This is a genomic window from Acidianus infernus (assembly GCF_009729545.1).
Classification (GTDB): domain Archaea; phylum Thermoproteota; class Thermoprotei_A; order Sulfolobales; family Sulfolobaceae; genus Acidianus; species Acidianus infernus.
The window spans coordinates 1,530,445-1,588,115 of record NZ_WFIY01000004.1 but is presented as its reverse complement, the minus strand read 5'-3'; the positions used below and the strand labels follow the sequence as shown (position 1 = coordinate 1,588,115).

General features: G+C 33.1%; 59 protein-coding genes, 1 tRNA gene and 3 pseudogenes (2 of these 63 only partly in view). 28 read left to right on the top strand and 35 right to left on the bottom strand.

The window, feature by feature from the left end:
- Nucleotides 1-344 carry the final stretch of a mechanosensitive ion channel domain-containing protein gene (locus tag D1867_RS09175; RefSeq protein WP_155863865.1) on the top strand. Its footprint begins 559 nt before the window's first position, so only the last 344 of its 903 coding nucleotides appear in the window; the start codon falls outside the window, past its left edge; the stop codon is at nt 342-344.
- On the opposite strand, the gene D1867_RS09170 is transcribed toward D1867_RS09175, so the two are convergent.
- Complete coding sequence (locus D1867_RS09170) at nt 341-724, bottom strand: OsmC family protein (protein ID WP_155863864.1); 384 nt, start codon at nt 722-724, stop codon at nt 341-343. The genes D1867_RS09175 and D1867_RS09170 overlap by 4 nt on opposite strands.
- A gap of 167 nt (nt 725-891) precedes the next feature.
- Here D1867_RS09170 and D1867_RS09165 point away from each other — a divergent pair, with 167 nt between their 5' ends.
- The 3 genes from D1867_RS09165 (at nt 892) to D1867_RS09155 (ending at nt 4,112) form a co-directional block, all read left to right on the top strand.
- Nucleotides 892-2,778, top strand: a complete 1,887-nt coding sequence (locus tag D1867_RS09165) for a COG1361 S-layer family protein (RefSeq protein WP_155863863.1) — start codon at nt 892-894, stop codon at nt 2,776-2,778.
- A gap of 172 nt (nt 2,779-2,950) precedes the next feature.
- Nucleotides 2,951-3,706 carry a helix-turn-helix transcriptional regulator gene (locus D1867_RS09160; protein ID WP_155863862.1) on the top strand — a complete coding sequence of 252 codons (756 nt, stop codon included), beginning with the start codon at nt 2,951-2,953 and terminating at the stop codon, nt 3,704-3,706.
- Nucleotides 3,690-4,112 (top strand): hypothetical protein, encoded by a 423-nt coding sequence (locus D1867_RS09155; protein ID WP_155863861.1) that lies wholly within the window; start codon nt 3,690-3,692, stop codon nt 4,110-4,112. Before D1867_RS09160 ends, D1867_RS09155 begins: the two co-directional genes overlap by 17 nt.
- Here the strand turns inward: D1867_RS09155 and D1867_RS09150 are convergent.
- The 3 genes from D1867_RS09150 to D1867_RS09140 are packed head-to-tail and all read right to left on the bottom strand — an operon-like array spanning nt 4,109 to nt 6,130.
- Entirely contained in the window at nt 4,109-4,534 is a 426-nt protein-coding gene (locus D1867_RS09150; RefSeq protein ID WP_205737148.1) for a hypothetical protein, read from the bottom strand. The genes D1867_RS09155 and D1867_RS09150 overlap by 4 nt on opposite strands.
- A gap of 13 nt (nt 4,535-4,547) precedes the next feature.
- Nucleotides 4,548-5,849: an APC family permease gene (locus D1867_RS09145; protein ID WP_338078023.1), complete on the bottom strand. Its 1,302-nt coding sequence runs from the start codon at nt 5,847-5,849 to the stop codon at nt 4,548-4,550.
- Nucleotides 5,850-5,887: 38 nt separating this feature from the next.
- The gene (locus D1867_RS09140; protein ID WP_155863860.1) at nt 5,888-6,130 is read right to left on the bottom strand and encodes a hypothetical protein; all 243 of its coding nucleotides are present in this window, start codon (nt 6,128-6,130) and stop codon (nt 5,888-5,890) included.
- An 86-nt stretch (nt 6,131-6,216) separates the two neighbouring features.
- On the opposite strand from D1867_RS09140, the gene D1867_RS09135 reads away from it, so the two are divergent.
- The 3 genes from D1867_RS09135 to D1867_RS09125 all read left to right on the top strand — a co-directional run bounded on the left by D1867_RS09135 (nt 6,217) and on the right by D1867_RS09125 (nt 7,910).
- Nucleotides 6,217-6,588 carry a hypothetical protein gene (locus D1867_RS09135; RefSeq protein ID WP_155863859.1) on the top strand — a complete coding sequence of 124 codons (372 nt, stop codon included), beginning with the start codon at nt 6,217-6,219 and terminating at the stop codon, nt 6,586-6,588.
- Between the two features lie 25 nt (nt 6,589-6,613).
- Entirely contained in the window at nt 6,614-7,093 is a 480-nt protein-coding gene (locus tag D1867_RS09130; RefSeq protein ID WP_013777039.1) for an AAA-associated domain-containing protein, read from the top strand.
- 70 nt (nt 7,094-7,163) lie between these two features.
- The gene (locus D1867_RS09125; RefSeq protein WP_155863858.1) at nt 7,164-7,910 is read left to right on the top strand and encodes a VIT1/CCC1 transporter family protein; all 747 of its coding nucleotides are present in this window, start codon (nt 7,164-7,166) and stop codon (nt 7,908-7,910) included.
- Here the strand turns inward: D1867_RS09125 and D1867_RS09120 are convergent.
- Entirely contained in the window at nt 7,904-8,830 is a 927-nt protein-coding gene (locus D1867_RS09120) for an MBL fold metallo-hydrolase (RefSeq protein ID WP_155863857.1), read from the bottom strand. The two genes, D1867_RS09125 and D1867_RS09120, sit on opposite strands and share 7 nt — an antisense overlap.
- Nucleotides 8,831-8,906: 76 nt before the next feature.
- Here D1867_RS09120 and D1867_RS09115 point away from each other — a divergent pair, with 76 nt between their 5' ends.
- From D1867_RS09115 to D1867_RS09105, 3 genes are read left to right on the top strand one after another with little or no spacing between them, the layout of a single operon-like run.
- Complete coding sequence (locus D1867_RS09115) at nt 8,907-10,253, top strand: DEAD/DEAH box helicase (protein ID WP_338078022.1); 1,347 nt, start codon at nt 8,907-8,909, stop codon at nt 10,251-10,253.
- Nucleotides 10,240-11,688 carry an endonuclease Bax1 gene (bax1, locus tag D1867_RS09110; protein ID WP_338078021.1) on the top strand — a complete coding sequence of 483 codons (1,449 nt, stop codon included), beginning with the start codon at nt 10,240-10,242 and terminating at the stop codon, nt 11,686-11,688. Before D1867_RS09115 ends, bax1 begins: the two co-directional genes overlap by 14 nt.
- Nucleotides 11,685-12,302 carry an HAD family hydrolase gene (locus D1867_RS09105; protein ID WP_155863856.1) on the top strand — a complete coding sequence of 206 codons (618 nt, stop codon included), beginning with the start codon at nt 11,685-11,687 and terminating at the stop codon, nt 12,300-12,302. Before bax1 ends, D1867_RS09105 begins: the two co-directional genes overlap by 4 nt.
- Here D1867_RS09105 and D1867_RS09100 read toward each other — a convergent pair.
- Nucleotides 12,299-13,873, bottom strand: a complete 1,575-nt coding sequence (locus tag D1867_RS09100) for a B12-binding domain-containing radical SAM protein (RefSeq protein ID WP_155863855.1) — start codon at nt 13,871-13,873, stop codon at nt 12,299-12,301. The two genes, D1867_RS09105 and D1867_RS09100, sit on opposite strands and share 4 nt — an antisense overlap.
- A 230-nt stretch (nt 13,874-14,103) precedes the next feature.
- Between D1867_RS09100 and sul7d the strand changes: the two genes are divergently transcribed.
- Nucleotides 14,104-14,292 carry a Sul7d family chromatin protein gene (sul7d, locus tag D1867_RS09095; protein WP_152941918.1) on the top strand — a complete coding sequence of 63 codons (189 nt, stop codon included), beginning with the start codon at nt 14,104-14,106 and terminating at the stop codon, nt 14,290-14,292.
- Between the two features lie 83 nt (nt 14,293-14,375).
- The gene (locus D1867_RS09090; RefSeq protein WP_152941916.1) at nt 14,376-14,657 is read left to right on the top strand and encodes an ATP cone domain-containing protein; all 282 of its coding nucleotides are present in this window, start codon (nt 14,376-14,378) and stop codon (nt 14,655-14,657) included.
- 48 nt (nt 14,658-14,705) lie between these two features.
- On the opposite strand, the gene D1867_RS09085 is transcribed toward D1867_RS09090, so the two are convergent.
- The 10 genes from D1867_RS09085 to D1867_RS09040 form a co-directional block, all read right to left on the bottom strand.
- On the bottom strand, nt 14,706-15,056 hold the full coding sequence (locus tag D1867_RS09085; RefSeq protein ID WP_155863854.1) for a transcriptional regulator: 351 nt from the start codon (nt 15,054-15,056) through the stop codon (nt 14,706-14,708).
- A gap of 82 nt (nt 15,057-15,138) precedes the next feature.
- Nucleotides 15,139-15,576 carry a GNAT family N-acetyltransferase gene (locus D1867_RS09080; protein WP_155863853.1) on the bottom strand — a complete coding sequence of 146 codons (438 nt, stop codon included), beginning with the start codon at nt 15,574-15,576 and terminating at the stop codon, nt 15,139-15,141.
- A gap of 30 nt (nt 15,577-15,606) precedes the next feature.
- On the bottom strand, nt 15,607-16,944 hold the full coding sequence (gene pyk / locus D1867_RS09075; protein WP_155863852.1) for a pyruvate kinase: 1,338 nt from the start codon (nt 16,942-16,944) through the stop codon (nt 15,607-15,609).
- Nucleotides 16,945-17,451 carry a DUF1955 domain-containing protein gene (locus D1867_RS09070; RefSeq protein ID WP_155863851.1) on the bottom strand — a complete coding sequence of 169 codons (507 nt, stop codon included), beginning with the start codon at nt 17,449-17,451 and terminating at the stop codon, nt 16,945-16,947. It abuts the gene before it with no gap.
- Nucleotides 17,452-17,511: 60 nt separating this feature from the next.
- Nucleotides 17,512-18,594 (bottom strand): FAD-dependent oxidoreductase, encoded by a 1,083-nt coding sequence (locus D1867_RS09065; protein ID WP_155863850.1) that lies wholly within the window; start codon nt 18,592-18,594, stop codon nt 17,512-17,514.
- On the bottom strand, nt 18,591-19,226 hold the full coding sequence (locus D1867_RS09060; RefSeq protein WP_338078020.1) for a hypothetical protein: 636 nt from the start codon (nt 19,224-19,226) through the stop codon (nt 18,591-18,593). The genes D1867_RS09065 and D1867_RS09060 overlap by 4 nt, the downstream gene beginning before the upstream one ends.
- The gene (locus D1867_RS09055) at nt 19,219-19,425 is read right to left on the bottom strand and encodes a MoaD/ThiS family protein (protein WP_155863848.1); all 207 of its coding nucleotides are present in this window, start codon (nt 19,423-19,425) and stop codon (nt 19,219-19,221) included. The genes D1867_RS09060 and D1867_RS09055 overlap by 8 nt, the downstream gene beginning before the upstream one ends.
- A complete protein-coding gene (locus D1867_RS09050) occupies nt 19,422-20,240 on the bottom strand; it encodes a hypothetical protein (protein WP_155863847.1) in 819 nt (272 codons plus the stop codon). The genes D1867_RS09055 and D1867_RS09050 overlap by 4 nt, the downstream gene beginning before the upstream one ends.
- The gene (locus D1867_RS09045) at nt 20,240-21,940 is read right to left on the bottom strand and encodes a glycosyltransferase (protein WP_155863846.1); all 1,701 of its coding nucleotides are present in this window, start codon (nt 21,938-21,940) and stop codon (nt 20,240-20,242) included. Before D1867_RS09045 ends, D1867_RS09050 begins: the two co-directional genes overlap by 1 nt.
- Nucleotides 21,927-23,267, bottom strand: a complete 1,341-nt coding sequence (locus D1867_RS09040; protein ID WP_155863845.1) for a glycoside hydrolase family 57 protein — start codon at nt 23,265-23,267, stop codon at nt 21,927-21,929. Before D1867_RS09040 ends, D1867_RS09045 begins: the two co-directional genes overlap by 14 nt.
- 33 nt (nt 23,268-23,300) lie before the next feature.
- On the opposite strand from D1867_RS09040, the gene D1867_RS09035 reads away from it, so the two are divergent.
- The 3 genes from D1867_RS09035 to D1867_RS09025 are packed head-to-tail and all read left to right on the top strand — an operon-like array spanning nt 23,301 to nt 28,238.
- Nucleotides 23,301-24,545, top strand: coding sequence for a nucleotidyltransferase family protein (locus D1867_RS09035; protein WP_155863844.1), 1,245 nt, complete (start codon nt 23,301-23,303; stop codon nt 24,543-24,545).
- A gap of 5 nt (nt 24,546-24,550) precedes the next feature.
- Complete coding sequence (locus tag D1867_RS09030; protein ID WP_155863843.1) at nt 24,551-26,416, top strand: glycoside hydrolase family 15 protein; 1,866 nt, start codon at nt 24,551-24,553, stop codon at nt 26,414-26,416.
- Nucleotides 26,403-28,238 (top strand): amylo-alpha-1,6-glucosidase, encoded by a 1,836-nt coding sequence (locus D1867_RS09025; RefSeq protein ID WP_155863842.1) that lies wholly within the window; start codon nt 26,403-26,405, stop codon nt 28,236-28,238. Before D1867_RS09030 ends, D1867_RS09025 begins: the two co-directional genes overlap by 14 nt.
- Nucleotides 28,239-28,284: 46 nt before the next feature.
- Here the strand turns inward: D1867_RS09025 and D1867_RS09020 are convergent, their stop codons facing one another.
- Nucleotides 28,285-29,700: an acyl-CoA synthetase family protein gene (locus D1867_RS09020; protein ID WP_155863841.1), complete on the bottom strand. Its 1,416-nt coding sequence runs from the start codon at nt 29,698-29,700 to the stop codon at nt 28,285-28,287.
- 31 nt (nt 29,701-29,731) lie between these two features.
- The gene (locus D1867_RS09015; RefSeq protein WP_155863840.1) at nt 29,732-30,898 is read right to left on the bottom strand and encodes a 3-hydroxyacyl-CoA dehydrogenase; all 1,167 of its coding nucleotides are present in this window, start codon (nt 30,896-30,898) and stop codon (nt 29,732-29,734) included.
- A gap of 58 nt (nt 30,899-30,956) precedes the next feature.
- Here D1867_RS09015 and D1867_RS09010 point away from each other — a divergent pair, with 58 nt between their 5' ends.
- Nucleotides 30,957-32,045, top strand: coding sequence for a zinc-binding dehydrogenase (locus D1867_RS09010; RefSeq protein WP_155863839.1), 1,089 nt, complete (start codon nt 30,957-30,959; stop codon nt 32,043-32,045).
- On the opposite strand, the gene D1867_RS09005 is transcribed toward D1867_RS09010, so the two are convergent.
- The 3 genes and pseudogenes from D1867_RS09005 to D1867_RS08995 form a co-directional block, all read right to left on the bottom strand.
- The gene (locus D1867_RS09005; RefSeq protein ID WP_155863838.1) at nt 32,046-32,435 is read right to left on the bottom strand and encodes a CBS domain-containing protein; all 390 of its coding nucleotides are present in this window, start codon (nt 32,433-32,435) and stop codon (nt 32,046-32,048) included.
- A gap of 32 nt (nt 32,436-32,467) precedes the next feature.
- Nucleotides 32,468-32,695 (bottom strand): hypothetical protein, encoded by a 228-nt coding sequence (locus D1867_RS09000; protein WP_155863837.1) that lies wholly within the window; start codon nt 32,693-32,695, stop codon nt 32,468-32,470.
- Between the two features lie 49 nt (nt 32,696-32,744).
- A pseudogene (locus tag D1867_RS08995) lies at nt 32,745-32,980 on the bottom strand (zinc ribbon domain-containing protein); the annotation flags it as partial.
- 220 nt (nt 32,981-33,200) lie between these two features.
- Between D1867_RS08995 and D1867_RS08990 the strand changes: the two are divergent.
- Nucleotides 33,201-33,292: transfer RNA gene (locus D1867_RS08990), tRNA-Glu, on the top strand.
- 33 nt (nt 33,293-33,325) lie between these two features.
- Here the strand turns inward: D1867_RS08990 and D1867_RS08985 are convergent.
- The 7 genes and pseudogenes from D1867_RS08985 to D1867_RS08960 all read right to left on the bottom strand — a co-directional run.
- Nucleotides 33,326-33,487: pseudogene (locus D1867_RS08985) on the bottom strand (putative integrase); the annotation flags it as partial.
- Nucleotides 33,484-33,659 (bottom strand): annotated as a pseudogene (locus D1867_RS12475) (RNA-guided endonuclease TnpB family protein); the annotation flags it as partial. The pseudogenes D1867_RS08985 and D1867_RS12475, both read right to left, overlap by 4 nt.
- A gap of 241 nt (nt 33,660-33,900) precedes the next feature.
- Entirely contained in the window at nt 33,901-34,794 is an 894-nt protein-coding gene (locus D1867_RS08980; protein ID WP_155863836.1) for a DUF973 family protein, read from the bottom strand.
- Nucleotides 34,795-35,420: 626 nt separating this feature from the next.
- Nucleotides 35,421-35,651: a hypothetical protein gene (locus tag D1867_RS08975; RefSeq protein WP_162309165.1), complete on the bottom strand. Its 231-nt coding sequence runs from the start codon at nt 35,649-35,651 to the stop codon at nt 35,421-35,423.
- Nucleotides 35,652-36,572: 921 nt separating this feature from the next.
- Nucleotides 36,573-37,058 carry a hypothetical protein gene (locus D1867_RS08970; protein WP_155863834.1) on the bottom strand — a complete coding sequence of 162 codons (486 nt, stop codon included), beginning with the start codon at nt 37,056-37,058 and terminating at the stop codon, nt 36,573-36,575.
- Complete coding sequence (locus D1867_RS08965) at nt 37,055-37,663, bottom strand: hypothetical protein (protein ID WP_155863833.1); 609 nt, start codon at nt 37,661-37,663, stop codon at nt 37,055-37,057. The genes D1867_RS08970 and D1867_RS08965 overlap by 4 nt, the downstream gene beginning before the upstream one ends.
- Before the next feature lie 31 nt (nt 37,664-37,694).
- Complete coding sequence (locus D1867_RS08960) at nt 37,695-38,696, bottom strand: acryloyl-coenzyme A reductase (RefSeq protein WP_155863832.1); 1,002 nt, start codon at nt 38,694-38,696, stop codon at nt 37,695-37,697.
- A gap of 77 nt (nt 38,697-38,773) precedes the next feature.
- Here D1867_RS08960 and D1867_RS08955 point away from each other — a divergent pair, with 77 nt between their 5' ends.
- Nucleotides 38,774-39,208 carry a hypothetical protein gene (locus tag D1867_RS08955; protein WP_338078019.1) on the top strand — a complete coding sequence of 145 codons (435 nt, stop codon included), beginning with the start codon at nt 38,774-38,776 and terminating at the stop codon, nt 39,206-39,208.
- Between the two features lie 23 nt (nt 39,209-39,231).
- Entirely contained in the window at nt 39,232-40,413 is a 1,182-nt protein-coding gene (locus D1867_RS08950; RefSeq protein ID WP_155863831.1) for an amidase, read from the top strand.
- On the opposite strand, the gene ppcA is transcribed toward D1867_RS08950, so the two are convergent.
- Nucleotides 40,402-41,931: a phosphoenolpyruvate carboxylase gene (gene ppcA / locus D1867_RS08945; protein ID WP_155863830.1), complete on the bottom strand. Its 1,530-nt coding sequence runs from the start codon at nt 41,929-41,931 to the stop codon at nt 40,402-40,404. The two genes, D1867_RS08950 and ppcA, sit on opposite strands and share 12 nt — an antisense overlap.
- A 56-nt stretch (nt 41,932-41,987) precedes the next feature.
- On the opposite strand from ppcA, the gene D1867_RS08940 reads away from it, so the two are divergent.
- Nucleotides 41,988-42,431, top strand: a complete 444-nt coding sequence (locus D1867_RS08940) for a peroxiredoxin (protein WP_155863829.1) — start codon at nt 41,988-41,990, stop codon at nt 42,429-42,431.
- Here D1867_RS08940 and D1867_RS08935 read toward each other — a convergent pair.
- Nucleotides 42,428-43,930, bottom strand: a complete 1,503-nt coding sequence (locus D1867_RS08935; protein WP_155863828.1) for an NAD(P)H-hydrate dehydratase — start codon at nt 43,928-43,930, stop codon at nt 42,428-42,430. The two genes, D1867_RS08940 and D1867_RS08935, sit on opposite strands and share 4 nt — an antisense overlap.
- Before the next feature lie 711 nt (nt 43,931-44,641).
- Between D1867_RS08935 and D1867_RS08930 the strand changes: the two genes are divergently transcribed.
- From D1867_RS08930 to nurA, 5 genes are all read left to right on the top strand, one after another.
- Nucleotides 44,642-45,190 (top strand): rubrerythrin, encoded by a 549-nt coding sequence (locus D1867_RS08930; RefSeq protein WP_155863827.1) that lies wholly within the window; start codon nt 44,642-44,644, stop codon nt 45,188-45,190.
- A gap of 72 nt (nt 45,191-45,262) precedes the next feature.
- The gene (gene herA, locus D1867_RS08925) at nt 45,263-46,741 is read left to right on the top strand and encodes a DNA double-strand break repair helicase HerA (RefSeq protein ID WP_155863826.1); all 1,479 of its coding nucleotides are present in this window, start codon (nt 45,263-45,265) and stop codon (nt 46,739-46,741) included.
- Nucleotides 46,742-46,748: 7 nt separating this feature from the next.
- Nucleotides 46,749-47,879 carry a DNA double-strand break repair protein Mre11 gene (gene mre11, locus D1867_RS08920; protein ID WP_155863825.1) on the top strand — a complete coding sequence of 377 codons (1,131 nt, stop codon included), beginning with the start codon at nt 46,749-46,751 and terminating at the stop codon, nt 47,877-47,879.
- Nucleotides 47,879-50,470: a DNA double-strand break repair ATPase Rad50 gene (gene rad50 / locus D1867_RS08915; protein ID WP_155863824.1), complete on the top strand. Its 2,592-nt coding sequence runs from the start codon at nt 47,879-47,881 to the stop codon at nt 50,468-50,470. Before mre11 ends, rad50 begins: the two co-directional genes overlap by 1 nt.
- Nucleotides 50,463-51,446: a DNA double-strand break repair nuclease NurA gene (gene nurA, locus D1867_RS08910; RefSeq protein WP_155863823.1), complete on the top strand. Its 984-nt coding sequence runs from the start codon at nt 50,463-50,465 to the stop codon at nt 51,444-51,446. Before rad50 ends, nurA begins: the two co-directional genes overlap by 8 nt.
- Here nurA and D1867_RS08905 read toward each other — a convergent pair.
- From D1867_RS08905 to D1867_RS08895, 3 genes are read right to left on the bottom strand one after another with little or no spacing between them, the layout of a single operon-like run.
- The gene (locus tag D1867_RS08905; protein WP_155863822.1) at nt 51,430-52,236 is read right to left on the bottom strand and encodes a cation diffusion facilitator family transporter; all 807 of its coding nucleotides are present in this window, start codon (nt 52,234-52,236) and stop codon (nt 51,430-51,432) included. The genes nurA and D1867_RS08905 overlap by 17 nt on opposite strands.
- 48 nt (nt 52,237-52,284) lie before the next feature.
- Nucleotides 52,285-52,893 (bottom strand): class I SAM-dependent methyltransferase, encoded by a 609-nt coding sequence (locus D1867_RS08900; protein WP_155863821.1) that lies wholly within the window; start codon nt 52,891-52,893, stop codon nt 52,285-52,287.
- 2 nt (nt 52,894-52,895) lie between these two features.
- Nucleotides 52,896-53,354 carry a hypothetical protein gene (locus D1867_RS08895; protein ID WP_155863820.1) on the bottom strand — a complete coding sequence of 153 codons (459 nt, stop codon included), beginning with the start codon at nt 53,352-53,354 and terminating at the stop codon, nt 52,896-52,898.
- Nucleotides 53,355-53,422: 68 nt separating this feature from the next.
- On the opposite strand from D1867_RS08895, the gene D1867_RS08890 reads away from it, so the two are divergent.
- On the top strand, nt 53,423-54,229 hold the full coding sequence (locus D1867_RS08890; protein WP_155863819.1) for a CBS domain-containing protein: 807 nt from the start codon (nt 53,423-53,425) through the stop codon (nt 54,227-54,229).
- Here the strand turns inward: D1867_RS08890 and D1867_RS08885 are convergent.
- Nucleotides 54,219-54,515, bottom strand: coding sequence for an MTH1187 family thiamine-binding protein (locus D1867_RS08885; protein ID WP_231136434.1), 297 nt, complete (start codon nt 54,513-54,515; stop codon nt 54,219-54,221). The two genes, D1867_RS08890 and D1867_RS08885, sit on opposite strands and share 11 nt — an antisense overlap.
- 80 nt (nt 54,516-54,595) lie before the next feature.
- On the opposite strand from D1867_RS08885, the gene D1867_RS08880 reads away from it, so the two are divergent.
- Nucleotides 54,596-55,000, top strand: coding sequence for a Fur family transcriptional regulator (locus D1867_RS08880; protein WP_155863818.1), 405 nt, complete (start codon nt 54,596-54,598; stop codon nt 54,998-55,000).
- Here the strand turns inward: D1867_RS08880 and D1867_RS08875 are convergent.
- Nucleotides 54,967-55,887 carry a nucleoside hydrolase gene (locus tag D1867_RS08875; RefSeq protein WP_155863817.1) on the bottom strand — a complete coding sequence of 307 codons (921 nt, stop codon included), beginning with the start codon at nt 55,885-55,887 and terminating at the stop codon, nt 54,967-54,969. The genes D1867_RS08880 and D1867_RS08875 overlap by 34 nt on opposite strands.
- A gap of 126 nt (nt 55,888-56,013) precedes the next feature.
- On the opposite strand from D1867_RS08875, the gene D1867_RS08870 reads away from it, so the two are divergent.
- On the top strand, nt 56,014-57,671 hold the 5' portion of the coding sequence (locus tag D1867_RS08870) for an archaea-specific SMC-related protein (protein WP_155863816.1). Its footprint extends 91 nt past the window's final position; 1,658 of the gene's 1,749 nt are visible here — the first part of the coding sequence; its start codon is at nt 56,014-56,016; its stop codon lies off the right edge, out of view.

Below are 57,671 nucleotides of genomic sequence, written 5' to 3'. Positions count from 1 at the left end.
GAAACCTTGTTAAAGTTCCTAATTCTGCATTTCTAGGTAATACAGTATTCACGAAACTAGAAGGGGAAAATTCCCTCATTTATCCTTTACAAATTACCGTTAATGCAGACGTACCTGCAGATAAAGTGATGGATAAAGCTAAAAATTATATTAAAGACGAACTAAGTAAACAAAAGATTCCTTATCCAGAAATTTATTTTACAAGCAAGACAGGTGGAACTAACGTCTTCACTGTAATATTACACTTCGATAATTTAAATATGTTAAATTCCTTATTAAGCGTAGTTAATAATGCATTTGATAAGGCATATTGGGATACTAAAAATGAAGTAAGCAAAACCTAGTCAATTAATGGTAAAAGTTGAATCCTATCGCTTAGGCTAAGATATATAGGACAATTTTGTTTAACCTTCTCTACTAACTCGTTAAGTTCCTCTTTGCTGCAATCGCCATAAATCTCTATTTTTATATTTTTTATTACATACTTTCCTAATAATAGAAGAGAGTCATCTAAGTAATAAGTACTCCTTACTTTACATACTTTTACTTGTATACCCTCCTTTTTGGCTAAATGTTCAAACATTGTAATTATACAATGAGGAATAGATAATAGAAATGCATAAAGTGGGCCTTCTTTATATAAGCGGTCTGCTGTATATTTTTTGCCATTAATTTCGACTAAGGGATTTTCAGAGTTACCATATAAATTAATAATAAATTCCATATAATCGTAAGTTTTAACTAAAAATAAAAATTTATCTTACGTTGAACTCAAGTAAAGTAGAACTTAAAGATACTGGATAATGTGTTTATTTCAATTTACATAAATAAAAATTAGTAAACATGAGTACTTCGGCTAATTTTAAATATTTAGATATATCTTTTTATCATATGAAGTACGTCACTACTATAATGATCGTAATGATACTACTAATTTCATTTATTCCGTTAATGGGTAATTCAGAAGTTTCTTACAATATCACTGGTTACGCTAAAGTGGAAGGATTAATAGCCCCTGGAGAAAGCGAAGTACCTATCACATTTACGCTTATTAATACTGGAGGAACTCTTTATAACGTAAATATAACGCCTATCTCTATATATCCATTTGAGGTATACTCTGGATATTATAACTCAACAAGTATAGTTAATATTCCAGAATTACAAACGGGTCAAGAAATAAATGTTACATTTCTTTATAATATTGCACAATCCGCAAAAGATGGAATATATAAAATTCAGTTAAAAATCAATTCTGCAGAATTAAACAAAACTATTTCCTTTACAGTACCAATTTTAGGATACGTTCAAATTTCTGCACAGAGTACATGGGGTACTCCTTCCTCTCCTATAATAGTGACTGCGGGAGAAAGAGATGTTCCACTAACAATCATTTTAATAAATCAGGGAAACGTAATAGCAACTAACGTTAGCTTATGCCTTCCATCGACATATCCCGTAGATTTCTTAGAGAAGAACGTTAAAGTAGGCTATTTACCAGTTGGAGAAGAGATTCCTGTAACAGTTTATGCATCAATATTTAATAATGCTACTACTGGAGTTTTCTATGTCCCCATAAAGGTTAAATATTTCATATCATCGTGCTGCATAGTTAACTTGCCAGTTATAATAAGTGGTTATGAAAACTTTTCTATATCAACCATTTGGGGTACAACGTCTTCGCCAATAACTGCCTCTCCTGGAAGTGTTCAATTACCATTAACTTTCATAGTCAGAAACCTTGGAGATGTAACTGCAACTAACGTAAGTATACAAATAGTCAGATCATATCCATTAATTTTATCTCAAAATATAATTTATATAGGAATAGTACCTGCTGGAGAGTATAACCTAAACACAATAACGGCAAGCGTTTACCCTAATGCTACTCCAGGAATTTATTATATAAAAGCCGTGGTTCACTATTTTGACACTTCTAGTACTGAATATATTCCAGTCCTAATATCTGCTCCTCAACTTTCATTAAATGCAATTACCATTCCGCCTCAAATATTTCCAGGGTATTTCGATGTGAGAGTAGAGGCAATAATACTTAACCACGGTAGCGGAACTGCACAAAATGCTTATGTATATTTAAAATCGCCATTTGAGGTAATATCACAAAATAACATTAGCTTAGGAGCAATTCCTCCGGGAATTCCAATAAATGCAACATTTCTGATAAATGTACCAAATTCCACGAAGCCCGGAGAATATAATTTAACCTTCATAATAAAATATGATGGTGGAGAGATAGAAAAAACAATTAATGTTACCGTATATAATAAAGCTAACATAGTAATAGAAAAAATAATTTACCCTACTATAAATTCTGGAAGCTCAGCAGTACCAATAACAATTGTTTTAAAGAACGTTGGTAACGCTACTGCTTGCAATGTTAAAGTGATTCTAGGCTCTTCAAACGTAATAACCCCGCACGTAAGTACTTCAAATCCTCTTGAAGCATTAACTGCATCTGAACAAGAGATAGGAGATCTAAAACCAGGGGAGGAGATAAATGTTACTTACATAGTAGATATAAGTAGCGGCGCATCGCCAGGCTATTATCCAATTTCTATAATTTTAGTGTGGAATCAAACTGGATCTATCTATCCTCTAGTGCAAACAGATGAATCTACAATTTATATATCTCCTTCATTACTAAGCCAAATTACCAGTTATGATGTAGTATCAATTCCATTAATCTATATTGCAATAATTGTTGTAATAATCATAATTCTCATAGTTATAGCTGTTGCAAGAAGAGGTAAGAAATAAATATTCATTATCCCATTTTTTGTTATGATTCCAAACATAATTGTAGCTTTTTTAGGTTACATTAGGGGGATTTACTCGGAGCTTTCAATTTCATTAGTATTTCTATTTATCATGTTTACCATATTTTTATCTTTATTGTTAATATTATTATCACTAATAAAGTGATAAAGGAATGAAGACTTTACTGCTATTTTCACTGCTAGCATTTATACTCATACCATCTCTAACGTCTTTAGCATCAACTAACGTTATATACTTTAAATATCCTGGAAACGTTGTAATTCTTGACTGCTCTTCAAAGGTAGTTTTTATACCTAAATGTGCTGCGCATATTGTGGCTAATGTAAGTTATATAAGTAATGGGAGTTGTAAAATAATTTTAACTAGATTACCTGCAAACATATCTTTCATTTACCATCCTCAAGGTGTTATAAAATTTTCAGAACCTTTTGATTCTAAGATAATAATAGAGTTACCATGTTGTACTAAAATAGAATACATTAATACTCCTCCTATTTCCTTTAATATATCTAATGGAAAAATCTTTATAACATTTTATTCTGATAATATTACTATTTTGTATTATATAAATGTACAAAATAGGAATAATATTCTTTATAATCCGTTTCTTTATTTAGGCATAATAAGCACTGCCGGAAGTATTATAATAACATATAAAATTATGAAAGGAAGAAGTAAAATAGAAGTGCAGACTCAAGAAATTGATGAGAGAGATAAGAAAATAATTGAGGCGATTAAATCGGGAGCTGATAATTTAACTAAAATAGCAGAATTAAGTTCCTTACCAAGGACTACAGTATATAGAAGAGTAAAAAAGTTAGTTAGCCTTGGAATAGTAAATGAAATAAGAGAAAATGGAAAAGTTAGATATGAAATAAAAGGTGATAAAAATGAAAAAGGTAAGTAGTTTACTTGTAGTTATTCTACTTATATTTATTTCTCTATCAATATATTCAATAGATAAGGTTATTAACTCAATAACTGTTCAGAATTACAGTCAGAGGCCTACATATTACTCGTTCGTAGTTAATGGAACAGATTACCTATATGTTACCTTCCCTGTTGAGCATTGTGTTAAACTAGAGTTTAACAATTCGATAATAACTTATGCTTATGCCATCGTAATAATATATCCAGTAGGTATAAATATAGTATTAAGCAAAAATGTTATAACTTTAACTAGTCAAAATTCTACCGCGCATATAAGGCTTCATCCAGGGTTATATAAGGTAGTATATTTCATAACCGGTTGCTCCTCAAAACCTATTTCACAAAACTGTATTTCTAAGTATGTAAGTATAAAAATCTCCTAATAGCTGACAACTATTTCACAGTTCTGTATGAATTCACTAACTTTATTTTCATATACTTTTAGATCCTCCATATCAATTATCTCCATTATATATCCATCATAATGTAATTTTAATGACAAATCCCAAAATTCATCTATCCAATTTCCTAAAATATCAGAAAGTATTGGAATTGAATCCTTAAGCTCCTTCTGAATACCAAAATAATCCTTTAAAGCCTTAAAGCCTTCTGTTAAGCTCTTGTGTAAAAGTTCACTAACAATAACCGGGGAGTTAATTTCCTTAGCTTGTGACAAGTAAAATTTTGCGTTATCCAATCTAAGCTTTATTAATTCATTTTTATCAACCTTTCCTTGTAACGCGTCAACTGTTTCACTTGGAAAAAGATTTCTACCTATTTCAGAAATTGCTTCTACGACTTTCACGTTTATAATATTCTTAGTTTTTCCTATATAAGATGGGCTTTAGAATATTACTAACTATTCCAAGAATTACTCCGGAAATCAGTGAAACTATTCCTATAAGAGTATTAGGGTATTCATAGGGAATTAGATTAGAGTAAAGACCGTAGGCCATTAGTATCGTAGACGAGAGCCCTAATAAAACGCTAGGTAGATTTAGCTTGTAAAACTTCTTCACGAATAAAGGATAAACTGCTGAAACTATAGCGTGGGAAGAGAATAATGTAACTAAAGAAGCTTCAGTTGTGTATTGATAAACTAAACAATATTGTCCAGTAATTGAAGCTATTAAATTAAATGAAATAAAGAATATAGCAACAATGATAATTGATGTTAACATTTTCCTTGAAGTTAATGAATATGTTAACCTAGATAATGCCACATATGCTGCTATTGCGGATCCTAACAAGCTATTTATAGTAAATACAAAGAAAATTATGGAAAATGTACTTCCAAGATACTCTTGAGAAATATAAAATCCAGGATATTGTGTAACAGACAATAAGTTAGATATCCCAGAATTACTAAATCCTGCGGCGGCAGTTTCGAAATATGATGCAAATATTACTACAATTGAGGCTATAGAAAAGGCAGTTAAATAGGAAGAACCTACAGTTTTCCCTCTACCTTTAGCTTCATATCCCAAGAAGAAAGACGCTCCTCCACCGGCCAAGGTAAAGGCTACTGCTAGCGCTCCAGTCCAAAAGTTATATTGAGGGATATTATATTGAGGGAGTTTAATCCCTGTGATAGAAATTACTTTTATCCCTAAGACAGTTATTAAAAATACCTCTATAGTAGATGTTATCAATGCATAAAATAATGGAGGTTTAATTCCAGAGATTAAAAGTATTGTAAGGATTATAGGAATTGTAACCTCTATAACCGCTAATAAGGAAGGTGAAATATTAAATACTGATGGTAAAACTATTCCTGTCAAATATGTAGTTACTGAAGGTAAGTAAATTGCATAGCTTATCCAATAAAGCCATCCTGCTATTTTCCCTACTGTCTCAGTAGAAGCTGTTCTTGCAAAATCGTAAATTCCTCCAGTAGTCGCTACTATTTTTGAATAGTTATATCCTAACATTACCCAGAGTAAGTAAATTAATACTCCTAAAATTGCAGCATAAAACGTTGATGCTAAGGAAGATTGGAATGCAAATGTCAAGTAAGCTGAAACTGAACCTAGCGGAGCTATAGAACTTAAGGATTGCGCAATTACTAAATATTTAGGTATTGATTCCTTTTTTGGTTCAAGTCTTTTATCTATGTTCACAATGCTTAAGAGTTAACATGTTGATTTTAAACTTAATTTCAAAATATGTTTATCTTCTTTAGAAATTTCCAAGCCAAAACTGCTATTATTATTAATAACGCTGTAACTATTGCCAATGATATCATGTTAAAATAAATTAGTATTAACCCCATGTAATATGCTGCATAAATAGCATAAAATATTAACGTATCAGCGAAGCTTGGTTTTCTTAATAAATAATATGTTATGAAGGCTGTAGTTATTATAAATCCCCCTATTAAAGCCGGTATTAAAATTTCCATAAGTTATGATTAGATAATTTAATTAAAAAAGTTTTTACTTTTTGAGAATACAAGTTTAAATAAAGGAAATGAATAAAGATACCATAATGAAAAGCTTAGAATTTAGAATTCCATTAATAGGTTCTGCAATCTCGTTATTTATAGGAGGTCTTTTACTTATAGGAAAAGTCCCCAGTATTTTAACCTTAGGTACTATGATTATTGTAGTTATTTTAGTCTCATTAGCTTTCCTAATTACCAGATATAACAATCTAATACATGCCGGAGGAATACTTGGAATCTTAGCAATAATTTCTTCTGCTACTGCCCCAGCACATGAGGAGGCACTATTAAATTTTGGAAAATCGCTTTACATTACTACACTAGACCTTTTAATGGTTTTAGGTTTTTATGTTTTTCCTATTATATATATTTATTTTTGGGTTTTTACCATTATAAGAAGAAAAACAATAACTTAATATACCTAATGTAATATTTTAGCTTATGTATGTCATAGATCCCGCAGCTAGAGTAGCAGATTTAATAGGTTTATTATCAACATTACAAGGAACCTTCGGTGGAAAAACTGACTTATATATGTTAGAAAAGGAAATGGAAGTTGACCTAGACGATTTAATGCCGATTGTGTATACTGCAAGTTATTTAGGCTTCGTAACGGTAGGAGAAGGAGATATAATAATAACTGATAAAGGAATGGAATTTCTTAATGCTAATATTAGAAAACGTAAAGAAATTTTAAGAGAGAGTCTAGTTAAAGTTGAGCCTTTTATTACAGCAATCGAGTTAAAAACGTTTTCCCTAGAGTCATTGAAAGAAGCCTTAGAGAAAAAGGGAATTTTTGTTTATAACACGCCAGAAGGAGATTATGATCTTCAGATGACTTTAACAGAATGGGGAGTTTACTCTGGATTAATATCAAGATACGATGATAATATGTACAAGGTAAATTACGAAAAGGCGTAATTGTAGAATACTTATTACGATAAATCGTATTAGAACATAAGTTTATAAGATGAAGATAAAATATGAATTTATGGAAAAAGAAATAAAGGAACCTGTCAAACATTACACTAATGAGGCGGACACATTTAGAACTAAAGTCTTTGGAATACAAGACGGATTAATAGGAATAGGTAGCATTGCAATAGGTGCTGCAGGCTTTTCACAAGAGCCTCTCTTAGTAGTAATAACAGGATTAATAGCTACGATAGGCCAAGCATTCTCCATGGGAATAGGAGAATATATATCAACTAGAGTAAGGATGCAGGTAATACAAAACGAAATAAAGAAAGAGAAATATGAAATAGATAATTTTCCAGAGAAAGAAAGAGAAGAATTAATAGATTTCTACATTAAAAAAGGTCTAAGTAGAGAAGACTCAGAAAAAATAGCTGACATTTTCATGAAGGATAAAGAAACTGTATTAAGAGAAATGATGCTTAATGAACTAAAAATTACACCAGAAGAATTTGAGAGCCCAGTGAAATTGGGATTCCTTATGAGCCTTTACTTAATAATCGGAGGACTTTTACCACTGATACCATTTATAATTTCATTATTCGTAAGAATCCCATTTTATGCATCACTTTTGTCATCAATGGGTATAATGTTGGCTTCTTTAGGAATTTTCGGCAGTATGGCGACAAAATATACTGGATTAAGCAAACCTAGAGGCGCACTAGAACAAATAGGAACAGGATTAATAGCATTAATAGGAAGCTATGTTGCAGGATTATTACTAGCCCACTTTATTACAATACCTCCAGGATTAGGTTATTGACCGCCAGCTGTTAATAATTGAGCTAAATTTCTTGGAATTCTAGCAGGTTTATTTTCTTCTTTGAATAATTCTCTTCTTCTAGCCTCTAAAATAAGTGGTTCAGTATTTAAGAACTCTGCAGCAGTAATAACTTTGGCATTTACGCTTCTTGCTACTTCATAAACGTTTGATAATACTGCCTTATAATTTAAATCCCTTAAAACGTGATGATCGACTATCATTGTTTCAGCTCCTTCTTTTACTACCCTTTCAAGATTCTTTATTGAATTATCTAAATCCTCCTGCTTTAGTGCATAACCTAAAAGATAACTTAAAGGACCATCTATTATTATAACGTTAGGCTTTACTTTCAATGTAAACTCTAAGTGCTGATCTTTTGGCGCACCTTCTATATCTGAAGTTATTAATACTGTCTGATCACCGTCTTTTATTGCAACTTGAACAACATAACCTAATCTTTCATCTGCACCATGAGGAACTGCTTGAGAAAATATTATCTTTGTAGAGCCTATTTGTATTTCCTTTCCTTCAGCAGTTTCTATACTCTCTGGTAAACCGTGAATAGAATTAAGAAACCTTGGAGCCCTAACTCTTTTCTGACTCATATTTATATTCTCTTTTGGATCTTTAATGAAGACCTTCTTATTTTTATAAATATCCTTGGGAATTATGAAACCCGGATCGTGATGATCATAATGATAATGAGTTACTATAATTATATCTGCCTCTCTAGCTTTTTCAGTTATTACCTTAGCCAGCTCCGTAAGTCTGTCAACCTCTCTTTGATGTGGGGGTAAGCCATAACGTCTTGGAGCTAAAGATACTGCTGGATCTACTAATATTCTAACGTCCTTAGTTTCTATAAAAGTAGCTTGTGACCTTACTCCTAAGCTCTCAAATGCTAAAGGCTTGATTTCCATGAATTTATATTGTTTTTCTAACTAATATATACTTAACCTAATAAGAGTTAAATATTTCAATTTTTAACATAATATTGTGGTAAGATTATCGTACTATAAAGGATTACTACTTTCAGATTATTATGCCCCAGGTTTAAAGTGGAGTGATGAATTCAAAAAATATATAGGATTTGCATATAAATACAGGGATGTTCTAGAGTATTTTAAAAGAGAAGAAATTAAAATTGAAGATAATGTTTTGGACACTTTACCTTTTCCTATGATAGAGGATAAAATAACACTAAGAGATTACCAAGCTAAGGCATTATTTTTCTGGAATAGAGCAGGAAAAAGAGGGATAATTGTCTTACCTACTGGAGCAGGAAAGACTGCAGTTGGAATAAAAGCAATAACAAAAGTAAAAGCATCAACACTGATACTAGTTCCAACAATTGATTTGCTAGACCAATGGTATGAAAAAATAAAAGATGCATTAAATTACTCTCCAGGAAGAATAGGAGGAGGATATGACGAATTAAAAGCTATAACAGTAATTACATACGACTCGGCTTACACAAGAGTAGAAGAAATAGGAAACAAATTTGCTTTCGTAATATTTGATGAAGTGCACCATTTACCTTCAGAAGGATATTCTCAAGTAGCTCAAATGCTGGCTTCACCTTATAGATTAGGATTAACTGCAACTCCCGAAAGAGAAGACAGCAGACATAGATTATTACCAGACTTAGTGGGCCCTGTGGTTTTTAGACTAAGAGCTTCAGAACTTGCCGGAAAATATCTCGCAGAATTTGAGATAAAGAAAATTTACGTTTCACTAACTGATGACGAGAAAAAGAAATATGAAGAGTTAAGGAAAAAACTAAAGCAATTCTTATCTTCTAGAAACATGCAATTAGATAGCTTAGAGTCTTTTCATAAATTAGTAAAATTAGCTGGAAGAGATCCAGAGGCTAGAGAAGCGCTTTTAGCATGGCATACTGCTTTAAGAATTTCTGTCAATTCTAAAGCTAAAATTGAGAAATTAAGAGAATTACTGAATGAATACAACAATAAGGAAAATAAGATTATTATTTTCACTAGAGACGTTGAAATGGCTTATAATGTTTCCAGAGAATTTCTAATACCAGTAGTAACTTACAAGACACCAAAAGATGAAAGAAGTGAAATATTAAGGAAGTTTAAAGAAGGCAAATATAAGGTTATAGTAGCTTCTAGCGTATTTGATGAAGGAGTCGATATACCTGACGCTAATATTGGAATTGTTTTAGGAGGTTACGGAACTTCTAGGCAAATGTTACAGAGGTTAGGTAGGATACTGAGGAAAAAAGAAGGAGAAAAGAATAAGGCTTTACTTATTGAAATAATAACCAAAGGCACCTCTGATTATAACTTGAGCAAGAGGAGGCATCGTGCTACCGTCTGAATTAGCTAGATATAAAATTCAAGGAAATAAGGTTATACCTTTATTTGCTACTGAAGAAGACGAACCATTAGCTAGAAATATAATCGAAATGTTCAAGGAAGGTAGAAAACTAGGTGATATACTAGATGAAATAAAAATCTTAGAAAAAGCTTACGATACCCCTTGTAAAGTTAAATTGATTAGAGGTTTCTATAAAGAAATGTTAAGACTATGTACTCTCAGTGAAGATTCCCCTATAGATCCAAGAATTATTAGAAGAGAAGTATTTTCGTATGGACCTATAACATCTAGACAGGAAAGGGAGAAAATACTAAAGGAAGTTGGAGAGAAACTTAAGGTAGACGCAGAAAAGTACATGTTTTCTGACATGGAAGAAGAAAAGACGGTAAGTAGTGTAAACAGAGTTTCTCCAATTTCTCTCATAAAAATGTATAATTTATCTTTACTTCAAACTTTGCTTTTCAAGAGTTATAAGATGGCTGTACAAATAGAAGGTAATTGGAAGGAAATTATCAAAAGGATAAAATGGTTAGGTTTAATGTATTATGCTTATCCTAATCCTATAAGAATAGATATCATAGGCCCTGCAACGTTAGTCAAAATGACTGAAAAATACGGAAGGAATATGGCAGTAATACTACCTTACATTGTTTCATCAAAGTATTGGAAGATTAACGCTGAACTAGTACTTGGTAAGAAAATAAAAAGAACTTTTCTTTTAACCGTGGAAAAATTCGATTTAATTGATTCTAAAGTGAGAGAAGAAGATGAGAAAAGGTTTGATAGTAGCGTCGAAGAAAGGTTTTTTAATGATTTCCAAAAAGTAATAAAGGACTGGAAAATTTACAGAGAGCCAGAAGCCTTAGTAATTAATGGGAGATTGTTCATTCCAGATTTCTTAGTCGAAAAGAATTCATTTAAAATCTATGTGGAAATAGTAGGCTTCTGGACAAAAGAATATATTAGAGAAAAACTAGAAAAATTAAGAAATTTTAAAGAGGGAGAAATTTTAGTTCTTTTAAATCAAGAGCTAAGTAAAGAAGACTTCTCAGATTTTAACGTTATAAAATATAAGAATAGAGTAGACATCGGCCTAGTTTATAAATGGCTAAAGGAATATGAGAGGAAGAACGCAGAGAGTATTAACATAAGTTATAACCTTGAAGGAGACGTAATCTCTGTAAAGGATTTATCAAGGAAACTTAACGTGAGCGAGGAAATAATCAAGAAGAATATACATGATGACAAATACATACTTACTGGAAATTATTTTGTTAGAAAAGACTTTTTGGAAAAGCTTAAAGAAGAGAACTTTGAGAACAAAAAGCTTAGCGAATTAATAAAGATATATGGTGATTATATTACAGAGGTTTTAGAATATTTAGGATATAAATTTAAATGGCTAGGCATAACTGATGCTGTCGTTAAAAAATGAATGCTGTAATACTTGACCTTGACGGTACTTTAGTAACTACAGTAAAAGTTCATAGAATGGCTTGGGAATTGTCATTAAAAGATCTAGGAATAAAAATATCCGTAGACCTTGATAAATTGATGGGAAGAAAAACGGAGGAAATTGCTAAATTATTAGCTAAAGATAGATGGAAAGAATTATATGAGAGAAAAAACACGTATTTTGATAACCTAGTTAAAATTTACGCAAAACCAACTCCTTGTGCCATAGACCTTGTTAACAAACTGAAGAAAGAGAAAATTAAGACCGCAGTAGTTACTTCATCTTTAAGAAGATCTGCAATAGAGTCTTTGAAAATATTAAATTTTGAACCAGATATACTTATTGCAGGAGACGATGTCAAAAAAGGCAAGCCAGACCCTGAACCAGTATTAAAAGCTTTATCACTTCTAGGAGAAGATCCTAGAAACGTATTTGGTGTAGGAGATACTTTACAAGACGTTATAGCTTACTATAATTCTGGAATAAGAGAAATTTACTTAGTTAAAGGAGACTTAAAAATAGATTATGATGAGGCAATGAGAAAATATAATGCAAAAGTGATTGAAACTTTATGTTGCATAATAAATAATTAAGGTTTTGCTGCAATTCTTATTAACCAATATATTGACTTTATCACGCCTAGCGTATTATTAAGGTTTATTTGCGAGAAAGTCTTAGAGAACTCACCTTTAGTGTTCTTTAGTTGAAGGAATATATAATCTATATTTGAGAATATCTTATCTATCATTATTTGCACAAACTTTCTTACTAATTTATTCTTTATACCGCCAGTTAATATTGGTATTAAGTCCCTTGTGACTTTAAGATCGTAATGCCAGGAAATATAAAGTAAGTCCCAATAATTTTGTGGTAATGTTTCTGGCTTTGGATAAGGATTCTTACTTATATACGTTGTTGAAATTGGTATTACCGGTAACGGAAATATCCACGCGGTGAACTTATGATCTATAATACTCTGAACAAGGTTTATGCTATCTTCTACGTCCTTCTCGTCCTCCTCTGGATATCCTATTGTCATGGTATAACAAGGGTAAATATAATTATCATTCATTATAGCTGTAGCATCCAAGATTACATCCTTCCACTCCCTAGGAGTCCATGGAAAAGCCTTTGCAGTCATGTACTTTTCAAGAATTTTTAAACTTCCAGTTTCAAGCCCTACTACTGGAGCTGCAGCCCTATCTACATCATATCTAGCAATCTCAGCTATTGCCTTCACGGTCTTAGGGCTTTCTCTAACTGCAGGAGCAGAAATATGCGGAAACCATATTCCATCAACACCCATGTTCATCACCTCAGTGAACAGCTTAACTATTGCGTCATGGTTAGTCCTTAATTTTGAGGAACCATAAAGCATTACATCATCTGTTATAAATTCTACTCTTCTCCATCCTCCTTTTAGATTAACTTCTACTTCTTTCTTAATCTGATCTAAAGGAATAGAACGGAAAGTTTCTGGCGTTACAGAACAGAATTTACATCCTCTAGGACATCCTCTAGTTATCTGGACTTCTCCAAGCCTTGCAGGATTCTTTATGGTAGGAATTTCCTCGATTTTTGCGTTCCTACCTTTAACTATGGGTGGAACATCTTCACCGTCAATAATTTTCTTGGCTATAATAGGTAAATCAACTTCTGCCTCGCCTAGAAATACTACATCGACCCAGTCCGGTTTTCTTAAACTCAACTCCCAAGATCCGGGACCTCCAGCTATCACTTTAAAATTATATTTTTCTTTAAGTTTCGAAACTTTCTCGCCAAATTCAGAGAAGAATTGAGCAGTCCAAGTTGGTCCTCCACCAAAGATAAAGCTGAGCTTTGCACTAACTGGATTTAAACCAAAAGGATCATGAACTGTTATTCCAAGAATTTTAGCATCTTTAACATACTTCTCAATTTTCTCTGGAGGAATTACTGTTACATTAAAACCAGAATTAGACAAGATAGCCTCTACTTTTCTTAATGCATATGGAGCGTAAGCTGCATTATCTCCCTTTAATGGTACCTTAGGAGTAAAGAACTTATCCATGAAGAACCTTGGAACTAATCTAGATGGCATGCATGCGACATAGCCTAAAACGCTAGATCCCCCATAATCGGTGAAGGATCCCCTATCAGAAGATAGTATTATCTGATAGGTCATAAGAGTCATTTCGAGCTATCTAAAATAAATATTTCTTCAAAAAACTTCCAATTGAGATAAAGATCTTCGTTAAATTGAAAATAGGAGTAATGCCCAATATTATCATTGATTAAAGACTAAGAGTTTCCAAAATATTTTTCGCTTTTGATATTACCGTTGCGAAAACTACGTAAGTCATACTTATGGTAGTATCGTAACGTTTTTATATATTATATTCGCTCTTTATCTTGATGGCTACTAAAGTAAAGTTCAAGTATAAGGGAGAGGAGAAGGAAGTAGATATTTCGAAGATAAAGAAGGTTTGGAGAGTTGGCAAAATGATATCGTTCACCTACGACGACAACGGTAAGACTGGTAGGGGAGCAGTTAGCGAAAAAGACGCACCAAAAGAACTACTAGAGAAATTAGAGAAGAAATAAGGAAGCCCTTTTCCTCTTTTAATATAACTTCTTTTTTCTTGCCCATTATTAATATTTATATTCTTTAAAGAGAATAGATACTCATGGTAAAAGTTATAAAAAGAGATGGAAGCGAAGAAGAACTAATTTATGAGAAGATAGTAGTTAGTGTATTAAAAACTGGAGCTCCTATTGACATAGCAAGAAAAATAGCTTTCATGACAATAGGTAAGATATATATGGATAATAAAGAGAGTGTAACTGCAAAAGAGTTAACATCGTTAATACTTAATTACTTGAAGGCAGAAAATGAAACTTGGTATAGAAACTGGATAGCCTATGATAGGGTTGCAAAAAAGAGGGAAACAGAGAAGGAATTAAAATGATGAGCTTCCAGGCTTAGCGAGCAATGAGCAAATGGTTGCAAGAGCTGATTAAATGTCGTATGGACAAGAATAATCATTTTTATTCAATTTTTTTCTAGCTAAGCTACACAACGGGCAAATATTTATAACTTCTCCGTTAGTAGAGTTTACTAGCCTTCTAACTACAGAATTTACTAGATCCATAATTTCTTCATCAGCTTCAAGTTTCTTTTTAACATCTTCATTGCCCCTTTTGCCTTTTAAATAATAGTTTACTTCTGCAGGGCTTATGCCCATCAATGTAGATATTTGCAATTGGGATAATCCCTGCGCATAAAGTCGCTCAACTAAAATTGCTTTTATTACTGGAATTATATCTCTTACTGCAACCTCGCATGGAGCTATTACTTTTCTATTCAAGTTAATCTGCTATATTTTATCTTTAACAGTATTTAACGATTTCTACATTTTTTACCATACATTATTTCGTATCTCTTTCCAATTATTGTAAACTGAGTATACCAAAGACCTCGTCTGAAGAAAACCTTAAAGTGAAGCCTAATTTCTTACCAATTTTTATCATTGGAATATTATCAGGTAATGTATAAAATTTTACTTTAGACATTCCTAGCTTTTTAGCTTCCTCTATAATACTCTTTACAAGCATGGTTCCAATTCCTTTTCTTCTGTGTTCTGGCTTTACGACTAGGGAAAACTCACCGTCCTCATATAATGAAATTTCACCAACAATCTCGCTATCAATTACCGCTATCAAAGTAACTTTTGACGATTTCGTCAAATTTGCTACATCTTGTTCACTGAGCCTTTTAAAGGAGAAGAACCTCATATAAAGGTCGTCTGGTGAAAGAGAATTATAGAGGTTATAAATCTCCTCCACGTCAGAGAAGTTAGCTTTCCTTATTTGCAAAGCATTTATCATATTTATATTTTACAACTTATATTTAAAAAACTAACATACTATTTGATGAAGCTTTATAAAATCCGTCCTACCTTCTTCCAATGTAGGATCTCCACCAGTTATAACTATGTTATCGTTACACTTAACAAATTTTTTGGAAATTTCTTCCGCATATGTTATTATATCATTAAGTGTGATTAACGTCTTCTCAGTAAGAAAAGGATATACACCCCAACACATCTTTAATTTTCTAATTAATTCTTTATTGGGAGATAGTCCAATTATTGGTACTTTTGGCCTGAGCCTTGATATTCTTATAATCGAAGTTCCACTTCTACTATGCACTACTAAAAGCTTTGCCTTAGAAATTTCAGCCACATTTACTGATGCTACCGCAATTGCGTCATCTCCAGTAAGTGGAGGAGGTCTTACTGTTTTCACTCTTTTCTCTACAGCTAAAATTATATCGTGAAGAGTCTTTACGGCCTCTACTGGATAGTTGCCTGCCGCAGTTTCATCACTTAACATTATAGCGTCTACTCCTTCTGATACAGAATTAGAAATATCGATAACTTCAGCCCTAGTTGGAATAGGATTATTTACCATTGATTCTAACACTTGAGTGGCAAGAATTACTGGTTTTCCGTAAAGCTTTGAAAGCCTTATTATCTTTTTCTGAATAAAAGGGAGATTTTCTAAACCTATTTCTACTCCTAGATCTCCCCTAGCTACCATTACACCGTCTGCTGCTTTAATAATATCCTTGAGGTTTTCAACAGCATTTTTCTTTTCAATTTTAGCTATTATCCAAGCTCTATCTTTTGATATGCTTTTTACTTTCAATACATCGTCCTTGCTAAGGACAAAGGATAAACCGATAAAGTCGGCTCCTAAGTCTAAAGCTTCTTTAAGAAGTTGTAAATCGTTATCTGTAACTCCAGACGGAATTTTAATGTCTGGAATATTTATTCCCTTCCTAGAAGTTACAGTTCCGCCTTCAATAACGACTCCTTCTACTCTATCTTTTTCTACTTTTGTTACGTTAATTTTTATACTACCATCAGCAATTAATACATAAGAATTTTCTTTAACTCCAGAATAAAATAATGGGTCTTCAACTGGAATTCCCTCATAAGGAGAAAAAACAACCTTATCTCCAGGTTTTAAAACTATTTTTCCCTTTATATCTCCTACTCTAATTTTAGGTCCAGGAAGATCTACTAAAATTGAAGCTTCAGAATATTCCTTTATTTTCTCAAAATACTCTTTATGACTTTCTGTATCCCCATGTGCAAAGTTTATCCTAAAAATATCAACATACTGTGAAAGTTCTTTTACTTTATCTATACTTGAAGGACCTAATGTAGCAATAATCTTTGTTTTTCGCATTTATGAATAACTTGGTGATACTTGGTTAATATTTTCGCATGCTTCAGGAATGCCACTATCACAAGCTTTCTTCCTTAACTCTTGAGCCTTCTTAAGGTCATGAAGTTTTTCATAAGCTAAAGATAGCTTGTATAGAAATTCTCCATTATTTCCTACATCGTTCAGTACTTTATCTAATTGATCTTTCTTACCTCTGTTCACTATGGAATTAATTGCTATATCAACGAATTCACTATATCTCCCAACCTTAGCATAACATGAAATAACTCTTTTTACGTTACCGCAAACTGAAATATCAAAGATTTTACCTATTGAATCGAGCACTTCAACTAAGTATTCGCATTTTGCAGCATCTATTATATTACAAATAACCCAATTAGCTTGGGAAATATTATTTGATGAGACTGTTTTCTCAATTAATTCTATACCTTGTTTTACATAACCATCTATTATTCGTTCCTTGGCTTCAGTCAAGGATTTTATTAGCTCATAAGTATCGGTTACCATTGTGTATATATTGTAATCGAAGCTTAAATATGTTTTAGTTTCGATTTACAGTGAGTCTATTTAAAATTTAACATAGCGTGAAATGTAACCTAAATCTTTCAATCTACCTAGGACTAAATCTGTAGTATATTTACCCATTGCGGGAGCATAGCTCCAGCCTAATCTGCAGGCACCCGTGGCTACTGTAACATTACCACTTTTTCCTATTATAGGAAAACCGTCAGGAGAGCAAGGTCTGAAGCCCATATTCATTTCGTAAATATATGATATATCTACAATCCTAGAAGATTTATCAAGAACTAGTTGTGCCCTACTGGAATCATAAGAGCTGTCTGCGTCAAATCCGCCGGTTATTTTTATATAATCCTCAAAAGGTGAGATGGCTATTCCATCATCTACTAAGACTAAAGGCTTATTATATTTAGGAATTCCCTTAACTCTATAACCGTAACCTTTGAATGCTGTAACCGGTAGATTGCTAATAAATTTAGTAGTCCAAACACCTGATGCTAGGACTATTTCGTCAAAATCTTTCAACTCCCCTAAGTTTTGAATATCTTTATTTACAATTTTTACTCCTTTAAGTTCATTTCTCATCCTATCTATAAATTTCTCAGTAGAAATTCTTGAAAGCTCCGGGAAAAATATTGCGCCAGCAAATCCTTCAAAGTCCACTTTTTCAAACTTAGGATTAAAAGGACTCTTCTTCTCTTCCTCTAATCCTTTTTCCAGATCTTCTTCATTAAGATAAACTTCATATAATCCATCATCCTTATAATCAAAATCGTTCCTTTCTTCTGCCATTTCCTTATATGCCTTCAGTGAAAATTCTGCCATCTCCCTCATGGTTTTCCAAGCGTCCTCTGGAGGATTTTTATTTAGATTTCTGAGAAGTTCTTTTAACCAGAACTTATTAACGTTCCTTATATACGTAGCACCCCTAAGACTATATTTTAGCATTTTTATTATCATATTAGTAGAATTTATTTTATCAAATCTGTAAGGCTCTATTAATCCTGCGGCATGAATAGAATAACTGCCCAAGTCAGCTTTTTCAAAAATTGTAACTTCTACACCTTCTTTCTTTAAAAAATATGCAGTAAATAATCCAACTATTCCGCCACCTACTATAGCCACTTTCATTTCAATTCGCTCAATATTTTTACTGCCAATTTCTTAATATTACTTTCTTTAGTTGAAAGTTCCTCTAAATATTTTATTTGGTTTAATATGTTTTCTTTAGTTATAAAACCTTGTTTTATTAAGTCTAATGAATATTTCCAAGCATAAATCCTTACTGAAGGTTTCTTATGACTTAAAAATTCGTAATACCTATCTTTATCGGAAGGTTGAATAATACCTAACTCCACTAGTTTAGGAAAAAGTTTCCAAGCTTTCTTCCTAATTGTTGGATAATAACTCCTTAATAGCCTCCAGAAAGAATACCTAGAGGAAACTATTATCTCCTTTGGTACTAACTCGTATTTTAATAACTCTTCAACGTGTTCCCATGCGGATATCTTTATTTTATCAGAGTTTGCAACCAAAGTTTTTTCAATTCCTTCTATTGTAAGCATTTTATAAACTTCGAGGTGATTCCAGGCGTCATCTCTAACTCCTTGTAAAGGAAACCATAAGAGAGATCTAAAAAACCCTCTATTTTCTAGCAAATTTGAATAATATCCAGATTTAATGATATTTATTACTTCCTCCCAAGCTTTCTTCCTAATCTCTTGCTTTGGACTTTTAAGATCTTTAAGTTTCAATTTATCCACCAGATGCAGTAAGTACTATAGTTAGTTTGTCTCCATCTTTAATTTTCTCATCTTCTATAATAGGTATACCGTTTCTAAGAACTACTGTACCTTGTATTGTATAGCCTAAATGTTTTAGTAAATCTCTCACTCTGTAATAGTCTGGAACCTCGAGGGATTTAGTAACATTTTCTCTTGCCAAATTTACCTCAACTTTCATAAGTTTAAGCTATCTCTTAGTGTTTTTAAATTTTCCAAACAATACATTAGTTGGCTTATTTCATCCTTATTTTTTGTATGAAAAGATATTCCATCACCTATTATACAATTCTCTGGAGTGTCTAACCTATACTTACCGCAAATTTTAGTAAAAGAAAAAGTAAGATTTTTAATTTTATTTATTTCGTGATAAATTATTCCTTCTCCTGAGCTAGTCTTTATTTCGCCTTTATAACTTCCTTTAATAATTTGCAAAACAGAAATATATTTAGATAAAAAATTAAAATATGGAATATCTAAAATTCTAAATCTAACATTAAATATCTCTACATATTTATCTTCAAATTTAACTTCTAATTCTTTACATTGAGTCAATTCCATGGGTTCGTATTTAGGTAACCTTAACTCATTAGTGAGCGTATAAAATTCATCTATGACGCCAATAGTCTCCCCTTTAGCTCCTTGATATTTCATTAAATAACCAATGTATTCATCCTCACTTACTTTGCCTTCTAAAAGTTGTAAAGATTTATTATTTAGTTCTTCGTCTTTGATTTCCGTTTTAAATATAAAATAATTTCCATATCCAAAACTAGGAATATACTGTAATAAATATCCTTCAAGGAAGAAATATCTTATCCCTTTGTTAATTGCATAAATTAGTTTATCTAAAACGTTAGAAGAAATATCGCTTACCTTTAAAATTATTCCTTCAGAGTAAAAATAACGCCCTTTCTCGTTCTTAATAACTTGGAAATTCCCGTAATCATAAAGAGAATCATTACCATCTTTCAATCCTTGTCTACAGACTAACATCACATATACGCCAAAGCTCTATATTTTGCCATAATTAATCCCTTTTCATAGCAGTTAAGTACGGAATTTGCTACTTTATTCCACCTAAAGTTTTCCTCAACTCTTTTTACTGCATTTTCTCTGACTACAGACCATATATGGACATTATCTGTCTTGTAAATATAGCTCTTGTTAAGATAACTCCTATCGTCGTTTTCATCTGCCAAGGATAAATAAATAGCGGTTTTGATTGCAGTGGATAAGGATGATATACTCTCTGGTTCAACTAAAAATCCTGTTCCGTCCTTATTCCATCTTAAATCTAGGATTGATTCAGTCAGACCGCCCACAGAATAAGCTATTACTGGAGTTCCTACAGCCATTGCCTCAATAGCATTAATACCAAAAGGTTCCCATCTAGAAGGAACTACAAATACTGACGCCACGTAATGTGCTACTTTATAAATTTCTGGATTAATTCCATGAGAAATTAACAAGCGAACGTTGTCCCTAATTTCTGCAGACCTATCTATTATATCTTGTAATAAGCCGTAATCTCCAGTAGGAACACCAAAGACTATTAGTCTAGCGTTCCAAATCTCATTAACTACATCTTTGAACGCTCTAAGGAGCAAGTCGATTCCTTTTTGATAAATTATTCTACCAGTAAAGAGGACCAGTGGACCGTCTTGAAGCTCTTCGGTAGTCCAGTCATCTTTTATCCCTATCCTATGTCTATTATTCCATAACATGTTACCAGTAGTATAATCTTCTGGAATTGCCTTTTGCAAGGAAATTAACTTATATGCCGATTTCCTTGCAACTTTCCTATCCGCAGTACCAAAGTACTTTATAGAGAGTGCGGAAGCTTCCTCAAGCTTCCAATCAGTTCCATTATAAGTTACACAACTCTTGTTTTCCATAAAATTCCCTATATAAGGAAAAACGTCATAGTTTAGGTAACTTTTACTAACTGTAGCTATTATATCTGCCTCATAAGCGCCAAACCTTTCTATCTTACCTTCACAATAATCCCATAAAACGCTAGTTTTGTATGCTATATGCTTTGCTACCATCCAAATATAATGGTAATAATCTTCAAGACCTCCCCAATCTGGAGATGCGTAATGCCAAGGAGCGCCTATTTTATTTAGTAAGTGTATTGTATACATCAATGGTACGATAACCCTTCTTTGTTCAAACATTAATTTTGCCTTTACCCCAGCTAGCACTGAATGCCAGTCATTAACATGTATTATTGAAGGAACGTCTTCTAGGCTCATGTTCTGAATTAAACCTTCTATAGCTCTAGCTAATAGTGCAGATTTTTCCATAGCGTAATCGTAAATTCCCCAAGAATCCATTATTCTTCCAGTATCATAATCAAGGCCTTTAGCCAGCATTATTTTCATTCCGTCCAATTCGCCTATTTCAAATCCCAACTTGTAAGGATAATATACACCATTCATTCCTTTTCTAACGCCATAAATTGTTATTCCGGAATCCCTAAGTTTTAGTAAACTCCTATAGTAATCATTCATATGCCTTCCGTGGCTTGGCATTATGACAGTAACTTGTTTACCAAGTGATGCTAATTCCTTGCCTAGGTTATATACTGCAGTACCTAAACCACCCATGCTAGCTATTTTAGATAATTCAAAAGTAAGTAACCATATCTTTTCAATTTTATCTGGAATCCATAAAGACTCAATCCTTTTCATTTCCTAACCACTCCTTTAGGTATTTCAAATGATCTTTCAAACTCTCATCTCTTTTAATTATCTCCTCGAATTCCTTTTTATTCCACGCTACAGAACTTCTTTTACCATTTTTAACGAAGAAGAAAGGCTCATTATTTATACCAAGTTTATGAAGCTCTTCATTAAGAAAAGCATTTATTGCATAAAATTCATTTATAAATGCGTCAACAGGCGTAGAATAAGCGTTAAAGTAATTATGAACTTCTGCAGGACCTCCTCCACCCGTAAATAAGTAATAATAATTATCACTAGTAGTAAAGTACTTCCAGGCTTTCAAATAATCTCCTCCTAATTCCTTGGACGGCATTTCAGCTCTTCTTACTGCTTCATCATAAGCCCATTGCATTATATTACCTAACCAACTACTCTCATCCTTATTTATATCAGCCCAAGAGGAAGTTCCTTGTATGTCTATATCATAATAGGACTCGTTTATTAATTCTCTAGGTAGAGCAAACTTTACTCCCCTCTTATTAAGTTCTCTTGGTAACCATCTGAGAAAATCTAAAATTCCTGATTCTGGCCAATGATGTTCCCCAAAAGTTTCGTAATCAACAAATATTGTGACAACTTGACCAGGAGAGTCCTTAACCCAATTTGCAAATTTATCCGCAGTTAAAGGATATTGATCCCAATTCCTTAAGGAAAATCTGAACGCAATATCGTCGCTTAGCCTATAGTTTCTAAAAAGGATAGTAAGTCCTTTTCTTCTATATACAAAATTAGGGCTTTTACCATTCAGAGTACTCTCCTTACCTTCCATTATTATTCCTTTATATCCTATTTCTTCTACCATGTCTAATATTTGAGGATTAGTTAAAAGCTCAGTATTCTCGAAAACTTGAGGCTCCTGCTTAAAATATTCCTTTATTATCTCTTTCTGCTCTCTAACTTGCTCTTTCCACTCAGTCTTATCTTCCCATAAGGAAGTAATCGAATGATAATAAGTTTGCCCTAAAAATTCAACCTTTTTAGTAGATGAAAGAACTTGGAAAAGCTCCAATACATCTTTGCCCCATTTCTCAGCTTGTTCTATAAACGTACCAGAAAGTGAAAAGAAGAATTTTACTTCTCTACCTTCATCTTCTGCGTTCTCTATTTCTTCTAAGATTATTTTGGTAGCAGGAATGTAACATTTCCTCTTAACTCGGTTAAAGATTTCCTTATTTAATTCCATGTCAAAGAATCGCTCTAATACGTTACCTCTAAATCTAGGATTCCAGAATGCATCTTTTCTAATTCTAAAAGGTTGGTGAACTTCAAAGCCAAGTATTATTTTGTCTACCATAAATTCTTATATGGTACACATAATAAAAATTATATGGAATGGAAGATTGAAGATGTTAAAGTAATTATTCCAATAGGCGGCGAAGCAACAAGATTAAGACCTTTAACTATAGAAACTTCAAAGGCAACAGTAAGATTACTTAACAGACCTTTAATAGAATTTTCTCTCTACGAATTGGCAAAACAAGGTATAAAAGAATTCATATTTGGTGTTAGGGGTTACGTAAATTATAGATCTTTATTTGATACGTTCAAGGAGGGAATAGGTTTTTCGGCTAGATATAAAATAAAACCAAGAGTACACTTTAAATATCAGCCAAGAGTTGACAGTGTTGGAAACGCAGATAGTGTAAGGATTAATATGGAATACTATAGAATAAATGATATTACATTAATAATTCAAGGGGACAATATTTTTAGGTTAGATGTAAAGAAATTAATTAATTATCATTTAGAGAAAAAAGCTATGATGACAATTGTATTAAAGAAATGGAATAATGTAGAGGAATTTGGAGTAGCAGATGTAGATAAAGACCTTAGAATAAAGAGATTTGTAGAGAAGCCTAAAAAGGAGGAAGCACCGTCAAATCTAATTAACACTGGAATCTATGTTCTTTCACCTGATATTAAAAAAGTATTTGAAAGCGAAGACGTGATAAGAATGAGAGAAGAGGGTAAGATGGATTTCGGAAAGGATATTATACCTTACTTAATAGATCACGATTATCCAGTTTACGGATACATAACAGAAGATATCTGGTTTGACGTAGGTACTCCAGATAGATATTTAGATGCAATGCAAACTTTATTGGCAACGTTACCGGATAGTGAAATAGGAGGCAAAAGAATAGATGAAAATAAAAGAATCTTTGTCCAAGGGACTTCTCCAGATTCAATAAGGAGAAGGAATATAATAATTTCAAAATATAAGAAAGGAAAAATAAAAGTTGAGGGTAACGCTTTAATAGGTAGACATTGCCAGATAGGTAATGGTATCTATATAGAGAACTCAGTAATAGATAACTTTACTATAGTTAAGAATAATGTAAAAATTGTAAAAAGCTCAATAATGGATAGAGTTTATTTAGGAAATAACGTTGAGATACAGAATTCAATAATAGGTAGACATGTAGAAATCAAAGACGGAGTTAAAATAATAAATAGCGTAATAGCAGATGACGTTACTATAGGAGAAAACTCTGAAATAGTTAACTCTAGAATTTACCCCCACAGAGTTATAAACTCTGGGAGTAAACTTCATGATACAATACTAACGTGAGATAAATGAGATATGCGAGTATAGGCAATGGAAGATTATTAGTAAATCTGGACGAGTTTGGTAGAATAGTAGATTTCTATTTTCCTTATATTGGAATGGAAAATCAGACCGCCGGTACCCCAATTAGGTATTCCTTTTGGGTTGACAATAAAGTAATCCTTGATACTGACTTAATTACATCGTTAAGTTATTTAGATGATAGTAATATAATACAAATTGAGTCAAAAAAGGATTGGCTAAGTGTTTCGTCCTTTGCATTCATTGACCCAGATTCTCCAACATACTATTTAATAATGAAAATTCTAAATAATAGCGGAGAAAATAAAAGAATAAAAATATTTTTCACTCATGATTTTAATATTTATTCAAACCCTTTTGGAGACACTGCGTTCTTTGACCCATATACTTCCTCAATAATACACTATAAATCTAAGAGATATATTGGAATAAAATTACTTTCCGCTGGATCATTTGACGTTGAATATAATACAACAAAAGGAAATCCCTTAGACGACATTTATGACGGAAAATTAGATCAAAATCCCATAGCCCACGGAAATGTACAATCGTCTATAGGTATGGAAATAAAAGTTAATTCTTCATCTTCTTCTAAAATATATTATGTAATAACTGCGGATAGAAACCTAGATGACTTAAGGAAAAAACTTACACGATTAAACACTGCAGAGATAGAATCCAATTTCGTTACAACTTACATGTTTTGGAAGAGCTGGGTTAATAAAGGTAGTAAAGAAAGAAATTCCTTAAATAAATTATACAATGTAAGTCTCTTTGTAATTAAGAATCACATGGATATTAATGGTTCTTTCATCGCATCTTCAGATTTCTCATTCGTAAATCTTTATGGAGATTCTTATCAATATTGCTGGCCTAGAGACTGTGCATATGCTGCTTACGCTTTAGATATCGCAGGCTATGGGGAATTAGCTGTTAGACATTTTAATTTCATAAAAGATTTAGTTAGCCCAGAAGGTTTTCTTTACCATAAATACAACCCGAATAAAACATTAGCCAGTTCTTGGCATCCTTGGATATATAGAGGAAAAGGAATTTACCCAATTCAAGAAGATGAAACTGCATTAGAAATTTGGGCAATAGGAAGTCATTATGAAAGATATAAAGATTTAGACGAATTAAGTGAAATTTATAAAAAATTCGTAAAGCCTGGACTTCAGTTTATTATGGACTTCATGGAAGACGGTTTACCTAAGTACTCCTTTGATTTGTGGGAAGAGAGATACGGAATACATATCTATACTGTAGCTACAGTATATGGGGCACTAACTAAGGGATCTATATTAGCTGAAGGAATGGGAGATGAAACATTAGCAGAGGACTCCATAGAAGTGGCAAAAACACTAAAAGATGAAGTTAAAAAACGCATGGTTTATAATGGTAGGTTTATTAGAAGAATAGATGAGAACGGGAATAAGGATCTAACTATAGACGCAAGTATGTATGCCCCATACTTCTTCGGTATGTTCGATCCGGCTGATGAGATTGTACGGAATACCATGGAGTTAATAGCACAAAAATTGAATGTAAGCGATGGAATAATAAGATACGAAAACGATTATTATCAACGTAGAAAGCAACTACCAAATCCTTGGATAATAACTACTTTATGGCTAGCAGAATATTATATAGATATTGGTAAAATATCAGAGGCAGAAAAATTAATAAACTGGGTAATCAATAGGGCAACAAAATCAGGACTTTTACCAGAGCAGGTAGATCCAGAAACTTTCGAGTCAGTATCAGTAATTCCTCTAGTATGGTCTCATGCTGAGTATATAATTGCTTTAAATAAATATGAAAGCATAAAGAAAAAAGAGTATGATAAGCCCTGAGGAATGCGAAGATAGAGAATGGATAATACCCACTGGCACTGGAGGCTATTCTTCATCAACTATTTGTGGAATTAACTCTAGAACTTATCACGGATATTTAATAGTTCCTAAAAATCCTCCTCACTTCAGACATCTGGTTCTTTCAAAATTTGAAGATTTTTACATTCAAAACGGGATTGAATACCCTATTTCCACAAACAGGTATAATTTCCAAGTATACTATCCAGAAGGGTATAAATTTCTTAATAGATTCATATTAGGCTCAAACTTTGTAGTTTGGGAGTATAACTTTGAAAATTCTTTAGTTAGGAAAACTCTTGTTGTGAATAAAGGAACTAATTCGGTTACAATAACTTATGAGAGCGATAAAGGATTATTTAAGATCTGTCCTTTAATAACATATAGAAGCCACCACGTAGCGTTAAAGGAAAGACCAGGATTCTTTGACTTTCAAACACAAGGAAACACAATTGTCATCACCCTAAATGATAATAAAATTCTAAATTTTAAAATAGAAGGAGAATTTAATATAGAAAATACAGGTTACTGGTATTATAACTTCTTTTATAAACTAGATTATGAAAGAGGATCCAATTACCTTGAGGATCTGTATAATCCATTCTGTATAATTACTAAAAATAACGAAATCACCATAACGGCTTATGTAGATAGCTTCGTAAAATCCACAAAAATTCATTTAAGAAAAGACGTACTTCAAATGTTATCCTCCGCAGGAAGAGATTTTGTAGTTAAAGGAAAAGACGGCTGGGCAATAATAGCTGGTTACCATTGGTTCGACGAGTGGGGAAGAGATTCCTTCATCTCAATGGAAGGCTTAGTTTTACTTAACGGCGAATACAGCATAGCTAAGGATATAATATCTAGGTATTTAGAATATGAAGAAAAGGGCTTCTTACCTAACGGTTTCCTACATAACGGAGAACCAATTTATAAAGGAGTAGACGTTTCACTATGGGCAATATATGCTATTTATAAATACTATTTATACTCTCGAGATTTAGATTTCATAAGAAAGATATTTCCAAAACTAATAGAAATTGTAGATTGGTATTGGAAAGGTAACGGAATAGTGGAAACGATTAACGGCTTACTCTTTCATACGGGCTCGCCTAGAACCTGGATGGATGCAGAATTCGACACAACAGTAGTTACGCCTAGAGAAGGTGCAGCCGTAGAAATTAACGCTTTATGGTATAATGCACTAAAAATTATGAATTTTCTATCTAAAGAATTAAAAATGAATACGGATGAATTTGAGATAAAAGCAGAAAAAGTTAAGGCTCAATTTATAGAAAAATTTGTATCTCCTTGGGGATTATATGATTATTTAAATCCAGATTTAACTCCAGACACCTCTATAAGACCAAATCAGTTATTCGCATTTTCACTACCATTTAATGTAGTAGATGAAAACATAGGAAAAAGAATAGTAAATACAGTAGAGAAAGAACTCTTAAGGCCTTACGGCTTAAGTACGTTATCTAAGAGTGACAAAAAATACATTCCATTCTATAGAGGAGATAGAAGAAGTAGAGATCTTGCTTATCATAATGGACCAATATGGCCATGGCTAATAGGCTCATATATAGATGCAAAGATAAAATTAGAAAGAGGAAATATAATAGGAATCAAGAAGTTAATAAATTATTTACAGCCATTAATTAACGTTGCTATGGAAAATAATGGATATATCCCTGAACTCTTTGAAGATATACCGCCGTATAAATGGGGTGGATGCATAGCCCAAGCATGGAGTGTAGCGGAAGTATTTAGGTCATTAAATAATATAATCTCATCTTAAGTGAAAAATGCAGATCCTTTATACTCTTAGATCTACAAGAAAAAATCTATTTTTTCTTACGTTGATCTACGAATACTTGCAATTTGTAACCAGTCCATATAGTTTCTCCAGGCTTTACCCATTCAATTTCTACGTCGTCCTTATCTAAGCCAATTCTTTCAGCCAATTTTTGCCTAGCTTCTTCGTCGTATTTTCTATCAGGATTTCTAGTAGTCTCTATCCTTATCTTAAGCTTATCCATCTCATTATCATAGACAAAGATATTGAACATACCAGTAGTATCTGGAATTTCGTTTACCGCATCCTCAACATAAATTGGTAACAGTAGCTTGCCCTTAACCTTAAACATCCACTCTACTCTTCCGGGTATTGGCTCCGCAAACCTCATGTGAGTTATACCATAAGTAGGATCAGGATCAGTTAAGAATTCGTTCTTAACGTAATCTCCTAAGCTGTACCTTATTAAAGGCATTGTGAAATGATTAAGTAAAGTGGCTATTAATTCTCCTCTTTCCCCTTCTGCAGCAGGTTCGTCAGTCTTAGGATCTACTATATCAAATATTTCCATGTCTTCCCAGACTACTAACTGCCCCGGTAAGTTAGGAACTTCTATCGCCATATGGCCATCTGTTGTTCCCCAAACGCTTATGGCAAGCCTAGCGTTAGGATGAACAGCGAAAAGTTTCTTCTTAGTATTTTCTGCAGCTGCTCCACCGTGAAGCAATAAAACCTTAAAAGGCGTTTCCCAACCTTCTTTCACAGCTTCTTCTCCTATTAATCTATGAAGCCACGGAGTAGTTGCTAAAACGTCGACTTTCCACAATTTAAATATTAGATTATGCCTATTCTTCCAACTAAAATATGTCTCACCGCCTCCAGCAATGGCTGTAGCACCACATCTCCACATTGCTGTTTCTACTAACGGAGGGCCCCAACTATAGAAACCGCTCATATTTAGATAATTGGCATAAACTGTAGTTGGTTTTACATCTGCGAAGGTCCACAAATACCTTGCTTGGCCTTCTTCAAAATAATCTAACTCTAATGCACCCCAACCTTGAAAAGTAGGCATTCCAGTTGAACCCGACGTTGCACCTACAAACCTTATTCTTCTAGCAAGTTCCGGAACCATGATTGTACCGAAAGGAGGATTAGACTGCAAATCCTTCCTTAACTCGTCTTTTCTCAGAATCGGAATTTTAACTACATCCCTCCAATCTTTTATCATGTCCGGCTCAAAGCCCTTTGACTTCCAGAATTTCCTATAAAATTCTGAATGATCCCAAGCCCATTTAACTATCCTTTTTAATCTAAAAGTTTTTAATTTCTCTAAATCTTCTCTTTTCATTGTCATTATTTTCGGGTTCCATAACTTATCTGAATGAATATAGTCAGTTCTAATAAATCCCTCATCTCTTAACTCCTTGTGTATAGCTTCGTATTCCTGGAGAACTAAACTCATTTCTCTCACCTACTTATACTATTTAAAAAATTTAAGCATATTTGTAGAATCCTTCCCCAGATTTTTTACCTATCTTACCTTCTTTAACCATCCTTATTAGCAAACCTTGAGGTTTATATGCAGAATAACCCTTGTTATATATATCCTCCAAATTCTTCAAGATGTTATCAATACCCAATTCGTCTGCAATTTCTAATAAACCTTTAGGAAAATTATATCCATACTTCATTACGTCATCAACTTCGCTAGGCTTAACTATATTATTTTCAACAAGCCAAGCTGCTTCATTAACTGCTAGAGAGAGCAATCTAGCTGGATCCACTTTTGACGTAGCAGGTAGCTTTACCTTTAAATATTTATTACCAGGATACTCGTAAAATCCTTTACCAGACTTAACTCCTAGCTCTTTTCTCGCAACCTTCTCCTTAAATAATTTACATGGCACATCAGAAGTACCTCTTTTTACTATGTTTTCCCAAAGATCTACATCTATATCCAGCCCAACGTAATCTGAAAGCTCAAAGATACCCATGGGAAGACCTATTTTATTCCTAGCACAACTATCTACTTCTTCTATACTAGCCTCTCCACTTTCAACTTCTCTACAAGCTTCCTGCATAAGTCTAAGGAATATTCTATTGCCTATAAAGCCAGGAACTTCTATCCTAAGCTTTACAGGAACTTTTCCCAAGCTTCTTGCCAACTCTACAGTTTTATTTGCCGTATCCTCTGAAGTATATTTAGACGGAATTACTTCAACTAATTTCATTATTTGAGGAGGATTAAAAAAGTGCATTCCTATAACCTTATCTTTTCTTGAAGTGAATTCTGCGATTTCAGAAATTGGTATTGAGCTAGTATTAGTAGCAAGTATTGCTTCCTTAGGAGCTATTTCGTCCAAACTTTGAAAAACTTTCCTCTTTAAGTCTAGGATTTCTGGAACAGCTTCAATAGCAAAATCTATATCCTTTGCAACGTCATAAGAAGTTGACATTTCAATTCTAGAAAGGATTACTGATGGATCTTCCTTAACGGTACCTTTTTCATAAAATTTTCTTAAAGACTCCTCCATTCTTTGCTTAGCTCTATTTAATATATCCCAAGAAATATCAATTAATTTAACTTGGTGCCCATATATTGCTAAAACTTCAGCTATTCCATGACCCATAGTTCCAGATCCAACTACAGCAAATTTCATGACTTTACTAATTACAGAGAAGTTTATAAGGTTTAAATTCCATTAAATAATTTATACCATGAAAGGAGCTGTTCTGTATAAATATAATGAACCTTTAAAAATTGAAGATAATCTACAAATTCAATCTCCCAAAGAAGGAGAAGTCAAAGTCAAAATTGTAGCTACAGGGATGTGCCATTCAGATGTCAACGTATTTGAAGGAAAAACTCCAGTACCTCCTCCTGTGATTGCCGGCCACGAGATTGCGGGAATAGTTGAAGAAGTAGGCCCAGGCGTTACTAGGGTTAAACCCGGAGATAGAGTAGTTTCAGCATTTATACACCCATGCGGAAAATGCAGAAATTGCATTTCTGGCCATGAAAACTTATGCGAAACGTTCTCCGCAGTAAGGTTAAAGGGCACAATGATGGACGGCACTACTAGGGTAAGACTTGACGGAAAGGAAGTTAGGACTTTCTTAGGTGGAGGATTTGCCGAATATGCGGTTGTAGGAGAAAACGCACTAACTGTAGTTCCACCAGAAGTCGATTTAGAGAAAATTGCAGTACTAGGTTGTGCAGGCCTTACTGGTTATGGAGCAGTAAACTCAGCAAAAATAGAGCCGGGAGAATCAGTTGCAGTAATAGGAGTTGGAGGAGTAGGATTATCAGTAATTCAACTGCTTAAGGCAAGCGGAGCAGGAAGAATAATAGCAGTAGGTACTAAAAAATGGAAATTAGATAGAGCAATAGAATTAGGAGCAACAGACGTAATTAACTCAAAGGAGACTGACCCAACAAAAGCAATAAAAGAATTAACTAACGGAGGAGCAGATGTAGTAATAGAGGCAGGCGGAAATGAAGAAACCATAAAGATAGCAATGGATTCCGTAAGAATAGGAGGGAGAGTAGTATTAGTTGGTTTACCTCCAGTTAATGCGATGATACCTTTCAGAGTTGCATCAATTGTTAGAAACGGAATAACAATAATAGGAAACTACGGAGGAAGGCCAAGAATAGACATGCCTAGACTTCTGGATCTAGTGAGACTTGGTAAATATGACCCATCTAAACTAGTAACAGGAAGGTTCAAATTAGAAGAAATAAATGAAGCAGTAAAATTACTTAACCAAGGAGAGGCAATTAGAAGTTTAATAATTCCAGATTAGTCACCAAAAGCTAGCATCAGTAGTTATTAAACCTAGAGAACGAGCAACGTCCCTTAAAGATATTACGCCAATTATTTTTCCGCCTTCAGTAACTACTAAATGCCTTATTTTATTATTAGTCATTAAAAGAGCAGCATCTCCCACTTCAGTACTTGCGTCTGCAGTAATTAGATTAGTCGACATAACCTTACTTGCTGGAGTTTCTAAAGGATAATCATCGGCTATTGCTTGTATTATATCTCTCTCTGTTATTATTCCTCTAGGAGTATCTCCATCAACAACTAGCAAAGAGCCTACGTTTTCTCTCCTCATCAACTTTGCACAGTCCTTAAGAGAAGCAGAAGAAGAAATAGTAACAGGAGGTCTAGTAATTAATTCTTTGATTGACATCCATTAAATTCTCGAACAGAAGTAAAAAAGAGTTACTGGTTGTTTTCACCCATAACCTCCTTAAATACTTTCTCTGACGTATAAAAAACGTCAACTCCTTCTTCACCTCTTTCAACAAACGTTATTTCCTCTAGGCCAGAGGGAGACTTAATCATGAAAGACACAACTTTGCCTGCAATAAAAGGAAAAACTTCGTAGTTTTCTTTTAATTTTCTGACCCTTTCTATTGCATCTAATAAACTAATGTTTAACTTCTGCATGTATTGAAGATAAAAAAATAAAAAAGGGACATAAGCGAAACTGACTTCCTCACCGCCTTATGGGGGTTCCCCTCATCGATTCGGAGAGGGTCAGAGGCCCATTTAAATTCATGATCGCAATAACATCACGATCGTTCCCATAACCACACAAGGTGCAGTGAAAGTGTCTAGAGTAATCTCAACCATCTTCTTGCCACACTTAGGACAAGAAACGGAAGAGTACCTGGGGTTAACATACTCCACATTCATTCCGTGCTTCTTAGCTTGCCACTCTATCCAATAACGTTCTATCCTTTATTAGATAGTAAATTTCTTTCATCAGCATATCTTTTCACTATTGATTATAATTGTATAAAAGTCCCCTAGCTTAAATTTGCCATTATCAGTCCTATCTTGGATTAATAATTCGCTTCGAGTGGACATAAAGTTTATATCCTATAACCAAAAATTTAACCTAGGCACAAGTAAGAAAGTTTTAAATATTTCAGCTTACTAATTATATCTCGCTCCGGTAGTATAGCCCGGTCAAGCCTAAGCGCGCCGAGAGTATGCAGGCCTTTCGAGCCTGTGACCCGGGTTCAAATCCCGGCCGGAGCACTCTGGGGGGATACCCCCAGACCCCCGATTTACGTAATTCTCAATTATCTTATCTAAAGGACCAACATAATGATGCCTCTGCTTCCCTTCATTATCCTTCTCTATAATGTAAACATAATACTTGCCTTTAATCTCTTTAATATAGAAATTAGAATTCACCCGACTTCCTCCCCGCCCTATGGGGGTTCCCCTCATCGATTCGGGCTTACATCTCTCATCTGAGGGGCAGTCGAGAGGGTCAGAGGCCCATTTAAATTCATGATAGCAATAACATCACGGTCGTTCCCATAACACACGAGAGGCGGTGAAAGTACCTACAATCAATCTCAGTCATCTTCTTACCACACTTAGGACAAGAGACGGAAGAGACCCGTAGCTAAAATAGAGAAGATTAGACTCTAAGTCCTTATTTTTGTTTTTGGTGGCAAATAAACGACAAGCCTCACCATTCCAGGGCGGAGAGGAAGTCAGAGTCTCATGGCCATAATAATTAATGTAGTGATTTAATAATAAGCTTTCTCCAATTGAAAGAGATTGGTTAAAGGGATTTGCATCAGAAATTCTTTATGTAAAAATAAAAAAGAAAGAAATATTAATCACTTATTAAATTATGGTTGGTAAATAGCTGTTGTGGATATGTTAATTATATTCCCTCCAATGTTTATCGTAAATGTTATAATGTAAGGACTATTTGGACTTAATGATTGTAAATTTCCAAAGAACATTGTTACCTCATTGTTACCAATTTGCAATACAGTAGGACTTATTGAAATCGGCATTATATTCACACCCTCAATTCTCGCAGATACAATGCTAGCTGGGGTTGATGAATATAACGTAATGTAAGCATAGCCATTATTCTTTATAGTCCCTTGACCAACCTGATAAACTTGGGGACCAAAAGATTGCTGTGTAGCAGTTGCTAACGGTTTTACTTTACCTAGACCTATATATGCCAAAATAAATCCGATGAAATTAAGAAGACCAACGGGTATTATTATTAAAATCCCACCAATCTTAACTAATCCTTCATTGTATATCTCACCAACCCTGTAAAACCCTACACCAATTAGTATCCCACCAATCAGAATTAAGAATTCTGCTAAAACTAATATTGGGAGTCCTATCAATATGATTGAAAGAAATGCTCCAATAATGGCAATAATTAGTCCCACTAGATAGATGGTAGTTCCGGTCCCACCTATTCCTACATCTCTACCTAAGCTTTTCAAGATACTGAACCCACTCTTTATTCTAAGTATACCTATTAGCCCAATAATAGCGCTAAGTAATACCAATACAACAATTCCTATTAGAGTGCCAAATATACTGCTGACTGCTCCGACAGCGCTAAGCGTACCAAGTGAAAACACAAAACCGAATAAACCTCCAGTAATAGCGATTATAACTCCTATTGAAGCTAATAACACGGAAATTATCAAAAAAAGGGAACCACTCCTTAAATTTTTTATACCTTCCATTTCTGAATTTTGAAGCGACATCGAATTATAGTTTAGTCACTCATTTATAAAAACTTTTCTCTCTTTTTCAGTATAGTTAGAATTTAACAATTTCAGCATTATTAGATGCATCAATATGCTCAACAAATTCAATACAACTTATCCTATTAGAGTAAATTTTTTCAAGATATAGTTACTAAATATAGGTATCTTGGCTGGGCAAGAAATATCACATTCCTTGCTGACGCACTTTTTGCAAGTGTTAACGTCTTTGGTCCTACATATCACCTTTTGTTAAATATTCCAGTGAAAGCGCTGAAACCACACCAGCCTTACCTATGGATATATTCCAAAAATTGAAGTTAAAAAGTAAAAGAACCACCATATGTATAGGTAAACATATCTGAAAGTCTAAGGAAGCATTATCCTCCCTAACCTATCATCAGGAAAAGATGAAATACGCCGTTCATTGGTACGAGGAAAAATCCACCTTAACTAGTCCCAAAAGTTATTTTGTTTTTTCTTGGCTGAAAATCGCTTATAGAACATATCAGACCATATGTGAGTGAACATACAAACTAGGTTATAATAAATACCCCTGCCAAATAATGCAATAACGATTAGGGAAAATACAAAAGGTGCAAAAGTTACGGGAAATCTCATGCCACTCATTCTGAGTTTGTATTGTAAGGGATCAAAGGTAAGAAGAATATTGGTATCCCAGTTAGAGTATCTAAAGTCCACGCCTTTAAATACCTTGTCTTAAACCACTCATAAACTAAATATAACCGCTCACCGTTGTTACGTAGTAAATGAGGGTAGGTAGTTGTAATTATAGTCATCAACGTTACTATCATTAGTTTATCAAGTAAATTGCACTTCATTATTATTATAATCATTACCAATTATTGTTATAAGGATTAAGCGAGAGTAAACATCGGTTTCAAGCCCTCTAAGGATCTCTACAAACTCCTGTAATAAATCAACAAGTGCCTTCATCGTCTGTGGTCCCGGGTTCAAATACCGGCCGGAGCACTAATTTTACATTAAATCGAAAGATTAGATAAGAGATTATGAGAGAAACTAAAAATCGTTTGGAAAACATAAACAATCTAACAAGCTCTCTTTGCGGGAAAAGAGGAATAATACCTATAAAAATCGAAATTAACGCTCCTATTAAAATATATAAGTTCATACTTTTTGTGACGAGAAAGAATACTAATGAGTCACTTTCGTTAATGAGAACAGTCGTTGTTTAACTTCATCTAAGATTTTTCTTATCTCCTTTTCTTTTTCTAAAAACGTTGAAAAAGTTACGAAAGCATCAAGAATTACGGCGTAGTCTACGGGATCAATTCCTTTAGGAATATCATTATCTTTTTTAATACAGAAAGAAATTCTAAAGCATTTCTTGCTATAGGATCCTTAGACTGACTTCCTCCCGCCCTGTAAAGGTTCCCTTCCAAGGGGTTCATAGTTCCTACCATCAATTCGAGTCTAGAGAACCATTTGAGGGGACTTTCACGCTGGTTGCCCCTCACTCGAGCTGAGGGATGGCGTCATTAACGTCTTGGGCTATCCATCCCCTTCCCTTAACCTCCATTTATTGTAATTCATAAATATGCTTATAATGGATTAGATGAGGATATAAGTCATCTTCATAGTAGAAAAGATGTAATAATTGTGCTAGGGGAATTAATAAAATCTGAAATAGATATAATTACTGCTATCTCGTTAAATGAGGAAGAGAAGGAATTGCTAGAGAAAATAAAGAAGAAGAAAATTGACAAACTTTAATAGTCAAGAAATTAAGAAAGTCATTATTTGTTTATTATTTCCGTTTTTATTACATCCATAACACTTTTCTCATCTCCTTGCAAAAATTCTGCATAAATAATTTGGTCATATTCTACTGCAAACCCTATGTTGTCTTTTAGTATTGTGTAATGGAAACCTTTGCATTCCTTACAATATCCTCTTAATATTTTCTTATTCCCTAGGTCTATTATTGTATATTTTATTTTCCCATCATTTTTAGGATTCAAATCTGATGTAAGTGAAATTTTTCTTGCTAATCTGAGCAAGGCTAATCCTAGGAGATCTTCGTAAGTAATTCTTTTTTCCCTCAATTTTTTGGGGATTTCAAATTCTCTGTTAACTTCCTCTTTTATCTTCATAATGTCTTTTATTGCTGATCTATATGGCGATAATTCCTTTACGCATTCTTTTGTAATTTCGTTAACTCCTTCCCTATCACCTATCCAGGCTAAAATCATCGCTTCTTTTAATTCATCCTCGCAATTCAAGGCCTAACCACCACCATCATTATATTTCCGTCTCCAAAAACGTAAGAAAGTAATGAGTAGTTATCTGGATATCTTAAACTCTCTGAAGTTATTAAATCTCTAATAATATTTTTCCTAACTATCGCTTTATCAAATTTTACTGAGGATCTAACGTTAACAAAAAGTAACGATTTTCCATCCTTGTCGCCTAGAAACTCCTTTAATTTACCATACTTCCCTACATGAATAAAAGTGTCAGTTATCATTCCCATGAATTTTACTTCCCTCAATGGTAAAATATCAAGTAATTTTACCCCAAACTTTTCTTCCAGGATAGTGTAAATTATTATTTCTCCTAATGCTCCAGAAATATCCCCAGAATAGTACTTCCCTCCCCACCTACCTAAAAAGTATGACAAATTAGAGGGTAAATCTTCAATTATCCTTGAAGATAAAATAGATGCAGGAATTAAGATCTTCTCGTCAATTTCTAATTCTTCCTTTTCTCCTTTTTCAAATTCTTCCAATATTCCATCAGCTATAACTTCCATATCGTTATCGTCATCTTTTTCGTCATGAGGAAGTAAGTCTGAAGGTATGTAAATCCAAGTAAGTTTTACTTTCACATTGATATTTCTTACTCATTAAAATAAAAATTTAGGGTTTTAATAGCACCTTACCTATCTTATTCTTATCCTTCAATAGTTCATACCCTTTATCTATCTCATCTATTCCAACAGTTCCAGCAATTATTGGTTGAATTTTACCTTCTGCAGTAAGTTTTAACGCACCTTCTACATCTTTTTTAGTCGCACTAGCATGGCCTATTATTTGAATATCTTTAAGTATTACGTAACCTAATCTAAGTTGATAAGCTTGAGAAGGGTCTACATTACCTATTTGTACTATTCTTCCACCCATCCATAACGATTTTAAGCTTTCATCAAAGGTTGGAGTTCCCACAGTGTCTATTACAACGTGAACATCTGAAATTTTCTTTGCTTCTTCAGCAAATTTTTTACCTACTATTACATGATCTGCAAATTTTTTAATAAAAGGCGCTTTTTCTTCTGAAGTAGTAACGCCTATTACTTTGGCTCCTAAAGCTTTTGCAACTTGTACTGCATGAATTCCTACTCCTCCACTGGCTCCAGTAACTAGCACAGTTTCTCCAGGCTTTAAATGTGCCCTCATTAGACCTCTGTAAATCATTCCCGTAACGCAAGGGACTAAAACTGCTCCTTCGTCTGGAGTACCTTTAGGAACCTTTACTAGGCTTGTAACTTTTATTTTTGCATATTCTGCAAAAAATCCGTCCAACTCTTCAGAGTATCCTAACCTAGAATGACAATAAGCTTCTTCTCCTTGTCTACAATACTCGCAAGTTCCGTCAGGGGCGTAAAGTAAAGAGACTACCTTATCTCCTTCCTCAAACCCTTCAACTTTCTTACCTTTTTGTATTATTGTGCCTACAACTTCGTGACCTAATATTACTGGGTATTTCATTCTTGGGTAATATCCTTGGAGTTGTAATAGATCTCTGTAACATAACGCTGCTCTATCTACTTTTATTATAACTTCGTCATCTGCAGGCTTTGGATCTGGAACCTCTTGTACTTTATATCCTTGTTTGTGACCTATAACAACAACTGCCTTCATTAGTTTAAACATGTTTATATTGCTTAAAAATTATGATGAAGGAAGCATTTTTTATACTTAGTAACGTAATTTAATTCGTGAAACTAAAATTACCTCCTAGGATAAAGGTTTTGGAAGCTTTAGGCGCAATAGCTGATGGAAGAATTACTAAGGTTAACGATCACTACATTGTTACTTCCTCGGAGGGGGATAGGAAATATACCGTAAAGGTTGAAGGGGAGAAGGTATTTAGTGACGATAATGGAACTAAGTTTAGGAATTATATAGGTTATCCTATCATTGCAGTTTTAATGCTTGAAGGTAAATTGCCTTTTGATAAAAGGATTTCTGAAGCACTTAAGGGTATAGATTGGAAAAAACTTAATGAGACATATAAGAATTATTCGGTTGTAGAACGTATAATAAAGGAAAAAGTGAGTAAAGAAAAAGGTATAAATGAGAGTGAAATTGATGGCATAATAGAGAGTGTTTTAAATGAGCTTAGAAGACATTCTTTCTACAAAGCTACCTGAACCACTTATTTACGTGAGTGAAGATGAGGTTAGAAGAATTAAATTCAAAATACAACGCATTTATAACAATAGCTGAAATAAAAGGAAGGGATAAGGGAAAGCTTAAAGGATTAACCTTTGGAATAAAAGATATTATACTAACTAAAGGGATTAAAACTACTGCTGGGTCAAAAATCCTAAAAGATTACATACCTAATAGGAACGCGTGGATAGTAGATAAAATCCTGGAAGAAGGAGGAACAATAGTAGGTAAAACAAATACTCACGAATTTGCGATAGGTGCAACGAATACTTCGTCTATTGCTGGACCTGCTAGAAACCCCTATGATCCTGAAAGAATAAGTGGGGGATCTAGTGGAGGTTCTGCAGTAGCTGTAGCACTAAAAATGGTAGACGTTGGCGTAGGAACAGATACTGGAGGGTCTATAAGAATTCCTGCTTCGCTATGTGGAGTAATTGGATTTAAACCGACCACTGGAATTATACCTATAGACGGAGTTATTCCGTTTAGTTGGACTTTAGATACAATAGGATTTATAACTAGGGATATTCCCACTTTAAGAAGGGTTTTAGATTCCGTAATACCTCCAGAAAATAAACGTGTCCTGGTATCCAAGGTAAGGACTAGGCCTAGGTTAGGAGTATTCTTATTTAAGGATGACCCTGCATCAAATTCTCTAAAAAGTATATTGAATAAACTCTCTTCGTACTTCGATTTAATTGATATTAGGTTAAATTTTTTAGAAGGATTCGGAAGCAATGTAAGGGGAACAATAGCCCTTGCGGAAGGTTCTTCGTATCATAGGGATTGGATAGAGTCAACTCCAGGGATGTATTTCCCAGATGTTAAGGAACTATTAATGCAAGGTTTGCAAATTAGAGCAATAGATTATATTGACGCATTAAGGGCAAGGAGAGTAATTTTCGAGGAATATGTTAGAGCTTTTGACAATGTAGATGCGATAATTTCTCCTACTACAAAAATTCCTGCACCAAAGATTTCAGAGGTAGTCGGAAGAGAAAAAGAATATAGAAAACTTTTGGTATCTAACACAGAACTATTCAATCTTGTAAATGCACCTTCTATTTCATTACCAGTCACTAAAGTAAATGACTTACCTATAGGATTAATGGTAAGCGGTTTACCTTATGAAGACGGAGTAGTATTAGATATTGCAGAAAAAATTCTTGAATTAACCGAGTGACTTTCTTATTAATGCCATTTCTTTTATGTACTCTTTCATTTCATCGTACTTCTTTTCCTTACAAGCAAGTAAGGCTAAAGAAGATAATAATACGTGTTTTTTAGACTCGTAATCATTACCTCCAATTTTTATTCCAATACTTTCAGCATACTTTACGTCCTCTTTTATTTTGTTAATAACTTCGTTATCTATGTTCCATATTTCCTTTAAATATTCTAGAGCATCGAGATTAACATACTTTCCACTCTCATTAAGGTCATGATTAAACATTATATAATTCTCTTTTAAGAAATCCCATTCTTCCTCTGATAACTTTGAAAGCGAAGATAATCCAATTATTTCTGGTGGAATACCTAAAGTGTACATTGCACCAACAAAACTAATTGCTCTAGGTAATGTTACTTTTCCAGTACTTCTGGCATAGCCAAATAAGCTTATGTGCAACTTTCTAGCTCTCCTTCTGGGCAAATTAAGTGCGATAAAATTTATTGCTGGTGCAAGAGCTTCTATTATAGGCTGATAAGAAGATACATAATTCTCAACAATTTTCTTCAATAAACCCTCTTCGTGTTCATCAAATACTCTAGGCTCTTCTACTTTGTTCTCATTAATTTTCTGAACGGCCTCTTTGACTTCTTTCTCGTCATAGTCATATTTAAAAGCTGACTGGATTGTAAAAGTATAAACTCCCTTATATTCTTTTAATGCATTCTCATAATTCTTAGGACTAAGATGGCCTCTGAAAGGTAGGGATCCTACTCCTATTATAGGGAATATTTCTATTCCTAACTCATTTTTCATTTTATATAATGCACTTATCGCAAATTTTGCCAAAAGTACTGCAGTCAGCATTCCATAATTCATTGCCGGATCTGATCTGGCTATGAAAACTCTCATGTAACTTGGCTTTATTACTTTATAATACCCGCCTACTATTTCCCTTATTCTTAATAAAGAGTCCTTGTCTTCAATTAAAGGAATAACTTCTACTCTTTTCGGATATATTTCGCCTACAAGATCCCTTACGTAAATTCCTTCAAATAGTTCAATATCTTCTTCTCCAGCAACGGCTTTTTCATAATATTTTGCAACAGAAACTAACTCTTGGTAATTGGTAGTAAAAGGTAAAATTACCTCAAATACTGGAATTACTTTTTTACCATAGAATTTCTCAGCTAGATCATACGCTACTGGAATACTTTCCATAGTCTCAGCGAAAACTTTTCTTTCTGCACCTTCGATTCTTGGATTTGGTAGTCTATAAGTTAAGAATACGTCCTGGCCTATTATATTCTCTTTAAAATATTCAGTATACAACGAAAGTAATTTTCTCACAACGTGAGTATCGACGTCCTTTCCTTCAGCGTCCCACATTACTTCGTGAATTCCTAAATTCATATAAGAATAATAAGCTTCTACCACTTCGTCATCCCCTTCTATTACTTCACTTTTTGCCCATTCTGGAACTCTCGCATTATCTGGATGTTGTGTAGACATAGTTTTAGGGATCTTTCTCATTTGGAGGGTATTATCTAAGTTAAGGCTTTTAAATATTGCTTAGAAATTAGTATACCATGCTAGACGTAGGTCAAGAGGCACCAGATTTTGAAGCAGAGTCCACTTTAGGTAAGATTAAATTATCTGATTATAAAGGAAAGAAAAAAGTTATCCTTTACTTCTATCCTAAAGCCTTCACCGCAGGATGCACAAGAGAGTTACAAAGATTCGTACAACTATATGACGAAATAGTAAAATTGAATGCAGAAGTTATAGGAGTTAGCGCTGATAGCCTTTCTTCTGTTAAAAAATTTGCTGAAAAATATGGGGCAAAATTCCCTCTTATAGGAGATAAAGAAAAGAAAATCATAAATTCTTATGGGGTCTTAAATGAAAAAGGAACTAGTGCTCAAAGAGTTACCTTTGTTATTGACGAGAATGGTAAAATAACTCACGTTTTTAAGAATCTTAAAAAAGCTGAAGAACACGCCGATAAAGCTTTAGAAGCAATAAAAAGTTAAATGACTCTAACATATGGTTTTTTCTTAAAAGATTCCAACGGATTATTTATTACTTCAGGAATTTCATTTACTAAATCACTAGGAGTTATATGATTTCCGTACTTAGCATAAGCTAATGAACCTGCTAATCCATTTATAAATGCTCCTATGGAGGCAGAGTCAAATGGAGATAAGCCTTGCGCCATTAATGTAGCAACAATCCCAGTAAGAGTGTCGCCTGTTCCTCCTACTGTCATTCCGGGATTGCCGGTCTTGTTTAATCTAAATCTTTCACCATCGGAGATTACATCAAAGTAACCTTTTAATAATACTACACAATTAGCTCTCTTTGCGCTATCAATTACTTGGGAAATTCTCTCTCTAGGATTATCTTTTACGTCGTAACCAAAGAATATTTTAAACTCTCCTGCATGGGGTGTAATTACTGCAAAGGGATAAAGAGTAAATCCTTTTATGGATTTTAATGCATCGGCATCAATAACAACGGGCTTATTTATTTCCTTTAAGTAAGTAACGATTTCCTTTGAAGCTTCAACTGTTTCCTCTGCTAAGCCCATTCCCGGGCCTATAACTATAGCATTGGACTTTTCTATCCATGGTTTTAACTCCTCTAAATTACCAGGGTTAATATTTTCTCCATTCAACTTTATCGCTATTAAATCTGGAGAATATGAGGCTATCGTATATGCGGTTTGCCCAGGAGAAGCTATGTAAACTAAGTCAGCTCCTGTCCTTAATGCAGCTAACCCTGCTAGTGCAGGTGCACCGCTAAAAGTTTTACTACCACCTATTATTAATACTCTACCACCTGCACCTTTCCTACTTTTCATTTCTCTCTTCTTTATATTAACCATAAGATCTCCGGGCCCTACATATATTTCAGCTTCTGGAGGAATTCCTATATTTTCAACTTTTATCTCAAAATTAAACTTTGATAAGCCTGCCTTCATATCGTGAAATGTAACTACTAAATCAGGAACTACGTAATCTCCAGGCGTTTCGCCCGTATCACTATCGACTCCAGAAGGCACATCTATCGAAACCTTAAAGCCTTTACTCTGGTTAAAGACTTTAATTGCGGTTCTAAATGGTTCTCGAGGCTTTCCTGAAAATCCAGTACCCAGCAGTGCGTCTATTAGAATATCTCCTTCTACTGGTTTAAGTTCCTCCGGATCTTTTACTGTAATTATGTTAATCGAATAATCCATTTCTTGAACTGCGGCTAAATTAAGTAATGCGTCTTTATGCTTATTTTCTCCCAGTAGAATTACAGTTACTTTAGCTCCTTCAGCAGCTAAATGCCTTGCTGCAACTAAACCGTCCCCACCTTTACCCCCATGACCAACAAAAACGTAAACAGTTTTGCCTTTAACATTACCTAGTTTTTTTATAATTTCATCCTTTACGCTTCTGCCTGCGTTTTCCATTAATAATAAAGTAGGAACCCCTAATGCCTCCGAGTTTATCTCTAATGCCTTCATCCTTTTAGTTGTTATCATGAATCTGACTTCCTCCTTACCTTGAAAGGTTCCCTTTCAAAGCGGCTCGTCGTTCCCACCATCGATTCGGGTGGCTCAGAGACTCCCCATTAGAAAAGGTTGTGCGAAGACTTTCATTCATAATGTCTAGCCCCTTAAAGAAAGGAGATGATGGTTGCCCCTCCCACAGTCCCATTGAGCTGGGGAGGAGCGTCATTAACGTCACTAGAAGAAAAATAGATAAACAAATATTTAAACTTTCTATAAGGGGCGAAAAGCCTCACCATTCGCGGTAGACTCAAAATATTTTTACAAAAATAACCCTGATATAATAATATATCATTCATAGAAGATAAGAGAATTTATAACAATATGAAAGATTTAAGGTGAGAGAGAGGGCGCATCACCACCTGAACCTCAGTCTTCCTTACCAAAATAATCTTCAAAAACAAGGATATAAATTACTTTCCTGCTTAACTTCAAAAAGAAGTAGGTAAAACTCTCGTCTCAGCGTGCATCTGGAAAATTAACTTTCAGTTTCGGGTTACTTCTTCACTATTCAGCATTGAAGTCAATCATCATTATCATTTAAATACTTTATTTCATACTAATTAACGTTACCTCTTTCTTTCAAGCTAGTTGCAAGTATGTAATATTATGTTAGCTGTATTATTTAGGCATTTTAATTAAAGTTTATAACCTTCTTCTTTTATATTATTTCAGTGATCCTAAATGGCTCTTGGAAAGGAGACCGAAATGGGATTAAAGGAACTATTTAAGGCAAACGCGGAAGACTATTTAACTCTAACATTTTTGGCAGATAAATTAGAGGCGTTAGGAAGAAAAGAAGAAGCTAAATTACTAAGAGAAAAAGCAAGAGTAGAGTATGGACACGCAATGGGTATATTTGAAAAATTATTACAGAATGCAGACGTAACAAAACTTCTTGGAGAATTTGTAAAGGAAGAAGATCAAGAACATGTAGCAGAATATGATAACGTTGCGATGAAAGCAAAAGAAGAAGGACATCTAGATGTAGAAAAGATGTTATGCTCGTATGCTGAACAAGAGAAAGATATAGCTGAGAGTACAGCAAAGGTATTAGCATTGTTAAGCGACTTTGCAAGAGAGGAAGATATGGAGCACGTTTCAGAGTACAATGATGTTGCTATGAAAGCAAAAGAAGAAGGACATGCGGACATAGAAGCAATGCTCTGTGCATATGCTGAACAAGAGAAGCAAATAGCAGAAACAGCAAAGAAAGTCGCAAAAGCCTTATAAGCTTTTTAATTTTTTGTATTACCTTTTTCTACTTCGTATAGTTTATATATGTAACTATCGTATTTTCATATAATGATTATAGGTTATGTTATTGGTGATGCCACGCCTCAACAAGCTACCATGCTCGCAGTTAAGCCCGTTAGGTTAGGTCTTTACGTAACAATGGAATATGATAACGAAAAAGTTCTGGGTTTGATTACAAACGTTACAAGAGGAAGCCCAATGATAGATGGAAATACGATAGATGTGGGAATTGTGGAGAGATTAAATAGGTTTGATGGCAAGATCCCTCATTATATTAAAGCTACTGTTAAACTCCTTTACAACTTAAATTCAAATTCTCAACCCGATTTACCTCCTATCGCAGGTACACCAGTAAGTTTAGCGGAAGAAGAGGAGTTAAGGAAGATATTTTCTGAAGGAGATATTACCTTAGGCAGGTTAATAGGCACAAACGTTCCGGTGAATATAAGGGTCGGAGCATTAACTAGACATCTAGCAATACTTGCTGCTACAGGGAGTGGTAAGTCTAATACCGTGGCCGTTCTTTCTCAAAGAATAGCAGATATTAAAGGATCTGTATTAATATTTGATTACCACGGAGAGTATTACAGAAGCGATATACATCCTTTACATAATATAGAGCCAAAATTAAATCCTTTATATTTAAATCCTAGAGAATTTGCAACATTGTTAGAAATTAGAGGCAATGCTCCTATACAGTATAGGATTATAAGGAGAGCGTTCACAGAATATCAAAAGTCTGTTCAAGAGAAAATTAAATCTGGAGATATTGACTTTGAAAAATTAAATCAAACGTTTATAAAGGATCTAGAAGATTTGATAGATAACCAAGAAGGTAAAGGAGCTAAAAAGGACTCAGTAGACGAAGTTAAGAATAAGCTAGAAGAGTTCGCTGACAAATATTCTGGAATTATTGACCTAACTTCTAAAGATATAATTTCTAATCTAAAAACGCATAGTGTTAATGTTGTTGATATAAGTCCTCTGGACGAAGATGCAATGGATGCAATAGTATCTCATTATTTGAGAAGAATACTTGACGCAAGGAAAGAATATAGAAGAAAAGGAACTGGTCTAAGATTCCCGGTAATTATAGTAATAGAAGAGGCACACGTATTTTTATCTAAAAATGATGACACATTGACTAAATTCTGGGCCTCTAGAATTGCAAGAGAAGGTAGGAAATTCGGCGTTGGATTAATAATAGTTAGCCAGAGGCCTAAAGGTTTGGATGAGAATATACTAAGTCAAATGACAAATAAGATTATTTTAAAAATAGTAGAGCCTTCAGATAAAAAATACGTACTAGAAGCTAGCGATAATTTAAGCGAAGATCTTGTAGAACAGCTTTCCTCACTAGGAGTAGGAGAAGCGCTAATAATAGGAAACCTTGTTAAGATTCCAGCATTCGTTAAAATTGATTTATTCAATGGTACGCTAGGCGGAACTGATCCAGATATGAGGAGAGAATGGGAAAAAGCGGAGGAAGAAGATAAATTACATGAAAGTTTAGCAGACTTCGGGTGAATATATAATGCAAATTCTTCATATTTCTGATACTCATCTAGGTGCAAGAAAGTATAATCTTGACTCTAGAGAAGAGGATATATATGAAACATTTACGCAACTTATTGATTATGCAATAAAAGAGCACGTAGACGCGATAATTCACACTGGAGATTTATTTGATACCTATCATCCTCAAATGACTGCTATGAAAGTTGCGATAGATAATTTGAAGAGAATACAAGGAAAAATACCATTTATTGGCATTGCTGGCGATCATGATACTCCTAAGAGGAAAGGAGCAATTTATCCCCAAAGAATTTTAGCAGAATCACTAAACTTACTAGTTTTCCTAACTGGTGATGAAAAAGGTTATGAGATAAATAAAGATAATATAAGATTGAGAATTTACGGGATAAAACATATACCTACGGTAGCTAGAGAAACTTTACTTAAAAAATTATCATCAATAAAACCTGAAGGAGATAGAAATATCTTAATGCTTCATCAAGGCTTAAGAAGTAAATTACCTTATGAAGGAGCTTGGCAATTAGAAGAAGGAGAATTACCTAAAGGATTTGATTATTACGCATTTGGACACTTTCATTCTAGGTCTATAGAAAATCTTGGAGATGGAAAATTAGGCATAGCAGGTTCTCCAGATATAATTAGAGATGACGAAATAGAGGCATGGGAGAAAGATGGGAAAGGAGGTTATTTAATAGATTTGTCAAAGAAAGAGGTTGAAATTCAGAAAATAAATACTGATATTAGACCGCAAAAAATTGTTACTATTAATACAAAAAATTTGGACAATGAAATTAACGATTTAATAAAGATTTTTTCAAAATGTAAAAAGAAGCCTATACTACATATTATACTAGAAGGAGAAGCCGTGAGTAAAAGCTTACTATTCAAAAAGCTTTCAATATTAGAAAGCGTAACGGAATTTTACAGAGTAGCTAAAGATAATACAACTTACGGAGAAGAAAAAAATGTAGATTTACCCAAAGATAGTACTATTTCTCAAATTATAATGAATTATCTTAAAAATTTTGGCTATACCGAAGAAGAATCTAAACTTATTTTAGAAATAATTAATAATTATGATTCAGATGATATTTATACTATTATTAAAAAATTTGCTGGTGTACAATAATGAAAATTGAAAAAATATTTTTACAAAATTTTTTAAGTCATGAAAGCTCTGAAATTAACTTTAAAGGAAGCATAAATGCCATAGTTGGGCAAAATGGAGCCGGCAAAACATCAATAATAGACGGCATTGTATTTTCATTGTTTTCAGAAAGCTCTAGAGGAAATATAAAAAATTTAGTTAAAAAAGGTAAATCAACAGGGATAGTTCAAACCGAAATTAGAGATGGTAATAATTTATACTTAATAAAAAGAGATATAGCAAACAGTTCTAACGATTTTATTGCAAAAAATAATATAGGCATTGCAAGAGGTAGAAAGGAAGTAGATAGAAAAATCCAAGAGATATTAAAACTAGATAAGGATATTTTGCTTTCTACAGTAATCATAAGGCAAGGAGAAATAGAAAATATATTTAAGGAATTACCTGATGTTCTTAAAAAGATATTAAAAATAGAGAACTTAGAGAAATTAACTTCTTCCACAGGGCCACTATACTCTGTTCAGAAAGAAATTGAGAGCGAACTAAAATACTTAGAAAATAGAAAAATTGAATATGAAAATAAGAAACTGGAAAAAGAAAAATTAGAAAAAGAAATAGAAGAGAGCAAGAAAAAACTAGAAGACCTTAAGATCAAAAAATTGGAAAAAGAAAAAGAGATAAAAGATAATTCAGCGAAACTCGATGAGCTAAAAGGAAAAAGAGATAAGTATTTAGAATTAACTGGTAGGCTTTCTTTTTTAACTGAAAGAAAAAAATCTATAGAAAAAGATGTAGAAAATTATGATAAAATAAAAAGTGAAAAAGAAAAATTAGAAAAAGAAATAGAAGAAAATAGTTATCTTGAGGGAGGAGAGAGCTTACTTAGCGAATTGCATGAGTTAAGAAAATCTGAAAAGAACTTAAAGGATCAATTAAATACCTTAGAAAAGGAAATAGAAGAGTACGAGCAAAACTTAACTAAAAAGATTAGCTTAGAAGATGACGCAAAAAGATATGAGGAATTAAAAGAGAGAAAGGAAAAAATAGAAGAAGCTTATAACGAATATAATTCCTTGAAATCCTTACTAAATGATAAATTAAAGAGAAAGGAAAAAATAGAAAACGAAATAAAGTCTCTAGGAAATATTCCTTCTTTAGATAATGTGAATGAAGAGGTAGAAAATATTGAAAAAGAAATAGATAATCTGCAAAACATAAAGGGTGCTATGAAAGGAAGGAAAGAACAATTAATTCAAGTTATAAAGAATTTGGAAAATATTAGAGAGAATAAATGTCCAGTTTGTGGTAGGGAGCTTACAGAAGAGCATAAGATAAAAATTAAGATTGAAGCCGAGACAGAAGTTAAGGACATAGAGAAAAAACTTTCAGATGTAGAGAAAAAAGTTGAAGAACTAAGAGCTAGAAAGAGTGAACTTAGTAATTTAAGATTAGAGATAATATCTAAGCTTACAAAATTAAGGAAACTTAACGAAGACCTTACTAGAATCTCGCAAGAAGTACAAGATATTCAAACTAAACTTAAAGAGCTAGAGAAATCTTACAAAGAATATAGTGAAATTAGAGAAAAGCTAATATTACTAGAGCCTAAGTATAAGGAGTACCTAAAGGTAAGTAATTATAATGAGAAAACACTAGAGGAGAAAAAGAATAGACTAAGCTCAATAAAAGCCGAACTTGATGACTTGCAAAAAAGGATTAAAGGATTATTAGAAAAAATTGGAGATGAAAGAGAATTTGAAGGCAAACTGAAGCTATATAAGGAAAACAAAAATAAATTGGATAAACTAAGAGAATATTTCATAAAAATTGAGAGCGAGAAGAATGAATTGGAAAAAATTAGTAAGGAAATTATTGAACTTGAAGAAGAAATTCGCCAATTAAACTTCAATGAAGAAGAATTCGAAAATCTAAATAAGAAATTGGAAGACTTGAATAATGAGAGAATCAACATAGAAAAGGAAATATCTACTATCGAAGGCAAAATAAATGCAAGCAGTGATCTATTGGTAAATCTAAATTCTGAGCTTAATAAGATCATGGAAGACTTGAATAAAATTCCAAAATTGCAAAAAGCAGTAGATAGAGTGGAAAAACTAAGGAAGATACTTGGCGGTAGTGGGTTGCAAAACTATATAATATCTATATTCAAATCCAGAATAGAAAATAATCTTAATGATATATTAAATATGTTCAACTTATCATTCTCTAGAGTTACTATTAATTTTGAAATTGGAGGAAAAACGCAGAAGAGTAAAGTTATAATTAAAGCATATAACACTGCTGGAAACGATTTAGATATAGAATCTTTAAGTGGGGGAGAAAGAATATCTATTGCCTTAGCTTTAAGGATAGCAATAGCTAAATCTTTAATGGACGAGATAGGTTTCATGATAATGGACGAACCTACAATTCACTTAGATGAGGAAAGGAAGAAAGAATTATTAAATGTTATAAAATATTCGATGAATATAATTCCTCAAATAATTATAGTTACTCACGATGAAGAAATTAAGGAGATATCAGATTATATCATATCAGTAATTAAAAAAGGAGATAAAAGCATAATAAAACAAGGTGAGTACATTGATTGAGAGAGCTTATGAAGAGTTTGCTAATAATTACCCAAAAATCTTGGAAAAGATAAGGTTTTACAGTAATTCGATAAACGATTCTGTTAAAGATAAACTAAAGAAAATATGGATAGATTATGAACCCACTGCAGTTAATAAGAGTTTTATTGCTATCGATGGTGGAGAATTTGTAAAAGAATTAAGAGTTGGTACTATATTCCTTACTAATGCTGAGGCTGTATATGGCGAAGGAGTAAACGTTAGCTCGATAGATAATGAAATAAAGATGGGAGTTTTTAGGCCTGGAAACTTTGCTAAAGAAAGAATTTCTGAAATAATGAACATCTTGGAACTTTCTTTAGCATTAAGGAACGGTAATAAAGCTGAATATATACTAATGGACGGAAGTTTAAGGAAAAAACTTAATAATGGAAAAGATATTGAAGGAGAAGAGAAGGATCTAGATGAAATAATAAACGACGAAAATGAGGAAGAGTCTTTAAAGAATTTAATACTAAAGTCTCAAATTCTCATTTCTAGATTGATACAAAATTATGATGGCAAAATTCTGTGGATTTCCAAAAACAGTAAGGGGAGAGAATTATTTGGAGAAAATATATCAGATATAACAGTGATTGAGAGTTTAACTGAAAATCCAGGTTTTACTTTGCCTTTTGTTCATACAATCGATGAAAAAATTTTAGCTAAAAATAAGGAAGTAAAAAATCTTGAAGGCGTTGAAATTAGTTCGTTCTATATTAGGTTAGAAAAAGGCCAGAGAGTTCTTAAAGTTGATTTGACAGGAAGAATAGACGATGATGGAATTAAAAAGATAATGGATAGTCTATATTCCGTATCAATAAAGGGTTACCCGTATCCTTTGTTAAAAGTTCATTACGATGTTAAAGTTAACAAGGAAGATAGACAGAGAATTCTTAGTATTCTTGGGCTTAATCATATGAGAGGAAATAGTTGGTGGCCTAATCAGTTCTTTTAGATTCAAATTGAACTGTAACATGATTAATTCCATATTTTTCTGAAAGTATTTTTTCTGCAACTTCTCTTTTATCGTCAAGCTCTTTTAATGTGATATTAGGATCCTCTTCTATATGGAGAGTTGCCACTTTATAATGGTCACAAATTATCCAAACATGAATATGGTGCACTTTAGGAAATACGGACTTCAAGTCATCTTCAATACGCTTTGTATCAATGGGAGATTTTTCCATAATAATATCTAAATATGTATTAAAATACTTAAAGTTATAAATAATCATTGTCCCTAGGATTATAAACGAGAAGATTGGATCAAATTGATAATATCCGGTTAATATAATAAGAAATCCCGCTAATGCACCTAAAACGTAAGAAAGAACGTCAGATATTACATGAACGTTAATACTTTCTTTTACGCTATTCCCCTTCTCTTCATGCTCATGAGAAAAGGAAAGTATTAAAGCAGAAATTAATGAAGCAAAAAGTACGTAAAACGGGTCATCTTTAATCCCCATCATTAGATATATTACTGAAATTATCACACCTATAATAGAACCAAGAATTATTATACTAACATTAAGTAAAGATGAAATAACTTCTAGTCTATGTAAACCATAAGTATAATAAGAATTTACCTTATTTACTAATTTTAAGAAATAAAATGAAAGAGAAACTATTAAAGCATCAAGGAAAACGTGAATTGCTTCCGATATAAGAACTGCACTTTTAGCTAATATCGAAGTTATAACTAAAAATACGAAGACTCCCCAAAAGCCTATTATCGATCTCATCAAGATAAAACTATTTTTGCATTTATTTATATCTTCCTAAGGGATTCCCTAACTTTTTGGTTTAGCTTTTACGCATATATAAGAACCTTCTAGACCTTCTTCTGGATCCTCTACTTTAGGCTCATCAAAAGGAGAATACCTTAATGTAGATACTGTATCCTTTATTTCAAAATATTGCTGTATCAAGGAAATAAACTCCTTTTTAGAAATAAAATGAGCTTTAGAGTAGTATTTGTGTCCTCTCTTACCTAATTCAGTATAATATTGACCCCACGTAGAATCTTCAGGGACAATACATACGGCGAACTCTTTTTTGGTAACTCTCTGTACTTCCTGTAATAATTTCTCAACATCGCTTATGAAACAGATAGTAACTGAAATAAAAGTGCATTCAACTGCCTTATTTCTTAAAGGCAAATATAGTGCATCAGCTTGTATCTTGTCCTCTGTAGGATTTGTTAACTTTAGCATTGCATCTGAAATATCTAATGAGATTATTCTACCACTTATCGCTTCATGAAACACTGAAGGACCTGCGCCAATATCTAAGCAATTTGAAAGATTAAGCCTCTTTACAGCTCTTAATTCGCTTTCATAAATTATTTTGTTTCTTTTATACCACTGTAAATATCCTTGTGGATCGTTAAAGATTTCCATGACTAAGAATACTCTGAAAGCTTAATAAGTTCCGTTGTTATCTTTATTTTTTCATTTATATCGTCCAAAAGATATATTAACTCCTCTCTTCTTCTTCTAAGAGATACGGAAGAATATACAAAGTTATTTATTCTTGACTCTATGAACTGTAATTCCTTTTCAACGCTTTCTTTAAGCTTTGCATAGTATGCATAAATATCAAAGAGACTTGACTTGATACTTTCTTCTTCTTCCTTAAGAGAGAAATATGGACAAATATAGCATAAAACTGGATGGGGAGTTATACCCTCTTGAGATAGCCATGAACTTACAACACTTTCCTCAAATTTTATTCTGCAAATTTTTCCGTTAAAATATGAGCATATATTCCTCTTTCTTATACCTTCGCTTTCTATGTCTTTAAAATTTTTAATTCTTTTTGAAAGGACAGCATCAATAATTAGCTCTCTAAAATTTTCCATAAGTTAATATAGTATGCTAAACTTATTAATCTCAATGATTTTTTAAGACTAAAATAGAATCTTAGTATATGGGAATTATTAGATCCTCAATAATTCTGAGGCCTTATGATACATTACTCTATGCAACTAAAATAATGATAATGGAATATGTTCCCAAGGCAATAATTACAGACGAGAAAGGTTTTCCCTTAGGTGCATTAACTCAAAAAGATATTATAAAATTTGTGTACGAAAAAGGAGAAGAAATAAGTTTTGATAAGGTTTATGTTTCGGAAGTGATGAGAAAAGATATAGTATGTGTTAACGAAAGTATAGACCCACTTGAAGCTGCAGAAATAATAATAGATAAAAAACAGCCGCTTTTGGTAGTATGTAACGATGACGGAAAAGCTTTAGGTATGATAATTAAATCAGATCTTACTCAATACTACGCTTCACAGATAAGGGGATTGCAAAAAACTGAAGAATACATGACTTCTCCTGCAATAACTATTTCAAAATCAGATTCATTAATAAATGCCGTTAAAACTTTAGTCGAAAAAGACGTTAGCAGATTAATTGTAGTAGATGAAGACAAAATAGAAGGCCAATTAACTACCACAGATTTACTTTACATGGCGCCTTCCATAAAATATAAGGAATGCAAAATTAACGTTAGTGAAGTTATGAGCCCAAATATCATTGTCGTTGATGCGGGAGAAGATTTAGCAAGTGCTGCAAAATTAATGGCTTCTAGAAAAATTAAAGGAATACCTGTAGTAAAAGGAGATAAATTAGCGGGAGTAATAACTACAACCGACGTTACAAGGGCGTTATTAGATGATAGAGTTAGGAAATATTTATATGAAATAAAAATGTATACTTCTACATTTTGATTGCTTCTAGCTTATGTTCAATGGAGTTTTCTTTATCTCTTCTATCGTCTATTTTCATAATTGTGACGATCCTTTTTACCCCTTCTTTAGCTAGAGTATCATCAATATCCTTAATTATATAGCCTAATTGCGTTATATCATCTATTTCTAACGTAGTCATTGAAGGAGCTGGATAGAATTTTATTCCCTTAGCCTTAAGCACTTCATAAACTAGCTTTACATATCTTGATATACTTGTACTATTTGTGCCTATAGGTTCTACACTTATATCTACAAGATATTTCATGCTATTCATTTAGATTTTATATCTTAAAAATGTTGAAGATGGATAAATTTTAATTACTCCAAAATGATAGTAGTTACATCATGGAAATAGATCCAGTTGAGATACTAAGAAAGAAGGGATTGAAAGTAACTCCCCAGAGACTTGCAGTACTTAAGTTACTAAGTAAAGGTGGCCATTATAGCGGTGAACAAATATTTGAAGAATTAAAGAAAAACGAACCAAGTATAAGCTTATCTACAGTCTATAACGCTCTAGAGGCATTAGAAAGTGCTGGAATTATAAACTCCTTCGAAGCAAACGGAATAACTTGGTACGAAATGAGAAGAAATCCTCATGTAAATGTGATATGCGAAGATAAAAATGAGATAATAGATGTTGATATAAATATAGATGAGATAATTCAACAACTTAAAAATAAAGGCATTAATGTAATTAACTTAAGTGTAGTAGCTTATGCTGACTGTTCTAAAATTGAAAATAAGTAATTAATAAACTTCTGTTTATCTGCTTTCAAAACTATTTTAGCGTTTTTACTTTTAGAGAAATTATACCAATCTACTAGCATTGCACCTCTAGAAATAGAGCATGTTTCTACGTCTATCTTGAATTCTCCTTGCTGTAATATTAAAGAATTATCATATGCTATAGTTACCGTAAGAGAATCTGTATGAATGCTTCCTCTACCTTCATATTTTTTGGAATATTCTCTTAACGTTTTATTAACGTTAATAAAAAATGTAGATGCTTTTGAATTAATTGATTCTATTTTCTTCCATTCGTCATCAGTAATTTCTGCGGCATCCTCAGCTATTTCCCAAGGAACTATAGTTATATCAAATCCAGCATTAAGCACAATTTCTGCTGCCTCTGGATCTACCCAAAAGTTAAACTCTGCTATTGGAGTAGTATTACCACGACTAAATGCCCCACCCATTATCCAAACCTTTTTTATTCTTTTCACAATATTCAAATCTTTTAAGTAAGCTAAGGCTAAATTAGTTAAGGGCGATACTGCAAGTATTTCTAGTTCACCCTCATATTCTTTAGATAATCTAATTATAGCATCTACAGCATGTTCTCTCTCTGGAGATATTTTAGGTTCTTGGATTTTCCAATCTCCTATACCATTATTTCCATGAACTTCCTCTACTGTCCTCCATTTGCCCATAATAGGCCTTGATGAACCTATAAAAACAGGGACGTCTAAATTAAAATATTCTACAGTAAATAGTGCATTTTTAATCTCATTTTCAAATTTAACATTGCCTGCAACTATTGTTATTCCAAGCAATTTGAAAAATTTAGAGGCAAGTAATATAGCTATGGTATCATCGCTTGCTGTATCTGAATCTATTATTGCATATCTAGGCATAAGAGAATTGTATAAGCATAATATAAAAAGCTTAGGAAGCTAAATATGATATTTATTAATTTCATGAAAAAAATCATTTCTATATTAGTGAAAAGATTTTTTAACGCTAAATTAAATTATACCTAGATGAAGGTAAGAGTATATAATATCGGTGGTATTGTAAGCCCTTTAGAAGTAGAATTAATAAAAGGGGTTAATATATATAAAGCTCCAAACGCTTATGGTAAGACATCGCTAGCAAAAGCCCTAGTTTCATTATTAACATCAGCAATTAAGCCTGACGATTTACTTAACGTATTTGCCAATTCTGGATACGTAGAACTTGATCTGGATGGAAGAACCTACTATAGAAGAATTAAAAGAGTTAAGAATAAAATAATGGAAAGTTCTAAATTATTACTAGACGACGACAGAGCTCTTCTATTATCATACTTCTCTCCGGAGAATAAGCTATTAAATCAAATAATGAGCGGAGAGGAAAACGTAGAATGGTTTATTTCTGCTACTTCTAAAATTAATGAACTAAAATCAAAAAAGGAAGAAATGGAAACTAAATTACATAACTTACAGGCTGAGATTGACGATCTAAATAGAAAGTATAAGGAAGCAATAGAATTACAAACAAAGATAAAACAAATCGAAGATGAAATAGCTAGACTAGAAAAAGAGAAGGAAAGCGATAAGGTATTAAATAAAACCACTCAGACAATTAGTATTACTAACGAGAATAAACTTCGCGATATAAAGGAAAAGATCGAAGTTAAAAAGAGAGAGCTAGAAGATTTGCAAAACAGAATAGCAAGACTGGACCAGGAAATAAAGAATAAAGAGAGCTTAGCATCCCCTGAAATCAGACAATCTTACGAAAGGCAACTTCAAGAAATAAATGCGCAATTACAGAAGATTACAGCTCAAAGAAATGAGGCGGAAATAGAAATAAGATTACTTGAAAAAGTTTTAGATCAAATAAGAGAATCAGAAAAACAACACTTAACTACATGTTATGTATGTGGAAGTCATGTAGATCCTTCAATATGGAAAGTTAGAATTGATGTAATTTCCAAAGAGTTACAAGAGAAGAATTCTCTATATTCCGGAATAAAGAAGGAGGCCGATGAACTATTAAGTAAGAAAGCTGAGATTGAGAAAAAACTGAAAGAATTGGATCAAATAAGCTCTGAAATTTCAAAGCTAAAGATTTCAAGATCAGAACTTGAGAATAGAATAGAAAGCGTAAAGTCAACTATAGATGATTTAGAAAGGCAAAGAAGAGAGATGGAGGAAAGGTTCAACAGAAATGCTGAGTTATATAGAGTTTACGATATTAACGATTCTATAAATAGGAGAATAGAGGAATTAAAGAAAAAGAAGGATGAATACGAATATGAATTAGCGATAAATGGAGTCCCATCAACGATATTAAATAAAATTAGTGAGAAACAGAAAGAATTACAGGAAGTACAAAAAATGGTAGATGATTTAGAAAAAGAATATATGAGAAGACTAACTATAGCAAGAGAAGAGTTCGTTAAAATAGCAAATTACCTGCTTAAAGAGTTAGAATTCGACTTAAGAGCAGAGATTGACGAAAATGATAGACTGGTAGTTAAAAGAAATGACGCTACATTAGAACTAAGAAAGCTGTCATCGTCAGAAAGGACTACATTGGCTTTAATTTTAGTATTAACTGCACTGAAATCCTACTTTAAGACGCCATTCTTCATAGTAGACGAATCATTCATGACGTTCGATCAAAGAAGGTTTGATAAAATAGTGAAATACCT

Coding starts and splice junctions, on each gene's coding strand:
- D1867_RS09170 (WP_155863864.1), bottom strand. CDS start 724: ATGGAATTTATTATTAATTTATATGGTAACTCTGAAAATCCCTTAGTC.
- D1867_RS09165 (WP_155863863.1), top strand. CDS start 892: ATGAAGTACGTCACTACTATAATGATCGTAATGATACTACTAATTTCA.
- D1867_RS09160 (WP_155863862.1), top strand. CDS start 2,951: ATGAAGACTTTACTGCTATTTTCACTGCTAGCATTTATACTCATACCA.
- D1867_RS09155 (WP_155863861.1), top strand. CDS start 3,690: ATGAAAAAGGTAAGTAGTTTACTTGTAGTTATTCTACTTATATTTATT.
- D1867_RS09140 (WP_155863860.1), bottom strand. CDS start 6,130: ATGGAAATTTTAATACCGGCTTTAATAGGGGGATTTATAATAACTACA.
- D1867_RS09135 (WP_155863859.1), top strand. CDS start 6,217: ATGAAAAGCTTAGAATTTAGAATTCCATTAATAGGTTCTGCAATCTCG.
- D1867_RS09130 (WP_013777039.1), top strand. CDS start 6,614: ATGTATGTCATAGATCCCGCAGCTAGAGTAGCAGATTTAATAGGTTTA.
- D1867_RS09125 (WP_155863858.1), top strand. CDS start 7,164: ATGGAAAAAGAAATAAAGGAACCTGTCAAACATTACACTAATGAGGCG.
- D1867_RS09120 (WP_155863857.1), bottom strand. CDS start 8,830: ATGGAAATCAAGCCTTTAGCATTTGAGAGCTTAGGAGTAAGGTCACAA.
- D1867_RS09105 (WP_155863856.1), top strand. CDS start 11,685: ATGAATGCTGTAATACTTGACCTTGACGGTACTTTAGTAACTACAGTA.
- D1867_RS09100 (WP_155863855.1), bottom strand. CDS start 13,873: ATGACCTATCAGATAATACTATCTTCTGATAGGGGATCCTTCACCGAT.
- sul7d (WP_152941918.1), top strand. CDS start 14,104: ATGGCTACTAAAGTAAAGTTCAAGTATAAGGGAGAGGAGAAGGAAGTA.
- D1867_RS09090 (WP_152941916.1), top strand. CDS start 14,376: ATGGTAAAAGTTATAAAAAGAGATGGAAGCGAAGAAGAACTAATTTAT.
- D1867_RS09080 (WP_155863853.1), bottom strand. CDS start 15,576: ATGATAAATGCTTTGCAAATAAGGAAAGCTAACTTCTCTGACGTGGAG.
- pyk (WP_155863852.1), bottom strand. CDS start 16,944: ATGCGAAAAACAAAGATTATTGCTACATTAGGTCCTTCAAGTATAGAT.
- D1867_RS09070 (WP_155863851.1), bottom strand. CDS start 17,451: ATGGTAACCGATACTTATGAGCTAATAAAATCCTTGACTGAAGCCAAG.
- D1867_RS09065 (WP_155863850.1), bottom strand. CDS start 18,594: ATGAAAGTGGCTATAGTAGGTGGCGGAATAGTTGGATTATTTACTGCA.
- D1867_RS09055 (WP_155863848.1), bottom strand. CDS start 19,425: ATGAAAGTTGAGGTAAATTTGGCAAGAGAAAATGTTACTAAATCCCTC.
- D1867_RS09050 (WP_155863847.1), bottom strand. CDS start 20,240: ATGTTAGTCTGTAGACAAGGATTGAAAGATGGTAATGATTCTCTTTAT.
- D1867_RS09045 (WP_155863846.1), bottom strand. CDS start 21,940: ATGAAAAGGATTGAGTCTTTATGGATTCCAGATAAAATTGAAAAGATA.
- D1867_RS09040 (WP_155863845.1), bottom strand. CDS start 23,267: ATGGTAGACAAAATAATACTTGGCTTTGAAGTTCACCAACCTTTTAGA.
- D1867_RS09035 (WP_155863844.1), top strand. CDS start 23,301: ATGGAATGGAAGATTGAAGATGTTAAAGTAATTATTCCAATAGGCGGC.
- D1867_RS09030 (WP_155863843.1), top strand. CDS start 24,551: ATGAGATATGCGAGTATAGGCAATGGAAGATTATTAGTAAATCTGGAC.
- D1867_RS09025 (WP_155863842.1), top strand. CDS start 26,403: ATGATAAGCCCTGAGGAATGCGAAGATAGAGAATGGATAATACCCACT.
- D1867_RS09020 (WP_155863841.1), bottom strand. CDS start 29,700: ATGAGTTTAGTTCTCCAGGAATACGAAGCTATACACAAGGAGTTAAGA.
- D1867_RS09015 (WP_155863840.1), bottom strand. CDS start 30,898: ATGAAATTTGCTGTAGTTGGATCTGGAACTATGGGTCATGGAATAGCT.
- D1867_RS09010 (WP_155863839.1), top strand. CDS start 30,957: ATGAAAGGAGCTGTTCTGTATAAATATAATGAACCTTTAAAAATTGAA.
- D1867_RS09005 (WP_155863838.1), bottom strand. CDS start 32,435: ATGTCAATCAAAGAATTAATTACTAGACCTCCTGTTACTATTTCTTCT.
- D1867_RS09000 (WP_155863837.1), bottom strand. CDS start 32,695: ATGCAGAAGTTAAACATTAGTTTATTAGATGCAATAGAAAGGGTCAGA.
- D1867_RS08980 (WP_155863836.1), bottom strand. CDS start 34,794: ATGTCGCTTCAAAATTCAGAAATGGAAGGTATAAAAAATTTAAGGAGT.
- D1867_RS08975 (WP_162309165.1), bottom strand. CDS start 35,651: ATGATTATAATAATAATGAAGTGCAATTTACTTGATAAACTAATGATA.
- D1867_RS08960 (WP_155863832.1), bottom strand. CDS start 38,696: ATGAAGGCAGTTGTTGTTATAGGTCACAAACAAGGATATAAAGTACAA.
- D1867_RS08950 (WP_155863831.1), top strand. CDS start 39,232: ATGAGGTTAGAAGAATTAAATTCAAAATACAACGCATTTATAACAATA.
- ppcA (WP_155863830.1), bottom strand. CDS start 41,931: ATGAGAAAGATCCCTAAAACTATGTCTACACAACATCCAGATAATGCG.
- D1867_RS08940 (WP_155863829.1), top strand. CDS start 41,988: ATGCTAGACGTAGGTCAAGAGGCACCAGATTTTGAAGCAGAGTCCACT.
- D1867_RS08935 (WP_155863828.1), bottom strand. CDS start 43,930: ATGATAACAACTAAAAGGATGAAGGCATTAGAGATAAACTCGGAGGCA.
- D1867_RS08930 (WP_155863827.1), top strand. CDS start 44,642: ATGGCTCTTGGAAAGGAGACCGAAATGGGATTAAAGGAACTATTTAAG.
- herA (WP_155863826.1), top strand. CDS start 45,263: ATGATTATAGGTTATGTTATTGGTGATGCCACGCCTCAACAAGCTACC.
- mre11 (WP_155863825.1), top strand. CDS start 46,749: ATGCAAATTCTTCATATTTCTGATACTCATCTAGGTGCAAGAAAGTAT.
- rad50 (WP_155863824.1), top strand. CDS start 47,879: ATGAAAATTGAAAAAATATTTTTACAAAATTTTTTAAGTCATGAAAGC.
- D1867_RS08905 (WP_155863822.1), bottom strand. CDS start 52,236: ATGAGATCGATAATAGGCTTTTGGGGAGTCTTCGTATTTTTAGTTATA.
- D1867_RS08900 (WP_155863821.1), bottom strand. CDS start 52,893: ATGGAAATCTTTAACGATCCACAAGGATATTTACAGTGGTATAAAAGA.
- D1867_RS08895 (WP_155863820.1), bottom strand. CDS start 53,354: ATGGAAAATTTTAGAGAGCTAATTATTGATGCTGTCCTTTCAAAAAGA.
- D1867_RS08890 (WP_155863819.1), top strand. CDS start 53,423: ATGGGAATTATTAGATCCTCAATAATTCTGAGGCCTTATGATACATTA.
- D1867_RS08885 (WP_231136434.1), bottom strand. CDS start 54,515: ATGAAATATCTTGTAGATATAAGTGTAGAACCTATAGGCACAAATAGT.
- D1867_RS08880 (WP_155863818.1), top strand. CDS start 54,596: ATGGAAATAGATCCAGTTGAGATACTAAGAAAGAAGGGATTGAAAGTA.
- D1867_RS08875 (WP_155863817.1), bottom strand. CDS start 55,887: ATGCCTAGATATGCAATAATAGATTCAGATACAGCAAGCGATGATACC.